At 58.7% G+C, this 57671-nt stretch carries 46 protein-coding genes (1 of these 46 running past the window's edge); 29 read left to right on the top strand and 17 right to left on the bottom strand.

Going from position 1 to position 57671, the window contains the following annotated elements; translation table 11 throughout:
* The 7 genes from livG to ugpQ form a co-directional block, all read left to right on the top strand.
* Positions 1–740: the 3' portion of a high-affinity branched-chain amino acid ABC transporter ATP-binding protein LivG gene (livG, locus tag MYY08_RS19040; RefSeq protein WP_038629659.1), read on the top strand. Its footprint begins 28 nt before the window's first position; 740 of the gene's 768 nt are visible here — the last part of the coding sequence; the start codon falls outside the window, past its left edge; it ends in the stop codon at positions 738–740.
* Position 741: 1 nt separating this feature from the next.
* Positions 742–1455 carry a high-affinity branched-chain amino acid ABC transporter ATP-binding protein LivF gene (gene livF, locus MYY08_RS19035; protein ID WP_038629660.1) on the top strand — a complete coding sequence of 238 codons (714 nt, stop codon included), beginning with the start codon at positions 742–744 and terminating at the stop codon, positions 1453–1455.
* A 231-nt stretch (positions 1456–1686) separates the two neighbouring features.
* Entirely contained in the window at positions 1687–3006 is a 1320-nt protein-coding gene (gene ugpB, locus MYY08_RS19030; RefSeq protein WP_038629661.1) for a sn-glycerol-3-phosphate ABC transporter substrate-binding protein UgpB, read from the top strand.
* Between the two features lie 83 nt (positions 3007–3089).
* Positions 3090–3977 carry a sn-glycerol-3-phosphate ABC transporter permease UgpA gene (ugpA, locus tag MYY08_RS19025; RefSeq protein ID WP_038629662.1) on the top strand — a complete coding sequence of 296 codons (888 nt, stop codon included), beginning with the start codon at positions 3090–3092 and terminating at the stop codon, positions 3975–3977.
* Positions 3974–4819: a sn-glycerol-3-phosphate ABC transporter permease UgpE gene (ugpE, locus tag MYY08_RS19020; protein ID WP_084969866.1), complete on the top strand. Its 846-nt coding sequence runs from the start codon at positions 3974–3976 to the stop codon at positions 4817–4819. The genes ugpA and ugpE overlap by 4 nt, the downstream gene beginning before the upstream one ends.
* 3 nt (positions 4820–4822) lie before the next feature.
* Entirely contained in the window at positions 4823–5896 is a 1074-nt protein-coding gene (locus MYY08_RS19015; protein ID WP_190296402.1) for a sn-glycerol-3-phosphate import ATP-binding protein UgpC, read from the top strand.
* Entirely contained in the window at positions 5893–6630 is a 738-nt protein-coding gene (ugpQ, locus tag MYY08_RS19010) for a glycerophosphodiester phosphodiesterase (protein ID WP_038629665.1), read from the top strand. The genes MYY08_RS19015 and ugpQ overlap by 4 nt, the downstream gene beginning before the upstream one ends.
* Positions 6631–6633: 3 nt before the next feature.
* On the opposite strand, the gene MYY08_RS19005 is transcribed toward ugpQ, so the two are convergent.
* On the bottom strand, positions 6634–6933 hold the full coding sequence (locus MYY08_RS19005) for a DUF2756 domain-containing protein (protein ID WP_038629666.1): 300 nt from the start codon (positions 6931–6933) through the stop codon (positions 6634–6636).
* 181 nt (positions 6934–7114) lie between these two features.
* Here MYY08_RS19005 and ggt point away from each other — a divergent pair, with 181 nt between their 5' ends.
* Positions 7115–8863 (top strand): gamma-glutamyltransferase, encoded by a 1749-nt coding sequence (ggt, locus tag MYY08_RS19000; RefSeq protein WP_038629667.1) that lies wholly within the window; start codon positions 7115–7117, stop codon positions 8861–8863.
* Between the two features lie 58 nt (positions 8864–8921).
* On the opposite strand, the gene MYY08_RS18995 is transcribed toward ggt, so the two are convergent.
* Positions 8922–9425: a GNAT family N-acetyltransferase gene (locus tag MYY08_RS18995; protein WP_038629669.1), complete on the bottom strand. Its 504-nt coding sequence runs from the start codon at positions 9423–9425 to the stop codon at positions 8922–8924.
* Between the two features lie 179 nt (positions 9426–9604).
* Here MYY08_RS18995 and MYY08_RS18990 point away from each other — a divergent pair, with 179 nt between their 5' ends.
* The 5 genes from MYY08_RS18990 (at position 9605) to gntU (ending at position 14235) form a co-directional block, all read left to right on the top strand.
* The gene (locus tag MYY08_RS18990) at positions 9605–9901 is read left to right on the top strand and encodes a PIN domain-containing protein (RefSeq protein ID WP_038629670.1); all 297 of its coding nucleotides are present in this window, start codon (positions 9605–9607) and stop codon (positions 9899–9901) included.
* A 346-nt stretch (positions 9902–10247) separates the two neighbouring features.
* Entirely contained in the window at positions 10248–10943 is a 696-nt protein-coding gene (locus MYY08_RS18985; RefSeq protein ID WP_038629671.1) for a pirin family protein, read from the top strand.
* Positions 10944–11213: 270 nt separating this feature from the next.
* Positions 11214–12209, top strand: a complete 996-nt coding sequence (gntR, locus tag MYY08_RS18980) for a gluconate operon transcriptional repressor GntR (RefSeq protein ID WP_038629672.1) — start codon at positions 11214–11216, stop codon at positions 12207–12209.
* Between the two features lie 139 nt (positions 12210–12348).
* A complete protein-coding gene (gene gntK, locus MYY08_RS18975; RefSeq protein ID WP_038629673.1) occupies positions 12349–12885 on the top strand; it encodes a gluconokinase in 537 nt (178 codons plus the stop codon).
* 9 nt (positions 12886–12894) lie between these two features.
* Positions 12895–14235: a gluconate transporter gene (gene gntU, locus MYY08_RS18970; RefSeq protein ID WP_038630239.1), complete on the top strand. Its 1341-nt coding sequence runs from the start codon at positions 12895–12897 to the stop codon at positions 14233–14235.
* Positions 14236–14316: 81 nt separating this feature from the next.
* Here gntU and MYY08_RS18965 read toward each other — a convergent pair whose 3' ends face one another.
* Positions 14317–14910, bottom strand: a complete 594-nt coding sequence (locus MYY08_RS18965; protein ID WP_038629674.1) for a YhgN family NAAT transporter — start codon at positions 14908–14910, stop codon at positions 14317–14319.
* A 253-nt stretch (positions 14911–15163) separates the two neighbouring features.
* On the opposite strand from MYY08_RS18965, the gene asd reads away from it, so the two are divergent.
* From asd to glgP, 6 genes are all read left to right on the top strand, one after another.
* On the top strand, positions 15164–16270 hold the full coding sequence (gene asd, locus MYY08_RS18960) for an aspartate-semialdehyde dehydrogenase (protein WP_038629675.1): 1107 nt from the start codon (positions 15164–15166) through the stop codon (positions 16268–16270).
* 358 nt (positions 16271–16628) lie between these two features.
* Positions 16629–18815 carry a 1,4-alpha-glucan branching enzyme gene (glgB, locus tag MYY08_RS18955; protein ID WP_038629676.1) on the top strand — a complete coding sequence of 729 codons (2187 nt, stop codon included), beginning with the start codon at positions 16629–16631 and terminating at the stop codon, positions 18813–18815.
* Positions 18812–20797 (top strand): glycogen debranching protein GlgX, encoded by a 1986-nt coding sequence (gene glgX, locus MYY08_RS18950; RefSeq protein WP_038629677.1) that lies wholly within the window; start codon positions 18812–18814, stop codon positions 20795–20797. Before glgB ends, glgX begins: the two co-directional genes overlap by 4 nt.
* Before the next feature lie 10 nt (positions 20798–20807).
* Entirely contained in the window at positions 20808–22100 is a 1293-nt protein-coding gene (gene glgC / locus MYY08_RS18945; protein ID WP_084969863.1) for a glucose-1-phosphate adenylyltransferase, read from the top strand.
* A gap of 67 nt (positions 22101–22167) precedes the next feature.
* Positions 22168–23601: a glycogen synthase GlgA gene (gene glgA, locus MYY08_RS18940; RefSeq protein WP_038629679.1), complete on the top strand. Its 1434-nt coding sequence runs from the start codon at positions 22168–22170 to the stop codon at positions 23599–23601.
* Positions 23602–23621: 20 nt separating this feature from the next.
* Positions 23622–26069 carry a glycogen phosphorylase gene (gene glgP, locus MYY08_RS18935; protein ID WP_038629680.1) on the top strand — a complete coding sequence of 816 codons (2448 nt, stop codon included), beginning with the start codon at positions 23622–23624 and terminating at the stop codon, positions 26067–26069.
* 67 nt (positions 26070–26136) lie between these two features.
* On the opposite strand, the gene glpD is transcribed toward glgP, so the two are convergent.
* Positions 26137–27645, bottom strand: coding sequence for a glycerol-3-phosphate dehydrogenase (gene glpD, locus MYY08_RS18930; RefSeq protein WP_038629681.1), 1509 nt, complete (start codon positions 27643–27645; stop codon positions 26137–26139).
* A 282-nt stretch (positions 27646–27927) separates the two neighbouring features.
* Here glpD and glpE point away from each other — a divergent pair, with 282 nt between their 5' ends.
* The 3 genes from glpE to MYY08_RS18915 all read left to right on the top strand — a co-directional run bounded on the left by glpE (position 27928) and on the right by MYY08_RS18915 (position 29951).
* On the top strand, positions 27928–28257 hold the full coding sequence (gene glpE, locus MYY08_RS18925) for a thiosulfate sulfurtransferase GlpE (RefSeq protein WP_038629682.1): 330 nt from the start codon (positions 27928–27930) through the stop codon (positions 28255–28257).
* A gap of 36 nt (positions 28258–28293) precedes the next feature.
* A complete protein-coding gene (gene glpG, locus MYY08_RS18920; RefSeq protein ID WP_174705310.1) occupies positions 28294–29121 on the top strand; it encodes a rhomboid family intramembrane serine protease GlpG in 828 nt (275 codons plus the stop codon).
* A gap of 71 nt (positions 29122–29192) precedes the next feature.
* The gene (locus MYY08_RS18915) at positions 29193–29951 is read left to right on the top strand and encodes a DeoR/GlpR family transcriptional regulator (RefSeq protein ID WP_038629683.1); all 759 of its coding nucleotides are present in this window, start codon (positions 29193–29195) and stop codon (positions 29949–29951) included.
* A 3-nt stretch (positions 29952–29954) separates the two neighbouring features.
* On the opposite strand, the gene malT is transcribed toward MYY08_RS18915, so the two are convergent.
* Positions 29955–32672: an HTH-type transcriptional regulator MalT gene (malT, locus tag MYY08_RS18910; protein WP_084969862.1), complete on the bottom strand. Its 2718-nt coding sequence runs from the start codon at positions 32670–32672 to the stop codon at positions 29955–29957.
* A 594-nt stretch (positions 32673–33266) separates the two neighbouring features.
* Between malT and malP the strand changes: the two genes are divergently transcribed.
* Positions 33267–35672 (top strand): maltodextrin phosphorylase, encoded by a 2406-nt coding sequence (gene malP, locus MYY08_RS18905; protein ID WP_038629685.1) that lies wholly within the window; start codon positions 33267–33269, stop codon positions 35670–35672.
* A 50-nt stretch (positions 35673–35722) separates the two neighbouring features.
* The gene (malQ, locus tag MYY08_RS18900) at positions 35723–37795 is read left to right on the top strand and encodes a 4-alpha-glucanotransferase (protein WP_038629686.1); all 2073 of its coding nucleotides are present in this window, start codon (positions 35723–35725) and stop codon (positions 37793–37795) included.
* Positions 37796–37914: 119 nt separating this feature from the next.
* On the opposite strand, the gene nfuA is transcribed toward malQ, so the two are convergent.
* Both nfuA and gntX read right to left on the bottom strand, forming a co-directional pair.
* Positions 37915–38490, bottom strand: a complete 576-nt coding sequence (nfuA, locus tag MYY08_RS18895) for a Fe-S biogenesis protein NfuA (protein WP_038629687.1) — start codon at positions 38488–38490, stop codon at positions 37915–37917.
* 58 nt (positions 38491–38548) lie between these two features.
* A complete protein-coding gene (gntX, locus tag MYY08_RS18890; protein WP_084969860.1) occupies positions 38549–39232 on the bottom strand; it encodes a DNA utilization protein GntX in 684 nt (227 codons plus the stop codon).
* Positions 39233–39271: 39 nt separating this feature from the next.
* On the opposite strand from gntX, the gene bioH reads away from it, so the two are divergent.
* Both bioH and MYY08_RS18880 read left to right on the top strand, forming a co-directional pair.
* Entirely contained in the window at positions 39272–40045 is a 774-nt protein-coding gene (gene bioH, locus MYY08_RS18885) for a pimeloyl-ACP methyl ester esterase BioH (RefSeq protein WP_038629690.1), read from the top strand.
* 179 nt (positions 40046–40224) lie between these two features.
* On the top strand, positions 40225–40494 hold the full coding sequence (locus MYY08_RS18880) for a YdgH/BhsA/McbA-like domain containing protein (protein ID WP_038629691.1): 270 nt from the start codon (positions 40225–40227) through the stop codon (positions 40492–40494).
* Between the two features lie 35 nt (positions 40495–40529).
* On the opposite strand, the gene MYY08_RS18875 is transcribed toward MYY08_RS18880, so the two are convergent.
* From MYY08_RS18875 to MYY08_RS18860, 4 genes are all read right to left on the bottom strand, one after another.
* Positions 40530–42218, bottom strand: a complete 1689-nt coding sequence (locus MYY08_RS18875) for an alpha-amylase family glycosyl hydrolase (RefSeq protein ID WP_038629692.1) — start codon at positions 42216–42218, stop codon at positions 40530–40532.
* Positions 42219–42307: 89 nt separating this feature from the next.
* Positions 42308–44620 carry a Fe(2+) transporter permease subunit FeoB gene (gene feoB / locus MYY08_RS18870; protein WP_084969859.1) on the bottom strand — a complete coding sequence of 771 codons (2313 nt, stop codon included), beginning with the start codon at positions 44618–44620 and terminating at the stop codon, positions 42308–42310.
* Positions 44617–44856 (bottom strand): ferrous iron transporter A, encoded by a 240-nt coding sequence (gene feoA / locus MYY08_RS18865; RefSeq protein WP_038629694.1) that lies wholly within the window; start codon positions 44854–44856, stop codon positions 44617–44619. The genes feoB and feoA overlap by 4 nt, the downstream gene beginning before the upstream one ends.
* Positions 44857–45027: 171 nt before the next feature.
* A complete protein-coding gene (locus tag MYY08_RS18860; RefSeq protein ID WP_038629695.1) occupies positions 45028–47352 on the bottom strand; it encodes a Tex family protein in 2325 nt (774 codons plus the stop codon).
* 198 nt (positions 47353–47550) lie between these two features.
* On the opposite strand from MYY08_RS18860, the gene greB reads away from it, so the two are divergent.
* Positions 47551–48045 carry a transcription elongation factor GreB gene (gene greB / locus MYY08_RS18855; RefSeq protein ID WP_038629696.1) on the top strand — a complete coding sequence of 165 codons (495 nt, stop codon included), beginning with the start codon at positions 47551–47553 and terminating at the stop codon, positions 48043–48045.
* 146 nt (positions 48046–48191) lie between these two features.
* On the opposite strand, the gene MYY08_RS18850 is transcribed toward greB, so the two are convergent.
* Positions 48192–48323 carry a hypothetical protein gene (locus MYY08_RS18850; RefSeq protein WP_257152250.1) on the bottom strand — a complete coding sequence of 44 codons (132 nt, stop codon included), beginning with the start codon at positions 48321–48323 and terminating at the stop codon, positions 48192–48194.
* Positions 48324–48864: 541 nt separating this feature from the next.
* On the opposite strand from MYY08_RS18850, the gene ompR reads away from it, so the two are divergent.
* Both ompR and envZ read left to right on the top strand, forming a co-directional pair.
* A complete protein-coding gene (ompR, locus tag MYY08_RS18845; RefSeq protein ID WP_038629697.1) occupies positions 48865–49584 on the top strand; it encodes an osmolarity response regulator transcription factor OmpR in 720 nt (239 codons plus the stop codon).
* Entirely contained in the window at positions 49581–50945 is a 1365-nt protein-coding gene (gene envZ / locus MYY08_RS18840; protein WP_038629698.1) for a two-component system sensor histidine kinase EnvZ, read from the top strand. The genes ompR and envZ overlap by 4 nt, the downstream gene beginning before the upstream one ends.
* Positions 50946–50999: 54 nt before the next feature.
* Here envZ and pckA read toward each other — a convergent pair whose 3' ends face one another.
* From pckA to MYY08_RS18815, 5 genes are all read right to left on the bottom strand, one after another.
* Positions 51000–52619: a phosphoenolpyruvate carboxykinase (ATP) gene (gene pckA, locus MYY08_RS18835; RefSeq protein ID WP_288015497.1), complete on the bottom strand. Its 1620-nt coding sequence runs from the start codon at positions 52617–52619 to the stop codon at positions 51000–51002.
* Between the two features lie 441 nt (positions 52620–53060).
* Positions 53061–53942 (bottom strand): Hsp33 family molecular chaperone HslO, encoded by an 882-nt coding sequence (hslO, locus tag MYY08_RS18830; protein WP_038629700.1) that lies wholly within the window; start codon positions 53940–53942, stop codon positions 53061–53063.
* Positions 53943–53968: 26 nt separating this feature from the next.
* Positions 53969–54370, bottom strand: a complete 402-nt coding sequence (gene hslR / locus MYY08_RS18825; protein ID WP_038629701.1) for a ribosome-associated heat shock protein Hsp15 — start codon at positions 54368–54370, stop codon at positions 53969–53971.
* A 16-nt stretch (positions 54371–54386) separates the two neighbouring features.
* The gene (yrfG, locus tag MYY08_RS18820) at positions 54387–55067 is read right to left on the bottom strand and encodes a GMP/IMP nucleotidase (RefSeq protein WP_038629702.1); all 681 of its coding nucleotides are present in this window, start codon (positions 55065–55067) and stop codon (positions 54387–54389) included.
* Positions 55068–55120: 53 nt separating this feature from the next.
* Entirely contained in the window at positions 55121–57259 is a 2139-nt protein-coding gene (locus tag MYY08_RS18815) for an intracellular growth attenuator family protein (RefSeq protein ID WP_190296406.1), read from the bottom strand.
* Between the last annotated feature and the right edge of the window lie 412 nt (positions 57260–57671).

The following is a 57671-nucleotide window of genomic DNA, read 5'->3' as shown; positions in this document are numbered from 1 at the left end:
GCCTGATGATGCGCTTCGGCGGTCTGCTGGCGGTCAACAACGTGTCGCTTGAGCTGCGTCCGCAGGAGATCGTCTCTTTAATCGGGCCGAACGGCGCCGGAAAAACCACGGTGTTCAACTGCCTGACCGGTTTTTATAAGCCGACCGGCGGATCGATTAAGCTGCGCGACCATCAATTGGCGGGCATGGCGGGCCAGCAGATCGCCCGTATGGGGATTGTGCGCACCTTCCAGCATGTGCGTCTGTTCCGTGAAATGACGGTGATTGAAAACCTGCTGGTGGCGCAGCATCAACATCTGAAAAGCGGCCTGTTTTCCGGCCTGCTGAAAACGCCCGCTTTTCGCCGCAGCGAAGGCGAGGCGCTGGACTACGCCGCCAGCTGGCTACGGCGCGTCGGTTTACTGGAAATGGCGAACCGTCAGGCGGGCAACCTGGCCTACGGCCAGCAGCGACGTCTGGAGATCGCGCGTTGTATGGTGACGCGCCCGGAAATCCTGATGCTGGATGAACCGGCGGCGGGGCTCAACCCTAAAGAGACCCACGAGCTGGATGCGCTGATCGCCGAACTGCGCAGCGAGCATAAGGTATCGGTGCTGTTAATTGAGCATGATATGAAACTGGTGATGGGCATTTCCGATCGGATTTACGTAGTGAATCAGGGAACGCCGTTGGCGAACGGCACGCCGGAAGAAGTGCGCAACAACCCGGACGTGATCCGCGCATATTTAGGTGAGGCATAACATGGCGAATCCGATTTTAACGCTCAGCAAGGTGAGCGCGCACTACGGCAAGATTCAGGCACTGCATCAGGTCAGCCTGCATATCAACCAGGGCGAAATCGTCACGCTGATCGGCGCCAACGGCGCGGGGAAAACCACGCTGCTCGGCACGCTGTGCGGCGAACCGCGCGCGTCTGAAGGAGAGATTACCTTTGACGGCAAGGCGATTACCGACTGGCAGACGGCGCGCATCATGCGCGAAGCGATCGCCATCGTACCGGAAGGACGCCGCGTCTTTTCGCGCATGACGGTAGAGGAGAACCTGGCGATGGGCGGTTTTTTCGCCAGCCGCCAGCAGTATCAGCAACGCATCGAGCGGGTCTACGATCTCTTTCCGCGTCTGCTGGAGCGTCGGGTGCAGCGCGCCGGCACCATGTCCGGCGGCGAACAGCAGATGCTGGCGATTGGCCGCGCGCTGATGAGCCAGCCGCGCCTGCTGCTGCTGGATGAGCCGTCGCTCGGCCTCGCGCCGATCATCATCCAGCAGATCTTCGATACCATCGAACAGCTGCGTCAGGAGGGCATGACCATCTTCCTGGTGGAGCAGAACGCCAACCAGGCGCTGAAGCTGGCCGACCGCGGCTACGTGCTGGAAAACGGCCACGTCGTGCTGGAGGACAGCGGCGATGCGCTGCTGGCGAACGAGGCGGTGCGCAGCGCCTACCTCGGCGCGTAAATTTCACCGGCGGCCCGCGCTGACGCGGGCCGTTTTTTATCTTTTTAATCCCATCCTGAATATCGGAAGGCGGGCCGTTTCTTTTTTCAGACGCGCCATCCCGCTGCCATCTCACTGTCATTTTCCGGTCATTTAACGGTTATCTTTCCGTCATTTTCGCGTGTCATGTTACTTCGCGAACGAAAAAAAAGCGTGATTTCGTATACACCTACAATGTCACAGGAAAATGCTATGTCCTCCTTTACGTTTCGTCATACCGCTCTCAGCATGGTGCTGGGGCTGGCACTGAGCAGCAACGCCCTAGCCGCGACGGAAATTCCGTTCTGGCACTCAATGGAAGGCGAACTGGGCAAAGAAGTTGACTCACTGGCACAACGTTTTAACCAGGCGCACCCGGATTACAAAGTCGTACCGGTTTACAAAGGCAACTATGAGCAGAGCCTGGCGGCGGGCATCGCAGCAGTGCGCACCGGCAAAGCGCCTGCGATATTGCAGGTGTATGAAGTGGGCACCGCTACCATGATGGCGTCGCGCGCCATTAAGCCGGTCTATGAAGTGTTTAACGATGCGGGCATCAAGTTCGATGAATCGCAGTTTGTGCCGACGGTCGCTGGCTATTATACCGATGCGAAAAGCGGTCATCTGCTGTCGCAGCCGTTCAACAGCTCCACGCCAGTGCTCTACTACAACAAAGACGCCTTCATAAAAGCGGGGCTCGATCCTGAGCAGCCGCCGAAAACCTGGCAGCAGCTTGAGAAGGATACTGCGGCGCTGCGTAAAGCGGGTGTGAAATGCGGCTACGCCAGCGGCTGGCAGGGCTGGATCCAGATTGAAAACTTCAGCGCCTGGCACGGTCTGCCGGTCGCGACGGAAAACAACGGCTTCGGCGGGACGAATGCGCAGCTGATTTTCAACAAGCCGGAGCAGGCGCGTCATATCGCCATGCTGGAGGAGATGAACAAGAAAGGAGACTTCACCTACTTTGGCCGTAAGGATGAGTCGACCGAGAAGTTCTACAACGGCGACTGCGCCATCACCACCGCCTCTTCCGGTTCGCTGGCGGACATTCGTCAGCACGCCAAATTCAACTACGGCGTCGGCATGATGCCGTATGACGAAACCGTGCCCGCCGCGCCGCAGAACGCCATTATCGGCGGTGCCAGTCTGTGGGTGATGCAGGGCAAAGACAACGCCACCTATAAAGGCGTCGCCGAGTTTCTGCAATTCCTGACCCAGCCGGAAATCGCCGCCGAATGGCATCAGAAAACCGGCTATCTGCCGATCACGCAGGCCGCTTTCGACCTGACGCGCCAGCAGGGTTTCTATGACAAAAACCCCGGCGCGGATATCGCCACCCGCCAGATGCTGAACAAGCCGCCGTTGCCGTTCACCAAAGGGCTGCGCCTCGGCAATATGCCGCAGATCCGCACCATTGTGGATGAGGAACTGGAAAGCGTCTGGAACGGCAGCAAAACGCCGCAGGCCGCGCTGGATTCCGCCGTACAGCGCGGCAATCTGCTGCTGCGTCGCTTTGAGCAACAGGTGAAATAAACCGGGTCGGGCGGCAAAGGCCGCCCGGCTATCCGCTGACGCAACGCACGTTTTATCCCGCCGATCTGTTATGGAATTGCCGCATGTCCAGCTCTCGTCCCGTTTTTCATTCGCGCTGGTTACCCTGGGTGCTGGTTCTGCCCCAGCTGTTAATCACGCTGATCTTTTTTATCTGGCCCGCCGGAGAAGCGCTCTGGTATTCGGTGCAGAATGTCGATCCCTTCGGCTTTTCCAGCACCTTTGTCGGGCTGGAAAATTTCCGCCGCCTGCTGGACGACGACTACTATCTGGAATCCTTCTGGACCACGCTGATCTTCAGCGCGCTGGTGACCGGCTGCGGGCTGATTATCTCGCTGCTGTTCGCTGCGCTGGCGGACTACGTGCTGCGGCTGCGCCGCTTTTATCAGACGCTGCTGCTGCTGCCCTACGCGGTAGCGCCCGCTATCGCAGCGGTGCTGTGGATGTTCCTGTTTAATCCCGGCATCGGCCTGATCACCCATTTCCTGCATGACTTCGGCTACAACTGGAACCATGCGCAGAGCAGCGGACAGGCGATGTTTCTGGTGGTGCTGGCCTCGGTCTGGCAGCAGATCAGCTACAACTTTCTGTTCTTCTTCGCGGCGCTGCAATCGATTCCCCGTTCGCTGGTGGAGGCGGCCGCCATCGACGGCGCCGGGCCGGTGCGCCGCTTCTTCAGTTTATCGCTGCCGTTGATCGCGCCGGTGAGCTTCTTCTTGCTGGTGGTGAACCTGGTGTACGCCTTCTTTGACACCTTCCCGGTGATCGACGCGGCGACGCAGGGCGGGCCGGTGCAGGCGACCACCACGCTGATTTATAAAATCTACCGCGAAGGCTTTGCCGGTCTGGATCTCTCGTCGTCCGCCGCGCAGTCGGTGGTGCTGATGTTCTTAGTGATTATTCTGACCGTGATTCAGTTCCGCTACGTTGAGCGTAAGGTGCGTTACCAATGATTGAAAACCGGCGCGGGCTGGATATTTTCAGCCACCTGATGCTGATCGCCGGCATCCTGACCATTCTGTTTCCGCTATGGGTCGCCTTCGTCGCCGCGACGCTGGATAACCAGCAGGTGTTTCAGGTGCCGATAACCCTGATCCCTGGCACCCAGCTGTGGCATAACGTGCGTGAAATCTGGCTGCACGGCGTCAGCAGCCAGAGCGCGCCGATGAGCGTGCTGCTGATCAATAGCACGCTGATGGCGCTGGGCATCACGATCGGCAAAATCACCGTTTCGATCCTTTCCGCGTTTGCGCTGGTCTGGTTTCGCTTTCCGCTGCGCAACCTGGTGTTCTGGATGATCTTTATTACCCTGATGCTGCCGGTGGAGGTGCGTATTTTCCCCACGGTAGAGGTGGTGGCGAACCTGAAGCTGCTCGACAGCTACAGCGGGTTGACCCTGCCGCTGATGGCCTCCGCGACCGCGACTTTTCTGTTTCGCCAATTCTTCATGTCGCTGCCGGATGAGCTGATCGAAGCGGCGCGGATTGACGGCGCCAGCCCGATGCGTTTCTTCCGCGATATCGTGCTGCCGCTGTCGCGCACCAACCTGGCGGCGCTGTTCGTGATCACCTTTATCTACGGCTGGAACCAGTATCTCTGGCCGATTCTGATCACCAGCGAAACGCGGATGGGCACCGCTGTGGCGGGCATTCGCAGCATGATTTCGTCCGGCGAGGGTACTACCCAGTGGAATCTGGTGATGGCGGCGATGCTGCTGACGCTGATCCCGCCGGTAGTGGTGGTCATGGTGATGCAGCGGGCGTTTGTTCGTGGTCTGGTCGAAAGTGAGAAATAAATTATGGCAGCAGTAACCCTTCAGGCCGTTACTAAATCGTATGACGGCAAGCAGCAGATTATTCAGCCGTTGGATGTGTCGATCCGCGACGGCGAGTTTATGGTGATGGTCGGTCCTTCGGGCTGCGGCAAATCGACGCTGCTGCGTATGGTGGCGGGCCTGGAGCGCGTCACCAGCGGTGATATCTATATCGACGCCGAGCGCATGACGGAAAAGGAGCCGAAAGATCGCGGCATCGCGATGGTATTCCAGAACTACGCGCTCTATCCGCATATGACGGTGGAAGAAAACATGGCCTGGGGCCTGAAAATCCGCGGGATGGGACGCGAGCTGATCCGCCAGCGCGTGCTGGAAACGGCGCGCAGCCTGGAGCTGGAGGCGTTGCTGAAGCGTCGGCCGCGCGAGCTTTCCGGCGGTCAGCGTCAGCGCGTGGCGATGGGACGCGCCATCGTGCGCGAACCGGCGGTGTTTCTGTTTGATGAGCCGCTCTCCAACCTGGACGCGCGTCTGCGTGTACAGATGCGGCTGGAGTTGCAGCAGCTGCATCGTCGACTGCAAACCACCAGCCTGTACGTTACGCACGATCAGGTCGAAGCGATGACACTGGCGCAGCGGGTAATGGTGATGAATAAAGGGGTTGTCGAGCAGGTCGGCACGCCGGTGGAGGTTTACGAGCGTCCCGCCACGCGCTTCGTCGCCAGCTTTATCGGCTCGCCCGCCATGAACCTGTTCGACGGCCAGTTCAGCCACGACGGCGGCGCGTTTCAGCTGGCGGACGGCTTTGTGCTGCCGCTGGCCAACGCGCAAAGCCGCTGGGCGAACCAGGCGGCGACGCTGGGCATTCGCCCGGAGCATATTCGGCTTAGCAGTCATGAGGCGGGCGGCATTCCCTTAACCGTCGATACGCTGGAGATCCTCGGCGCGGATAATCTGGCGCATGGCCGCTGGGGCGACAGGCAAGTTGTGGTACGCTTGCCGCACGTTGAGCGCCCTGCGCCGGGCAGCCTGCTGTGGCTGCATCTGCCGATGGAGGCGCTGCACTTTTTTTCTGCCGAACATGGAGCCCGACTGGAATGACGCATCCCTGGCCTTATCCGCGCATCGTCGCGCATCGCGGCGGCGGCAAACTGGCGCCGGAAAATACCCTCGCCGCCATTGATACCGGCGCCCGCTACGGGCATACCATGATTGAATTTGACGTCAAGCTGTCGCGCGATGAGCAGATCTTCCTGCTGCATGACGATACGCTCGATCGCACCAGCAACGGCTGGGGCGTGGCGGGCGAGCTGCCGTGGGAAAAGCTGGCGCAGCTGGATGCGGGCGGCTGGTTCGGCAGCGCTTTCGAGGCGGAGCGGCTGCCGCTGCTGTCGGAGGTGGCGGCACGCTGTCGTCAGCATCATTTGATGGCCAATATCGAGATCAAGCCGACCACCGGCAGCGAACGACATACCGGACAAGCGGTAGCGCTGGCGGCGCGTGCGCTCTGGCGCGGCGAAACGCCGCCGCTGCTTTCTTCCTTCTCCTTCGAGGCGCTGGAGGCGGCGATGCAGGCGGCGCCGGAACTGCCGCGCGGCCTGCTGTTGGATGAGTGGGATGAAAACTGGCAGGCGATGACGCAGGCGCTGGACTGCGTCTCCCTGCACCTGAATCATCGTTTACTGAACGCGGCGCGCACCGAAGAAATCAAGCGCGCCGGATTAAGGATTCTGGTTTATACCGTCAACCAACCCGAACGCGCGCGCCTGCTGCTGGAGTGGGGCGTCGATGCGATCTGTACTGACCGCATCGATATCATCGGCCCCGATTTCTGACCATCAGTTGTTATTCTGATTGATTGGCGGGTAGTGACTGGTGCTGCCCGGCTGCGACTGGATCACGCGCTGCTGCGTGCTGTTGCGCTGCTCTTGCAGACGGCGCTGCGTCTGCTGCGTTTGCCACTGCTGATCCTGACGCAGCTTATTCTGCTGCTGCGCCTGGTTCGACTGCATCTGGTTTTGCAGCCGCTGCTGGCTTGGGTTGTAGCCGGGCTGGTTCGGGTTATTGTTGTTGTTAAGCATATTCGCCATGCCGCTAAGCGGCAGCAATGCGATAAAAACCATCAGTAATTTTTTCACTTTCTTTCTCCTTCCAGGACGACGACGCCGTCGTCCGTTGCCTTCTCTAAGTTTAACTCACCCTGCGCTATCGGCATGACGACGCGCGCTAATTTGCGTTAATTCTCGCTTTTTCGGCTTACTTTGTGCATGTTTATCAAAAGTAAACACAATGTAAAAAACAATAAGGCGGGTGAATGATATGCAAAAAAATATGAAGGGTTGGGGGCTGGCCGCGTCGCTGCTGGCATCGCTCTGGGGCGCGCCAACCTTAGCGCTGGTGCAAAACGCGCCGCCGGTGTCCTATGGCATCGAAGCGGATACGTTCCATCCGGTAAGGGCGCAGCAGGGCATGGTCGCTTCGGTCGACGCCACCGCGACGCAGGTTGGGGTGGATATTCTGCGACAGGGCGGCAACGCCGTCGATGCCGCCGTCGCGGTCGGTTTTGCGCTGGCGGTTACCCATCCGCAGGCGGGCAACCTGGGCGGCGGCGGCTTTATGCTGTTGCGCACCGCCGCCGGACGCACCACCGCCATCGATTTCCGCGAAATCGCGCCGTCGCGCGCCAGCCGCGATATGTTCCTGGATAAGCAGGGCAACGCCGACAGCAAGCTCTCTCTGACCTCGCCGCTCGCTTCCGGCACGCCGGGCACGGTGGCGGGCTTCGCGCTGGCGGCGCAAAAATATGGCACCCTGCCGTTAAGCCGCCTGCTGCAACCGGCGATCAAACTGGCGCAGGAGGGCATTGTCGTCAATGACGCGCTGGCCGACGATCTGAACACCTACGGCAAAGAAGTCTTGCTGAGCCACGACAACAGCCGGGCGATCTTCTTTAAGCCGGACGGCGCGCCTTATCAGAAAGGCGAGCGGCTGGTGCAGAAGAATCTGGCGCACAGCCTGTCGCTAATTGCGCAGCAGGGGCCGGACGCCTTCTATAAAGGCGCCATCGCCGATGAGATTGCGGCGGAAATGGCCGGGAACGGCGGATTGATTGGCAAAGCGGACCTGGCGAATTATCGCGCAATTGAGCGTCAGCCGATCGGCGGCAGCTATCGTGGCTATCAGGTCTTCTCCATGCCGCCGCCATCCTCCGGCGGCATTCATATCGTGCAGATCCTGAATATTCTGGAGAACTTCGACCTGGCGAAAATGGGCTTCGGCAGCGCCGATGCGATTCAGGTGATGGCGGAGGCGGAAAAGTATGCCTATGCCGATCGCTCTGAATATCTGGGCGACCCCGATTTTGTTAAGGTGCCCTGGCAGGCACTGACCAGCAAAGCCTATGCGAAATCGCTGGCGCAGCAAATCGATGTCGCCAAAGCGCGTCCGTCGGATCAGATCAAGCCCGGTAAGCTGGAGCCCTATGAAAGCAACCAGACCACTCACTTCTCCGTTGTGGATAAGCAGGGCAATGCCGTGGCGGTCACCTACACGCTGAATACCAACTTCGGCAGCGGCATCGTCGCGGGTAAAAGCGGCATTCTGCTGAACAACGAAATGGATGATTTCTCCGCGCGTCCCGGCACGCCGAACGTTTACGGTCTGGTAGGCGGCGAGGCGAACGCCATTCAGCCGGGCAAACGGCCGCTTTCGTCAATGTCGCCGACTATCGTGGTGAAAGAGGGTAAAACCTGGCTGGTTACCGGCAGTCCGGGCGGCAGCCGCATTATTACTACCGTGTTGCAAATGGTGGTGAACAGCATCGATTTCGGTATGAACGTGGCGGAGGCGACCAGCGCGCCGCGCTTTCATCACCAGTGGCTGCCGGATCAGCTGCGGGTTGAGAAGGGCTTTAGCCCCGATACGCTGAAGCTGCTGAGCGCGAAGGGGCAGAATGTCGAAGTACTGCCGGCGATGGGGAGCACCCAGAGCATTATGATCGGGCCTGACGGTACGCTGTACGGCGCGTCCGACCCGCGCACCGTCGATGATTTAACGGCAGGGTATTGATCGTTAGCGAATGCCGGGTCGGCCGGGTATGCGACCGGCCCGGACAGGCATCGCGGCGTTACGTGCGCGGCGGACGCAGCCGCGCCATATAATGCACGTCCACCCATTCACCCGCACGCAGCGCATAGCGAGACGCCGTCCCCTCAATAACAAAGCCGAATTTGCGATAGAGCGCCAGCGCCGCAAGGTTATCGGTATAAACCGTCAGCTCAATGCGCTCTACGTTCAGCCAGTTATCGCACAGGTCAATCATGGCGCGCATCAACGCTCCGGCTACGCCTTTGCCGCGCTGGGCAGCATCTACACCAAGGCCGAAACAGGCGCTGTGCCGGCGGCGCGGCGATTGATTGACCTCCAGCGTCAGCTGTCCGACTACGCGTTCTTCAAGACAGGCGACCAGCGAATAATGGCCAGGTTGCTGTCTGGCGATGCGTTCCTGCCACTGGGTTAATGAAGGATAAGGAATTTGCAGGGTGTCGCTAAAGGTGCTTTCCTGCCCATAGATATGCTGCAGGGCTTGCGCATCCTGCGGCTCAACGTAACGCACCACGATTTTGCTCATGCTGTTTCCCGGTTATGAAACGCGTGTCGTCAACGGCTATCCGCGTCGGCTGTTTCGACGAGAATAGTTTTCCTGTCTGGAGAAATCTACTGCCGCAATGCCGGTGACGATCAGGGATTTAAACGCTTTTCCGCGCTGGCGTAACGTTCCAGGAGCGGTTCTACATAGCTGAGGTCGCTATGCCTGTTTCAACAATATCCAGCCGTGCGTTTAATCAGGAAGTATCAAAAGCTAAAAAGTTATCTGAAAACGGCCCGGTTTATATTACCGATCGGGGTAAATCTGTATATGTCTTAAGGAGGTGGTGCTTCGGTGCGCGACTGCATGTTCCTGATAAAGGGTTTGAAAATGATGCGCTGATTGCCTCAACCGCCAGCCAGCATAAGATGACAATGGTGACGCGCAATACGAAAGATTTCGCTGATATGGATGTGCCGTTGCTCAATCCCTGGCGGTATGAAGCTATCGAAAATTAGCGCTGGCTTGAGTTGCCGCTCACTTTTTTTACTGAAAAAAGAATAAAACCGTAATAAAAGGGTTTACAGATGCGAATGATAATGATTATTATTGTCACGCACTCCAGCGAGGCCGGTATGGACTCACTGCGAAGGCACGACATTGCTCACATTGCTTCCAGTATTTCTTAGCCAGCCGGGTGCTGGCTTTTTTTTGCCCTCGCATCATCTCATTTTTCTCCACAAAATCTTTTCGCCTGATACGCCCCATACGTTCACTTTTTTTGAACAGAGGCGTGAAGTTTTTCAGCTATCATTCAGGCCGTTCCGGGCCCAGACTATAAAAAAACATTGAGGAGCCTTGAACATGATTTACGTACGTAAAGCGGAAGAACGCGGACATGCCAATCACGGCTGGCTGGACAGCTGGCACACTTTCTCATTCGCCAACTATTACGATGCTAACTTTATGGGCTTCTCCGCGCTGCGGGTGATTAACGAAGATATCATCGATGCCGGTCAGGGTTTCGGCACCCATCCCCATAAAGATATGGAAATCCTGACCTACGTGCTCTCCGGCACGGTGGAACATCAGGACAGCATGGGCAACAAAGAGCAGATCCCGGCGGGGGAGTTCCAGATCATGAGCGCCGGCACCGGCGTGCGTCATTCTGAATACAACGCCAGCAGCAGCGATCCGCTGCATCTGTATCAGATCTGGATTATCCCGGAATCCACCGGCATTGAGCCGCGTTATGAGCAGCGCCGCTTCGCCGACGTACAGGGCCGCCAGCTGATCCTGTCGCCGGATGCGCGCGACGGCTCGCTGAAGGTTTATCAGGATATGACGCTGTCGCGCTGGGTGCTGAAGGCGGGCGAAAGCGATAACGTCACGCTGGACGCTGCGCGTCGCATCTGGATTCAGGTAGTGAAGGGCGATGTGCAGGTCAATGACCAGCCGGTCACCACCAGCGACGCGCTGGCCATCTGGGAAGAGAGCGCCCTGACGCTGAAAGCCGGCAGCGATGCGGAAATCCTGCTGTTCGATCTGCCGCCGGTATAAGTTAATAACCGCGCCGTCCTGTTCTGACGGCAGCATGGCCTCAGGCCGCCGGGACCTTCGCCCGGCGGCCTTTTTTACCGTCTTCTCTCTTTTCGCGTCGGTGCGCCGTCGCGTTTATCCGATGAAACCGGTTTTGTCGCCGATTCGTCCTCTTCTTTCATCAATCACGCTTTGTTTGCGCACCGTTACGTCGGCCACGCTTTCCCTGCTCGTGGCGCCTGCCTTTTTTTTGTAAACTCAGCGTCATCTCTCTCTGCCCGGCGAACCACCATGAAGAAAAAAAGACCGGTACTGCAAGATGTTGCCGATCGCGTCGGCGTGACAAAAATGACCGTCAGCCGCTACCTGCGCAATCCGCAGCAGGTATCCGCCGCGCTGGGGGCGAGAATCGCCGTCGTGCTGGATGAGCTGGGCTACATTCCCAACCGCGCGCCCGATATGCTGTCAAACGCCACCAGCCGCGCCATCGGCGTGCTGCTGCCGTCGTTGACCAACCAGGTCTTCGCCGACGTGCTGCGCGGCATTGAAACCGTCACCGACGCCGCAGGCTACCAGACGCTGGTGGGCCACTTCGGCTACAACGCGGATAAAGAAGAGTTGCAGCTGCGATCTCTGTTGGGGTGGAATATTGACGGCCTGATCCTGACCGAACGCACCCATACGCCTGCCAGCCTGCGTATGATTGAAACCGCAGGCATTCCGGTAATTGAAATGATGGACAGCGTCTCGCCCTGCCTGGATATGGCGGTAGGCTTTGATAACGTCGAGGCGGCGCGTCAGATGACGCGCGCTATTCTGGCGAAAGGCCATCGTCATACCGTTTATCTGGGCGCGCGCCTGGATGAGCGCACGCTGCAAAAACAGCAGGGCTATGAGCAGGCGATGCGCGAAGCGGGGCTGGAGCCGCGCAGCGTAATGATGGAGGAAGCGTCCTCGTTCAGCGCCGGCGCCATGCTGTTACAGGAGGCGCGTCAGCGTTACCCGCAAACCGACAGCCTGTTCTGCACCAATGATGATTTGGCGATAGGTGCTATGTTTGAATGTCAGCGCCAGGGCTTGCGCGTACCGGAGCAGATGGCGATCGCCGGTTTTCACGGACACGATATCGCGCATGTGGTGACGCCGAAACTGGCGACGGTGCTGACCCCGCGCGATCGCATGGGACGTGAGGCGGCGACGCTGCTTCTGGCGCGTATTGGCGGTGATAACAGTGTGCGACAGCCGGTGGATGTAGGTTTTGAGATTGAGGAAGGAGAAAGCATCTGAATCTGATGTTTTTTTGAACCCGCTCACAATTCCAGGCTTTTCTTCGCAGACAGGTTGCGCTGATGTACGCACGTACTGAGAATGGGTGCGGCAATGTTATCGGTAACATTCGCATTTTCATCTGCCGGAGCTAACAACAATGCAAATTAAGTCGCCGTCACATCATGTATTCATTTTGATGGGCGTATCAGGCAGCGGTAAATCCGCCGTTGCTTATGAAGTCTCTCACCAGTTGAAAACCGCGTTTCTCGATGGCGATTTTCTTCATCCGCGTGCCAATATCGAAAAGATGGCCGAAGGTCACCCGCTTAACGACAGCGACCGTCAGCCCTGGCTACAGGCGGTTAACGATGCGGCGTTCGCCATGCAGCGTACTCAGGCGGTGTCGATCATCGTCTGTTCCGCACTGAAAAAAAGCTATCGCGACATCCTGCGCAACGGCAACGATAACCTCTCCTTCATCTATCTGAAGGGCGAGTTTGAAACCATCGAAAGCCGACTAAAAGCGCGTAAAGGTCATTTCTTCAAACCGCAAATGCTGGTCTCACAGTTTGACACTCTGGAAGAACCGGGCGCCGATGAAAATGATGTGCTGGTGGTGGATATCAATCATTCCCTGCCGGAAGTCGTTGCCGCCACTATCGCCACCATTGAGGGTGCGATCAAAAAGGATTAGTTGTTTCTGATGAGTACCGCAACCCTGGTTTTAACCGCGGCAGGCTCGGTTATTCTGCTGCTGTTTCTGGTGATGAAAGCGCGTATGCACGCGTTCGTCGCCCTGATATTGGTCTCGTTCGGCGCGGGCCTGTTTTCCGGCATGCCGCTGGATAAAATCGCCGAAACCATGCAGAAAGGCATGGGCGGCACGCTCGGCTTTCTCGCCGTGGTGGTGGCGCTGGGCGCGATGTTCGGCAAAATTCTGCATGAAACCGGCGCGGTCGATCAGATCGCCATCCGTATGCTGAAAAGCTTTGGCGAACGTCGCGCGCACTATGCGATGGGCATCGCTGGGCTGATCTGCGCGCTGCCGCTGTTCTTCGAGGTCGCGGTGGTGCTGCTGATCAGCATCGCTTTCGCCGTGGCGCGGCGCACCGGCGATAACCTGGTGAAGCTGGTGATCCCGCTGTTTGCGGGCGTGGCGGCGGCGGCGGCGTTTCTGCTGCCCGGCCCGGCGCCAATGCTGCTGGCGTCGCAGATGCATGTCGATTTCGGCTGGATGATCCTGCTCGGCCTGTGCGCGGCGCTGCCCGGCATGCTGATCGCCGGCCCGCTGTTCGGCAATTTTATCAGCCGTCACGTCAGCTTTAACGTGCCGGAAGAGTCCTCGCAGCCGGAGGTGGAGCAGCACAAGATGCCCTCCTTCCTCTTTAGCCTGTCGCTGATCCTGTTTCCGCTGGTGCTGGTTGGCCTGAAAACCATCGGCGCGCGCTTTACCTCTGAGGGTTCGCGTCTGTACGAGTGGCTGGAATTTATCGGCCATCCGTTCACCGCGATTCTGCTGGCGCTGCTGCTGGCGATTTACGGCCTGGCGTACCGTCAGGGCATGGATAAAGAGAAAGTGATGCAGGTGTGCGGCAGCGCGCTGCAACCGGCGGGCATTATCCTGCTGGTGATCGGCGCGGGCGGCGTGTTTAAGCAGGTGCTGGTCGATTCCGGCGTGGGTCCGGCGCTCGGCAATGCGCTTACCGGCGCGGGGCTGCCGATCGCATTGGCCTGCTTTATCCTGGCCGCCGCAGTGCGCATTATTCAGGGATCGGCGACGGTCGCCTGCTTAACTGCGGTCGGACTGGTGATGCCGGTGATTGAGCCGCTGCACTATGACGGTGCGCAGATGGCGGCGCTGTCGCTCTGCATTGCTGGCGGCTCTATCGTCGTCAGCCACGTCAATGACGCCGGTTTCTGGCTGTTTGGCCGCTTTACCGGCGCCACCGAGGCGCAAACGCTGAAAACCTGGACGCTGATGGAAACGATTCTTGGCACCGTCGGCGCCATTGTGGGCATGATCGCCTTCCAGCTGCTCTCCTGATCGCTGCGGGCGGGTGCGCAACGCATCCGCCCATGGTGATTCCGCTGTTTTCCCTGTTACGACTCTCTTTTCCGCCCGCCTTTAAATCTTCAGATAGGCGCGAATGCCGTCCAGGAACATCTGCGTCGCCAGCATAATCAAAATCAGCCCCATCAGACGCTCCAGCGCGTTGACGCCTTTATCGCCCAGCAGCCGCAGAAACAGGCCGGAAAGCAGCAGGATGACGACCGTGATGCCCCAGGCGAACAGCAGCGCGCCCACCAGATGCCCCATCTGATTCGGATACTGATGGGAAAGCAGCATCAGCGTAGCGAGTAGCGACGGCCCGGCGACCAGCGGAATGGCGAGCGGCACCAGAAAAGGTTCTTCGCCCACCGGCAGACCGGTGCTGTTGCTCTCCGGCGAGGGAAAAATCATCTTTATCGCGATCAGAAACAGAATCACGCCGCCGGAGATGGAGACCGTCTCGGTGCGCAGATTCAGGAAGGCGAGAATTTTTTCACCGGCAAACAGAAACAGCAGCATGATGCCGAGCGCGATCAGCATTTCCCGGATCAGCACCGTTCGACGACGCTTCGGCTCCAGATGCTTTAAAACCGACATAAAAATCGGCAGATTGCCGAGCGGGTCCATTATCAACAACAATAATATGGTCGCGGAAATCATTTCAGTCATTTATTTTGCTCTTCATCCTTACGTACGCGGCGCCGTTATTAGCAATGCTGTTGAAAAGATTAATTCAATCGAATTAATTCACTTGCCAGCAGTGCTGCATTTTGTAGAGTTGAGGGTTACAGGTAAACCAAATTTTCTCTGGCGGGCTGCGCGTCCTGACGATGCGATATGCTCACTTCTTAGATTGTCGCTACCTTTTCATTACGCCGCGCGCGGCGCGCAAACGTGACGGGTAGCCTGTAGCAGGTGTTCAATGAAAAATGTAGGTCTTATTGGTTGGCGCGGTATGGTCGGCTCGGTGCTGATGCAGCGCATGAGCGAAGAGCGTGATTTCGACGTGATTCGTCCGGTCTTTTTCTCCACATCTCAGCATGGCCAGGCGGCGCCGACGATCGGCGGTCAGAGCGGCACGCTACAGGATGCGTACAATATCGACGCGCTGAAGGCGCTGGATATTATTATCACCTGTCAGGGCGGCGACTATACCAGTGAGATCTATCCGAAGCTGCGCGCCAGCGGCTGGCAGGGCTACTGGATCGACGCAGCCTCTACGCTGCGCATGAAAGATGACGCCATCATCATTCTCGATCCGGTTAACCATCATGTTATCCGCGACGGGCTGGCAAAAGGGATTAAAACCTTTGTCGGCGGCAACTGCACCGTCAGCCTGATGCTGATGTCGCTGGGCGGGCTGTTTGCGCACGACCTGGTAGAGTGGACCTCCGTCGCCACCTATCAGGCGGCCTCCGGCGGCGGCGCGCGCCATATGCGCGAACTGCTGACGCAGATGGGCATGCTGCACAACCATGTAGCGCCGGAGCTGCAAAATCCGGCGGCGGCGATTCTGGATATCGAACGCAAGGTGACCGAGCTGACGCGCTCCGGCACGCTGCCGACCGATAACTTTGGCGTACCGCTGGCGGGCAGTCTGATTCCGTGGATCGACAAGCAGCTGGAGAACGGCCAGAGCCGCGAAGAGTGGAAAGGCCAGGCGGAAACCAACAAAATCCTCGGCACCCAACACACCATTCCGGTGGATGGCCTTTGCGTGCGCGTCGGCGCGCTGCGCTGCCACAGCCAGGCCTTTACGCTGAAGCTGAAGAAAGATGTGCCGCTGGCGGAGATTGAGCAGATGCTGGCCGCGCATAACGCGTGGGTGAAAGTGGTGCCTAACGATCGCGAGCTGACGATGCGCGAACTGACGCCTGCCGCGGTCACCGGCACGCTGACCACGCCGGTAGGCCGTCTGCGCAAGCTGAATATGGGGCCGGAATACCTTTCCGCCTTTACCGTCGGCGATCAGCTGCTGTGGGGCGCCGCCGAGCCGCTGCGTCGTATGCTGCGTCTGCTGGTCGATTAATCTTGCCTTTGCCCCGTTTGGCGCGTCAAACGGGGCGCATTCCCCGCACTTGGTCTATTTCCTGCCTTTTCAAAAGCCTGGCGTAATATTAACCATCAGGTGATCCATCTCCTCTTTTTGGCACTGCGAAAATTATTTTTGTGCAAAGTTCGCAGGCTTATTGTACGCCTTGTCTATGCTTAGCATGACTGTTTGGTTTTTCCGTTTCGAATATTAAAAGTTGATGCGCGCGGCAACGCTTTTTTCCATGGAGGGGTTGCGGCTTCGCCGGCGCGTGCATGGCTCATTGAAGAGCAGTCAGGCTAACGTCTTTATTAACGTTATGGCTTCGGCTGCCGTAAATCACAGGAAGAAAGTCATGTCAGAGCTCCCGGATCGCCAGGCGATCAATGCGATTATTGAAGGTCACTATGCTGACCCGTTTTCACTGTTGGGAATGCATCAGACCAGTAACGGACTTGAAGTCCGCACCCTGTTGCCTGATGCGTCTGAAGTGTGGGTAATTGAAACCAGCACCGGGCGCAAATGCGCGCAGCTGAAGTGTCTCGATTCCCGCGGCTTTTTTCACGGCGTTATACCGCGTCGTAAGAATCCGTTTCGCTATCAGCTCGCCGTCACCTGGCACGGCGAACAAAATCTGATAGACGACGCCTACCGTTTTGGCCCGCTGTTGCAGGAGCTGGATAGCTGGCTTCTGGCGGAAGGCACCCATCTGCGTCCTTATGAAACGCTGGGCGCGCACGCTGAGGTGATAGATGGCATCAGCGGAACGCGCTTTATGGTCTGGGCGCCGAATGCGCGCCGTGTGTCGGTCGTCGGCGATTTCAACTACTGGGATGGCCGTCGCCATCCGATGCGCCTGCGCCGCGAAATCGGTGTCTGGGAGCTGTTTGTGCCGGCGGCGCGTCCCGGCCAGCTCTATAAATATGAGATTATCGATAACAAGGGCCATCTGCGCCTGAAATCGGATCCTTTCGCCTTTGAATCGCAGATGCGTCCTGACAGCGCCTCGGTGATTTGCGGGCTGCCGGAAAAAGTGGCGATGCGCGAGGAGCGCAAGGCGGCGAACGCCTTTGACGCGCCGATCTCTATCTATGAAGTGCATCTCGGCTCCTGGCGTCGCCATACCGACAACAACTTCTGGCTGAGCTACAAGGAGCTGGAAGAACAGCTGATTCCCTACGTCAAAGAGATGGGCTTTACGCATATCGAACTGATGCCGATTAACGAGCATCCGTTCGACGGCAGCTGGGGCTACCAGCCGGTAGGCATGTATGCGCCGACCCGTCGCTTCGGCACGCGCGATGAGTTCCGCCATTTTGTCGCCGCCGCGCACGCGGCCGGTTTGAACGTGCTGCTCGACTGGGTGCCGGGCCATTTCCCGTCTGACGATTTCGGCCTGGCGCAGTTTGACGGCACCGCGCTCTACGAGCATGAAGATCCGCGCGAGGGCTTTCATCAGGACTGGAATACGCTGATCTATAACTATGGCCGCCGTGAAGTCAGCAACTACCTCGCCGGCAACGCGCTCTACTGGCTGGAGCGCTTCGGCATTGACGGTTTGCGCGTCGATGCGGTCGCCTCGATGATCTACCGCGATTACAGCCGTCCCGAAGGCGAGTGGGTGCCGAATCACTTTGGCGGCCGCGAAAACCTCGAAGCGATCGATTTTCTTCGTTATACCAACCGCATGCTGGGACACACCGCGCCGGGCACGGTGACCATCGCTGAAGAGTCGACCGATTTTCCCGGCGTGTCGCGTCCGCCGGAAGGGGGCGGACTGGGCTTCTGGTTTAAATGGAATCTCGGCTGGATGCACGACACGCTGGATTACATGAAGCTCGATCCGATTTACCGTCGTCATCATCACAACCTGATGACCTTCGGCATGGTCTACAACCACACCGAAAACTTTGTGCTGCCGCTCTCTCACGATGAGGTGGTGCACGGCAAACGTTCGATCCTCGACCGCATGCCGGGCGATGCCTGGCAGAAGTTCGCCAACCTGCGCGCCTATTACGGCTGGATGTGGGCGTTCCCTGGCAAGAAGCTGCTGTTTATGGGCGGCGAATTTGCCCAGGGCCGCGAGTGGAATCATGACGCCAGCCTCGACTGGCATCTGCTGGAAGGCGAGGATAACTGGCATAACGGCGTACAGCGTTTGGTGCGCGATCTCAACCTGACCTACCGCCACCATACGCCGATGCACCAGTGCGACTTTGACGCCCACGGCTTTGAATGGCTGGTGGTGGATGATTATGACAACTCGGTGTTTATCTTTGTACGGCGCGATCGTGAAGGCAACGAAATGATCGTCGCCAGCAACTTTACGCCGGTGCCGCGCTACAACTACCGTTTCGGCATCACGCAGCCGGGCGGCTGGCGCGAAGTGATCAATACCGACTCGACGCATTATCACGGCAGCAATATCGGCAACAGCGGCACCGTCTGGAGTGAGCCCGTGCCCAGCCATAACCGCGAACATTCGCTCTCTCTGACGCTGCCGCCGCTGGCGACCATTTGGCTAATGAGGGAGGCTGAATGAGTTACCTGAATGCCGGAAAACCCTTTCCCCTGGGCGCGACCTGGGATGGAAAGGGGGTCAACTTTACGCTTTTTTCGCAGCATGCTCAGCGCGTGGAGCTCTGTCTTTTCGATGAGAAAGGGCACGAGAGCCGCTATGACCTGCCTGCGCGTACGGATGACATCTGGCATGGGTATTTTCCTGACCTGGCGCCGGGCCAACGCTACGGCTACCGCGTGCACGGCCCATGGGCGCCGGAGCAGGGACACCGCTTCAATCCCGCCAAGCTGCTGGTCGATCCCTGCGCGCGCGCGGTGGAAGGCGCGGTGGCGGACGACGCGCGTCTCTACGGCGGCGAATGGCAGCGCGACGACAGCGACAGCGCAGCGGTGGCGCCGAAAAGCGTAGTGGTGAAGGAGGATTTTAACTGGGGCGATGACGTCGCGCCGCGTGTGCCCTGGGGCAAAACCGTCATCTATGAGGCGCACGTGCGCGGGCTGACGCAGCGACATCCGGAAATTCTGGAAACGCAGCGCGGCACTTACGCGGCGCTGGGGCATCCTGCTATTGTCAGCTATCTTCAGCGGCTGGGCATTACCACGCTGGAGCTGCAGCCGGTGGCGCAGTTTGCCGACGAGCCGCGCCTCCAGCAGCTTGGTCTGCGCAACTATTGGGGCTACAACCCCTATGCGCTCTGGTCGCTGGAGCCGCGCTATGCGTCGGGCGAAGGAGGCCGCAGCCCGCTGCAGGAGTTCCAGCAGGCGGTAAAAAACCTGCACGCCGCCGGCATCGAGGTGGTGCTGGATATGGTGTTGAACCATACCGCAGAGCTGGAGGAGATCGGCCCGACGCTGTCGATGCGCGGCGTGGACAACGCCAGCTACTACTGGCTGGGGGAAGGCGGTCGCTACCATAACTGGACCGGCTGCGGCAACACGCTCAATCTCAGCCATCCGAAAGTGATGGCGTGGGCGCTTGATTGTCTGCGCTACTGGGTCACGACCTGTCACGTCGACGGCTTCCGCTTCGATCTGGCGCCGGTGCTGGGCAGAACGCCCGATTTCCGTTCCGACGCGCCTTTCTTCGCGGCGATAAAAGCCTGTCCGATTCTGTCGCAGGTGAAGCTGATCGCCGAGCCCTGGGATATCGGTCCGGAGGGATATCAGATGGGACGCTTCCCGTCGCCGTTTGCGGACTGGAACGATCGCTTCCGCGACGACATGCGCCGTTACTGGCTGCACGGCGAGCTGACCAACGGCGATTTTGCCCGCCGCTTCGCCGCCTCCAGCGATATTTTCCGTCATGACGGACGCCCGCCGTCGGCTTCGGTGAACCTGATTACCGCGCATGACGGTTTTACTCTGCGCGATCTGCTGAGCTTCGCGCGCAAGCATAACGAAGCGAACGGCGAGGATAACCGCGACGGGCATAACAACAATTACAGCCATAACCACGGCAGCGAAGGCTTAACGGTGTCGCTGAACGTGCTGGAGCGCCGCCGCCGCAGCGCCCACGCCTTGTTGACGTCGCTGCTGCTGTCGCAGGGAACGCCGATGCTGCTGGCGGGCGATGAGCATGGCCACAGTCAGCACGGCAACAACAATGCTTATTGTCAGGACAACGAACTCACCTGGTTTGACTGGAAAAATCAGGACGAGGGGCTGTATGCCTTTACCGCCGCGCTGCTGCATCTGCGTCGGCAAATTCCCGCGTTGACGCAAGATAGCTGGTGGGAAGTGGGCGACGAAAATGTTCAGTGGCTCAACAGCCAGGGACAGCCGCTGAACGGCAGTGAGTGGGAACAGGGGGAGCACAAGCTCCAGATCCTGCTTTCCGGACGTTGGTTAATAACGATAAATGCCACGCAAGACGTGAGCGAACTCTCTCTACCAGACGGAGAATGGCGCGCCGTTCCTCCTTTTGCCGGGGAAGATAATCCGATCCTGTCAACTGTCTGGCATGGGCCCGCGCACAGCGTGTGTGTGTTCCAAAAGCAAGTATAAGGAGTCAGACATGGTCAAGTTAGAACATACCGAACACCTGATGCTGGCAAGACAGCTCCCTGGGCAGACCGTCGCCCTGATCCTTGCTGGCGGACGCGGCACGCGCCTGAAGGATCTGACCGCCACGCGCGCCAAACCAGCGGTGCATTTCGGCGGCAAGTTCCGCATCATCGACTTCGCGCTGTCGAACTGCCTCAACTCCGGCATTCGGCGCATCGGCGTGATTACGCAGTATCAGTCGCACTCGCTGGTGCAGCATATCCAGCGCGGCTGGTCGTTCTTCAACGAAGAGATGAACGAATTCGTCGATCTGCTGCCGGCGCAACAGCGCTTTACCACCGAACACTGGTATCGCGGCACCGCCGACGCGGTGACGCAGAACCTGGATATTATCCGCCGTTACGATGCGCAATATATCGTGATCCTCGCGGGCGACCATATCTACAAGATGGATTACTCGCGCATGCTGCTGGATCACGTCGAGAACAACGCGCGCTGCACCATCGCCTGTCTGCCGGTGCCGATTCAGGAAGCGACCGCGTTCGGCGTGATGGCGGTGAATGAGCAGAACCGGGTGGTGGACTTCGTCGAAAAACCGGCGCAGCCGCCGTCAATGCCCGGCGATGAGAGCAAAGCGCTGGCCAGCATGGGCATCTATGTCTTTAACGCGGACTATCTTTATCAACTGCTGGAAGAGGATCTGGAGATCCCCGGCTCCAGCCATGATTTCGGTAAAGATCTGCTGCCGAAAGTCGTCGCCAGCGGCGAAGCGCTGGCGCATTCCTTTAATCTCTCCTGCGTGCAGAGCGACGAAAACGCGCCGCCATACTGGCGGGATGTCGGGACGCTGGAAGCGTACTGGCGCGCCAATCTCGATCTCGCCTCGGTCACGCCGGAGCTGGATATGTATGACCATGAATGGCCCATCCATACCTACATGGAACCGCTGCCGCCGGCCAAGTTTGTGCAGGACCGTTCCGGCAGTCACGGAATGACGATGAACTCGTTGGTTTCTGGCGGCTGCATCATTTCCGGTTCGGTAGTGGTGCATTCCGTTCTGTTTTCACGCGTCCGCGTGAATTCGTTTTGCAATATTGATTCTGCCGTGCTGCTGCCTGACGTGGTTGTTGGACGATCCTGTCGTCTGCGCCGCTGCGTCATCGATCGCGCCTGCGTTATTCCAGAGGGAATGGTGATTGGCGAGAACCCTGACGAAGACAGCCGCCGTTTTTACCGTTCAGAAGAGGGCATCGTGCTGGTGACGCGCGAAATGTTGGCCAGACTGGCTGACGACGCCGTCTGACCGACGAAACAGTAATACACGCAATCTGCGCGAGGATCGCGCCAGATTTCCGTTAAAGGAGCCGAGAATGCAGGTTTTACATGTCTGTTCAGAACTTTTCCCGCTGTTGAAAACCGGCGGGCTAGCTGATGTGGTGGGGGCATTACCGGCAGCACAGATTGCAGATGGAGTGGATACGCGCGTTTTACTCCCGGCGTTTCCGGATCTACGCAAGGGTATAACCGACACGGAGGTTGTCGCTGAGCTGCAAACTTTCGCAGGCCCGGTCAGGCTGCATTTTGGACATTTTAATGGCGTTGGCATTTATCTGATTGAAGCTGAGGGCCTGTATGATCGGCCAGGCAGCCCCTATCACGATGAGAACCAGTTCGCTTATCCAGACAACTATCTGCGCTTCGCGCTGCTCGGCTGGATGGGGTGTGAAATGGCGTGCGGGGCGGACCCCGCCTGGCGCCCGGATATTGTTCACGCTCATGACTGGCACGCCGGTCTGACCTGCGCCTACCTGGCGGCGCGCGGTCGTCCGGCGAAGTCGGTGTTTACCGTCCATAACCTGGCGTATCAGGGGCTGTTCTACGCGCACCATATGGATGAAATCCAGCTGCCGCCGTCGTTTTTCGATATGCACGGGCTGGAATTCTTCGGGCAGATCTCCTACCTCAAGGCGGGGCTGTTCTATGCCGATCATATAACGGCAGTAAGCCCGACCTATGCGCGCGAGATCACCCAGCCGGAATATGGCTACGGCATGGAGGCGCTGCTGGCGGAGCGCATGCGCGAAGGACGGCTGAGCGGCATCCTCAACGGCGTCGATCCGCTGATTTGGGACCCGGCGCACGACCTGCTGCTCAACGCCCGTTATAACCGCGACACGCTGGACGCCAAGGCGGAAAACAAGCGTCAGCTGCAAATCGCCATGGGGCTGAAGGTAGACGACAGCGTGCCGGTGTTCGCCGTGGTCAGCCGTCTGACCAAGCAGAAGGGGCTGGACCTGGTGCTGGAGGCGCTGCCGAGCCTGCTGGAGCAGGGCGGGCAGCTGGTGTTGCTGGGCGCGGGCGACGCCGTATTGCAACAGGGCTTCCTCGCCGCCGCCGCGGAAAACCCCGGCAGCGTCGGCGTTCAGATCGGCTATCACGAGGCGTTCTCGCACCGTATTATGGGCGGGGCGGACGTCATTATGGTGCCGAGCCGCTTTGAACCGTGCGGCCTGACGCAGCTCTATGGGCTGAAATATGGCACGCTGCCGCTGGTGCGGCGTACCGGCGGGCTTGCGGATACGGTGAATGACAGTTCGCTGGAAAACCTGGCGGACGGCATCGCCAGCGGCTTTAGCTTTGAGGACAGCAACGCCTGGTCGCTGCTGCGCGCGATTCGTCGTTCGTTTGTATTGTGGTCTCGTCCTTCTCTGTGGCGCTACGTTCAACGGCAGGCGATGGCGATGGACTTTAGCTGGCAGGTGGCAGCACAGGCCTACCGGGATCTTTATCAACGGTTGTTGTAACCTGATTTGGGATACTTGCTATGAACGCACCTTTTACCTATGCCTCACCGACGCTGACGGTCGACGCGTTAAAGCACTCTATTGCCTATAAACTGATGTTTACGCTGGGTAAAGATCCCTCTACCGCCAATAAGCATGAGTGGCTGAACGCCTCGCTGCTGGCGGTGCGCGATCGGATGGTGGAGCGCTGGCTGCGCTCCAGCCGCGCGCAGCTCTCTCAGGACGTGCGCCAGGTTTACTATCTCTCGATGGAATTTTTGATGGGGAGAACCCTCTCTAACGCGCTGCTGGCGATGGGGATCTATGAAGATCTGCACAGCGCGCTGGAGGAGATGGGGCTGGATCTGGGCGAACTGATCGAGGAGGAGAACGATCCCGGTTTAGGCAACGGCGGCCTGGGGCGTCTGGCGGCCTGCTTCCTGGATTCGCTGGCGACGCTGGGGCTGCCGGGACACGGTTACGGCATCCGTTACGATTACGGCATGTTTAAGCAGAATATCGTTGACGGCAGACAGGCGGAATCGCCCGACTATTGGCTGGAGTATGGCAACCCGTGGGAGTTCCAGCGCTTTAATACCCGCTATAAGGTGCGTTTTGGCGGCCGCTTGCAGCACGAGGGCGCGAAAGTGCGCTGGCTGGAGACGGAAGAAGTGTTGGCAATGGCCTATGACCAGATCGTTCCCGGCTATGACACCGACGCCACCAATACGCTGAGACTGTGGAGCGCGCAGGCGAGTAACGAGATCAACCTCGGCAAATTCAACCAGGGCGACTATTTCGCGGCGGTGGAAGATAAAAACCACTCTGAAAACGTGTCGCGCGTGCTCTACCCGGATGACTCCACCTACTCAGGCCGCGAGCTGCGCCTGCGTCAGGAGTATTTTCTGGTATCGGCCACCGTGCAGGATATCCTTAACCGTCACTGGGAAATGCATCAAACTTTCGATAACCTCGCGGATAAGGTCGCCATCCACCTGAACGACACCCACCCGGTGCTGGCGATCCCGGAACTGATGCGTCTGCTGATCGATGAGCATAAGTTTACCTGGGACGACGCATTCGAGGTGGTGTGTCAGGTCTTCTCCTACACCAACCACACGCTGATGAGCGAGGCGCTGGAAACCTGGTCGGTAGATATGATCGGTAAAATCCTGCCGCGTCATCTGCAAATTATTTTTGAAATCAATGACTACTTCCTGAAGACCATTCAGGAACACTACCCGGAAGAGTGGGAGCTGCTGTCGCGCATTTCCATCATTGACGAAAACAACGGACGCCAGGTGCGTATGGCCTGGCTGGCGGTAGTGGTGAGCCACAAGGTGAACGGCGTATCGGAACTGCACTCCAACCTGATGGTGCAGTCGCTGTTCGCCGATTTCGCTCGGTTGTTCCCCGGCCGCTTCTGCAACAAAACCAACGGCATTACGCCGCGCCGCTGGCTGGCACTGGCGAACCCGCCGCTGTCGGACGTGCTGGACGATACCATCGGCCGCCGCTGGCGTACCGATCTCAGCCAGCTGGAGGAGATCAAACCGCAGATCGATTTTCCGGCCTTTATCGAAAAAATTGCCGACGCCAAGCTGGAAAACAAAAAGCGCCTGGCGAGCTGGGTGGCGAAGAATATGGATATTGTTCTCGATCCTAACGCGCTGTTCGACGTGCAGATCAAACGTATCCATGAATATAAGCGCCAGCTGCTGAATGTGCTGCATGTGGTTACGCGCTATAACCGCATCAAGGCCGATCCAAACGCCAACTGGGTACCGCGCGTGAATATCTTCGCCGGCAAGGCGGCGTCAGCCTACTATATGGCGAAGCACATCATTCATCTGATCAACGATGTGGCTAACGTGATCAACAGCGACCCGCAGGTGAAGAACAAGCTGAAAGTGGTGTTTATCCCGAACTACAGCGTGAGCCTGGCGCAGATCATCATTCCGGCAGCCGATCTTTCCGAACAGATCTCGCTGGCGGGTACCGAAGCCTCCGGCACCAGCAACATGAAGTTCGCCCTGAACGGCGCGCTGACCATCGGCACGCTGGACGGCGCGAACGTAGAGATGCGCGAGCATGTCGGCAAAGAGAATATCTTTATCTTCGGCAATACGACGCCGCAGGTAGAGGCGCTGCGCCGCAACGGCTACAACTCGCGCGACTACTTCGAGTCGGACGCCGAGCTGAATCAGGCGCTGACGCAGATCGCGACCGGCGTCTTCAGCCCGCAGGAGCCAGGACGTTATCGCAATATCTACGATTCGCTGGTGGGGCTGGGCGATCACTATCAACTGCTGGCCGACTACCGCAGCTATGTGGATACCCAGGATAAGGTAGACGAACTCTACCGCCAGCCGGAAGAGTGGCAGCGTCGCGCGGCGTTGAATATCGCCAATATGGGCTACTTCTCCTCTGACCGCACCATTCAGGAGTACGCCGACGAGATCTGGCATATTTCGCCTATCCGTCTCTGAAAACGGTACGTTGCGTCAGCCATAAAAAAACCGCCCGATGGGCGGTTTTTCTTTTTACGGCTCACGCTCAGGAAGCGAGAGAAAGGGCAGGTTTTTTGCTGTGCGTTTCCAGCCACTGCGCGACGCGCGCCTGCTGCGCTTCGTTCAGCCACATGCCGAGCTTGGTGCGGCGCCAGATGGCGTCGTCCAGTTCGCGCACCCACTCATTCTCTACCAGGTAACGCAGTTCGGCCTCATGGAAGCTGTGACCGAAATCTTCGCCCAGGTCCGCCAGCGAGCTGGCGTTCTGCAGAATCAGCTCGCTGTTGCTGCCGTAAGTGCGGGCATAGTGACGCGCCAGGCCTTCGCTGATAAACGGATAGCGACGGCGCAGGCCGGCGGCGTAATCTTCGCGCGTGCCGGCGATATCGCCGCCCGGCAGCACGGCGTTTTTCGTCCATGCCGGACCGGCGTTGGGATAATACTTCGCCAGTTTTTCCATCGCATGCTCGGCCAGCTTGCGATAGGTGGTCAGTTTGCCACCGAATACCGACAGCAGCGGCGCATTGCCCGCATCGTCGCGCACGTCGAGCGTGTAGTCGCGGGTAATCGCCTGCGGCGAATCCGACTCATCATCGCACAGCGGACGTACGCCGGAGTAGGTCCAGACGATATCGTCGCGGCCCAGCGGCTTTTTAAAGTGCGCATTATAAACCTTCAGCAGATAGTCGATTTCTTTATCATCGATTTTTACCTGCTTCGGATCGCCTTTATATTCTACGTCGGTGGTGCCGATGATGGAGAACTCATCCATCCACGGAATCACAAACACGATGCGGTGATCTTCGTTCTGCAGGATGTAGGCCTGCTTTTCGGTATGCACGCGCGGCACCACAATATGGCTGCCTTTGATCAGACGAATGCCATACGGCGATTTCAGCTTCAGGCCGTCGTCAAACAGCTGTTTCACCCACGGACCGGCGGCGTTTACCAGGCCTTTGGCGCGCCAGGTCCAGGTTTTGCCGGTGTCGACATCCTGCGCTTCCACCATCCACATGCCGTTTTCACGCCAGGCGCGCGTGGCGCGGGTGCGGGTACGCACTTCGCCGCCGCGTTTCACCACTTCCTGCGCGTTCAGCACTACCAGGCGCGCATCGTCCACCCAGCAGTCGGAATATTCGAAACCGCGCGAGATTTCCGGCTTCAGCACCGATTCTGCGCCAAAACGCAATCCTTTACTGCCCGGCAGGCTGGTGCGTTTGCCGAGGTGGTCATACAGAAACAGACCGGCGCGGATCATCCAGGCCGGACGCAAATGGGGGCGATGAGGCAGGCGGAAGCGCATCGGGAAAGCGATATGCGGCGCCATTTTCAGCAGTACTTCACGCTCGGCCAGCGCTTCGCTCACCAGGCGGAATTCATAATGCTCCAGGTAGCGCAGGCCGCCGTGAATCAGCTTCGAGCTGGCGGAAGAGGTGGCGCACGCCAGATCCTGCGCCTCCAGCATCAGCACAGACAGTCCGCGTCCTGCGGCATCGGCCGCAATGCCGGCACCGTTGATGCCGCCGCCGATAACGATCAGATCTTTGGTTTCCACGTCATCTCCTCCGATGTTCGGAATAGTTCGTCTATGTTCGTTTTCGAGCATAATAATAATCGTAAACCAACATTGATGCCAGCTTTAACCCAATAAAAACATCTTAGCGTGATTCAGTTAACATTATTCGCCGCCGCTGACGGCAGTAACCCTTTGGTTAGATGGGTTATAGTTAAACCGCTTCGCGTTACAATAGCGCGAGACAGAGCTGAAGGGCGATGCGGTGAGAAGGCCGACCGCGCCGTTCGGCTTATCGCACCACTCTTTTATCCGGGGTCCACCATGGAACAATTTGAATGCATTAGCGTCGAACTGGCGCAACAACGTCTGGCGGAAGGCGAAGCGCTGCTGGTCGATATTCGCGATCCGCAAAGCTATGAGGCCGGTCACGCCAAAGGCGCGTTCCACCTGACCAACGGCACGCTGAACGGTTTTATGCAGCAGGCGGATTTTGATACGCCGGTGTTCGTCATGTGCTATCACGGCAACAGCAGCAAAGGGGCGGCACAGTATTTAATTAATCAGGGATTTGAGCAGGTTTACAGCATCGACGGCGGCTTCGACGCCTGGCGCGCGGCGTTCCCGCAGCTGGTTGAAACGCCGTCGGAGTAAGCGCCGCGGCATGCGGCAGAATTCAGGAAACGGAAAATGATACAGCTTACCCGCTTTACCAATCCGCGCATGGCGCAGGCGTTTGTCGACTATATGGCGACGCGCGGCGTCACATTGCATATCGAACGCGACGAGCAGGTTGTGCTGCTGCTAGACGATGAGACGAAACTGGAAATGGTCGAAAACGAACTTGCGCAGTTTGTTCGCGACCCTTTTCATCCGCGTTATCAGGCCGCCAGCTGGCAGAGCGGCAATACCGACAGCGGATTGCACTATCAGCGCGACAGTTTGCTGACCAACCTGCGCCAGCGCGCCGGGCCGCTTACCCTGGCGCTGGGCTTTGCCTGCATCGCTATCTTTATCCTGATGCAGATTATCGGCGGGGACGAGGTGCTGGGCTGGCTGGCGTGGCCGATGGACAGCTCGCAATCTTTCCAGCTGTGGCGCTGGTTCAGCCATGCGCTGCTTCATTTTTCCGTGCTGCACCTGGTGTTCAACCTGCTGTGGTGGTGGTATATCGGCGGTGCCATCGAAAAGCGGCTCGGCACCGGCAAACTGTTTGTGATTACGCTGATTTCCGCGCTGCTGAGCGGCTGGATGCAGGCGAAATTCAGCGGCGTCTGGTTCGGTGGGCTTTCTGGCGTGGTCTACGCGCTGATGGGCTACGCCTGGCTGCGGGGCGAGCGCGATCCCGAAAGTGGCATTTTCCTGGAGCGCGGTCTGATGGCTTTCGCTATCCTGTGGCTGGTCATTGGATTTTTTGGCGTGTTGGGCCAGGCGGTAGGCAATGCCGCCCATCTCACCGGTCTGGTGGTGGGGCTGGCGATGGCTTTCGTCGATACGCGTCATGCGCGTAAACGCTGAGGCATCAGCGACGCCTGCAGGCTGCCGGATAATCGCGCAGCCTGATGCCGTACTTATAACAGGAGATTTATGTGAAGCAGACGCAACGTCATGACGCCATTATCGATCTGGTCCGGCGTCAGGGATATGTCAGTACCGAAGAACTGGTGGAACATTTTGACGTCAGTCCGCAAACCATTCGCCGCGATCTGAACGATCTGGCCGAGCAGAATAAAATACAGCGCCACCACGGCGGCGCGGCGTTGCCTTCCAGCTCGGAAAACACCGCCTGGCAGGATCGTAAGATGATGTGGTCGGCGGAGAAGGCGCGCATTGCGCAGCGGGTCGCCAGCCAAATCCCCGACGGCGCAACCCTGTTTATCGATATCGGCACCACGCCGGAGGCGGTCGCCCACGCGCTGATGCACCACAACGACCTGCGCATCGTCACCAACAACCTGAACGTCGCCACGCTGCTGATGACCAAGCCCGACTTCCGCCTGATTATCGCTGGCGGCGAGGTGCGCACGCGCGACGGCGGCATTATGGGTGAGGCGACGCTCGACTTTATTTCGCAGTTCCGCCTCGACTACGGCATTCTCGGCATCAGCGGCATCGATATGGACGGTTCGCTGCTGGAGTTCGATTACCATGAGGTGCGCACCAAGCGCGCGATTATAGATAATTCACGCTGCGTGATGCTGGTGACCGACCACTCCAAGTTTGGCCGCAACGCGATGGTCAACCTCGGCAATATGAGCCTGGTGGATTATCTGTTTACCGATGAAATGCCGCCCGCCAGCGTCATGAAAGTGATCGAGCAGCATGAAGTCCATCTGGAGCTGTGCTGAGGATCAGGCCACGCTCATTCCCATCAGGTGCAGCAGATGCTGCGCCTGCCGCACCGCTTCCTGGCGATGCATCACTCCCAGTTTTTGATAAAGGTTGCGAATGTGCGTTTTGATGGTGGTTTGCGCCACCTCCAGCTCGCCGGCGATCTGGTCGTTGCTGTAGCCTGAATAGATCAGGCCCAGCACCTGCCATTCGCGTTGGGTGAGCGGGCTGGTGCGGATCAACTCCGGCACCTGTGGATGGGTCAGCAGACGGCTGACGAAGCTTTCGTCGAAGTGGGCGAACTTGTGGCGATGGTGCTGGTTGATATCGCGCAGGATACGCTGGGCGCGATGCTGTTCCAGTTCCGGCAGCGTGTGTAATTGCAGCAGCTGACGCAGCTGCTGGGCCATGGTTTCGCCTTCGATAACGAAGTGGCTGATAAAGCCGGTGCGGTTCGCCAGCGTCAACGCCTCAATCAGCGCCAGCTGCGCTTCGCTCTTGCGGCCGGTTTGCCAGTAGAGCGCGTTGAGCAGCAGCAGGTTGCGGTTTAAATCGCTGGTCAGCCGCAGCCGCCGCGCATTTTCATTCAGTTCGTCCAGCACTACTTCCGCTTCGTCATACTGTCCCAGCAGGATCTGTACGCGGGCGATATTGCGCCACTGTCCCTGCAGGAAATGGTTGTCGGCGGTGGCCGGCTTCGGCGTCAGCCGCAGCCAGTTGGCGGCGGCAACTTTATCATTGGTCATCTGCCAGTAGATCACGCGCGGCTTATCCGCGTTGGTGACCCAGTCGCTGTGGTACTGGCCGTTGCCGAGCAGGTTTTCGCAGCGGATCAGATGGCGGCGCGCGTTATCGATATCGCCACGCGCCAGCGCGCACTTCGCCAGCATCGCCAGGCACTGCAACTGCTGCTGCGGCTGGAAATTCGCCAGCACCTCCAGCCCTTTGCGCGCCGTCGCTTCCGCTTCGTCAAGGCGCGCCCAGGACCAGAGCAGCTGCGCGCGAATGCGCAGCAAAAACTCATGCATCGGCAGCTGTTCTAATCCTTCCTCATCGATCAGCGCGAACGCCTTCTCCTGGATATCGTATGCGGTTTGCAAAAAGCCCTGCGCCAGCAGGATTTCACTCTGCTGCAACAGCGCCCAGAGCGCGTAGTGACAGCAGTTGTAATGGCGCGCCATTTCGTCGGTCTGCTGCATGGTGGCGAGCGCCGCCTCCAGCTCGCCCTGACAGTGCAGCACTTCGCCTTTTACCGAGGTGGCGACGATGCGGCTGTAGTAATTCGCCAGCGGCAGATGGGTCAGCGCCTGGTTCGCCAGCCGTTCCGCCTCGTCGGGCTTGCCGGCGTTGATGGCGACCTGCGCGCGCAGCGCATCGAATTCGGCGCTCAGCACCGGATCGATGGCGATCTGCTGCAATGTCATCTCCTCTTCGGCGCGCGCCAGCAGCAGGTTGACCTCGCCATAGCGATGCTGGCTCTGCGCCAGCCACGCCTGCAACAGAATCAGACGCGGATGATCCACCAGCTGCTGCCACGGCAGCGCCTTCAGACTTTCCTCCAGCAGCGCCAGCTCGCTGTGATTGAACAGCGACCAGGCATGATGCAGCAGAATATCGCGCAGCAGCGCGGTGTCGCCCGCCGCCAGCGCATGATGAATCGCTTCTCCGGCGTAGCCGAGCGCCATCCAGCCTTCCGCCGCGGCGCGATGAAGCTGATGCAGCTCGCTGCTCAGCTCCCACTGACAGCGCTGGCGCAGGAAGCTGGCGAACAGCGGATGAAAGTTAAACCATTTGCCGCTGTCGTCCATGCGTTGCAGAAACAGCCCCTGACGCTCCGTTTCTTCAAGCCGCAGCTGCGCATTCTCTTCGCCGGTCAGACGCGCGATCAGCGTGTCGTTCATTGAACGCAGCACCGAACTGCGTAACAGGAAGTTTCGCGTCGCGCTGTCAACGCAGTCCAACACCTCATCCACCAGATAGTCGGAAAGATGGCTGGCGTTGATACCGGCGAGACGCTGGGCGGAATGATGAGTCGGCGTATTGGACTGGCGTTCCGTCAGGGCGATCAGCTGTAGCGCGGTGGCCCAGCCAGCCACTTCGGCGCAGAGCCGCTGTGAATCATCTGCGCCGATCGGCTGTTGCAGACGGCAGTCGAAGAACTGCTTCGCCTCCTGCGGCGTAAAAGCCAGCGACTGACTGTTGATTTCCAGCAGCTGTTCGCGCACCCGCAGGTTAGCGATGCCCAGCGAAGGCAGATTGCGCGACAGAATAATCAGCGTCAGGTTTTCGGGCTGATGGCGAATGAAAAAGCGCATCGCCTGATGAATGGCGTCGTTAGCGATCAGGTGGTAATCGTCAATCACCAGATAAAGTGGGCGCTGCCACTCCGCCAGCTCAACAAAAAGCTGGGAAAAGAGCGCGCTGAGGCTGGCGTACTGACGCTTCTGCGCCAGCGCCTCGCTGCGCATACAGTGTCCGCCGGTTGCCTGTTGCACGGCGGCCATAAAGTAGTTGGCGAAGCGCTCCGGGTAATTATCGCTGTCATCCAGCGAATACCAGCCGAGATCGCTTTTATCCGCCGCCCACTGTGCCACCAGCGTGGTCTTGCCATAGCCAGCGGGACTGCTTATCAACGCTAAGCGGTAGTGCGCAATGTTCGCAAGCCTGGCTATCAAACGCTCCCGAACAATGGTGTTCTGAAGCCGCAGTGGACGGCTGAGTTTCGATGGTATCAGCATGGCGACACTTCACTGTGATGACATAGAAGGAAACAAAAAGAATTATTTCACGGCGTGTAATTAAATACTTTCTGACGTGTCAGGCAGTAATGCAAGGAGGAGAACTTTCCCGTGTTCATTAAGTTGCACCTCATCACATTTCCTTATTATTTTTTGACATTTTTCTGCTTCATTGCTAACGAAGGCGGCGGAATACGCGGCGTCCCTGCGAAGCATAAAAATGCGTTTTAGGTCCATTCATAAATAGGTCGTTATGTTTAGCGTGATTTTTTTATTTATATCGCGTGGTTTACAGCGCTTTTTCCGCCAGCGGCGTCTTAACTTAACGCGTTGACGATCACATTTTTACCTACGCCCTGCCGCTCATCCCCGGCTAATCCTGCCGCGGGAGGATGCCGCTCAGTCGGGTTAACGTCAGCATGTGCGCATCAATTTTTTGCGAATCCATACCCTAAATAATTCAGGTCGCAGGAAGGCGGCAAGGAAGTAAATCTCCGGGAGCTTACAAGAGTGAGTGACCGGGGTGAGCGAGCGTAGCCAACGCGCCAGCGGCTTGAAGTATGACGGGTATATTACTTAACGGAAGAGAGTTGTATGTCGCAGCTAACATTCAATAAGGCTCGTTTTGAGGCGGCGTTAACGCGCCAGTGGCAGCATTTAGGGCTGGCGAGCGCCAGCGATATGACGCCGCGTCAGCGGTGGGAAGCGGTCGGCGGCGCGCTGGCCGAACTGCTGGCGGCGCAGCCGACGGTCAATTCCGGTAAAAACCAACGCCATGTCAATTACCTGTCGATGGAGTTTCTGATTGGTCGACTGACCGGCAATAACCTGATCAACCTCGGCTGGTATGACGAGGTTAACGCGCTTTTAGCGGAGCAGGGCATCAATCTCAGCGAGCTGCTGGAGGAAGAGGTGGACCCGGCGCTGGGCAACGGCGGTCTGGGACGCCTGGCGGCCTGCTATCTCGATTCAATGGCGACGGTCGGCCAGCCCGCCATCGGCTACGGTCTGAACTACCAGTACGGCCTGTTCCGCCAGTCTTTCGACGAGGGTTACCAGCGCGAAGCGCCGGACGACTGGCGACGCGACCGCTATCCGTGGTTTCGCCATAACAGCGCGCTGGATGTCGAAGTGGGCATCGGCGGCAAAGTAGTAAAAAACGATGACGGTTCGCTGCGGTGGGAACCGGCGTTCGTGATGCGCGGCGAAGCCTGGGATCTGCCGGTCATCGGCTATCGCAACGGCGTCACGCAGCCGCTGCGCCTGTGGCAGGCGACCCACGCGCACCCGTTCGACCTGACGCTGTTCAACGACGGCAAATTCCTGCAGGCGGAGCAGCGGGGCATCGATGCGGCGAAGCTGACCAAGGTGCTCTATCCCAACGATAACCATCAGGAAGGCAAGCGGCTGCGTCTGATGCAGCAATATTTCCAGTGCGCCTGCTCGGTGGCGGATATTCTGCGCCGTCATCACCTGGCGGGCCGCGCGCTGGCGGAGCTGCCCGATTATGAGGTGATCCAGCTTAACGATACCCATCCCACTATCGCCATCCCTGAAATGCTGCGCCTGCTGCTGGATGAGCATCAGCTGGAGTGGGAGGAGGCGTGGCGTATTACCAGCAACGTCTTCGCCTACACTAACCATACGCTGATGCCGGAAGCGCTGGAACGCTGGGACGAGCGCCTGGTACGCACGCTGCTGCCGCGCCATTTCGCCATTATTAAAGAGATCAACCGACGCTTTAAGAAGCTGGTGGAGAAGCAGTGGCCGGGCGATGAAGCGGTCTGGGCGAAACTGGCGGTGCTGCATGACAAACAGGTGCGCATGGCGAACCTGTGCGTAGTCAGCGGTTTTGCGGTAAATGGCGTTGCGGCGCTGCACTCCGATCTGGTGGTGAAGGATCTCTTCCCGGAGTATCACCAGCTGTGGCCGCACAAGTTTTTCAACGTCACCAACGGCATCACGCCGCGTCGCTGGCTGAAGCAGTGCAACCCGGCGCTCTCTGAACTGATTGATGAGACGTTAGGCAACCGCGACTGGGTGACGAACCTGGACGCGCTGAAAGGCCTGGAGCCGTATGCGGACGATAAGGCGTTTCGTCAGCGCTATCGCGACATCAAACATAACAACAAGCTGCGGCTGGCGGAGTATGTGCGCCGCGTCACCGGCATTGAGATCAACCCCGACGCGCTGTTCGACGTGCAGATCAAGCGTCTGCACGAGTACAAGCGCCAGCATCTCGGTCTGCTGCATATTCTGCACTGCTACCGTCAACTGCGCGACAACCCGCAGCTGGATAAGGCGCCGCGCGTCTTTCTGTTCGGCGCCAAGGCGGCCCCAGGCTACTACCTGGCGAAAAACATCATCTACGCGATCAACAAAGTGGCCGAGGTGATCAATAACGATCCGCTGATCGGCGATCGTCTCAAGGTGGTGTTTATTCCTGACTACCGCATCACCGCGGCGGAGCTGATGATCCCGGCGGCGGATCTGTCGGAGCAGATCTCCACCGCTGGCTATGAAGCCTCCGGCACCGGCAATATGAAGCTCGCCCTGAACGGCGCGCTGACCATCGGCACGCTGGACGGCGCCAACGTTGAGATTGCCGAGCAGGTCGGGGAAGAGAATATCTTTATCTTCGGCAATACCGTTGACGAGGTGAAGGCGCTGAAGGCAGGCGGCTACGATCCGAAAAAGTTGCGTAAGAAAGACAAACATCTCGACGGTCTGTTGAAGGAGCTGGAAAAAGGCCATTTCAGCCAGGGCGATAAGCACGCCTTCGATCTGCTGCTGCACAGCCTGACGAAGAACGGCGATCCCTGGCTGGTGCTGGCGGATTTCGCCGACTATATCGCCGCGCAGGAACGTGTGGAGGCGTTATGGCGCGATAAGGAAGCCTGGACGCGCGCGACTATACTCAATACCGCACGTACCGGCATGTTCAGTTCCGATCGCTCTGTACGCGACTATCAGCAGCGTATCTGGCAGAGCAAACGCTGAGGGAGGGCGGCGCAGGCCGCTCATAGTCACAGACTGTTTCAGGAAGCGTTATGGATTTAACCCAACTTGAGAAAGACGCCAGCGCAGCCGGGATCGCTGCCAGCTATATCAATGCGAAGGGAGAGCCAGAGGCTATCAGCGCCGAAACCCGGCAAAAACTGCTGGAGGCGATGGGGTTTCCCCGTCCGGTCAGCGACGCGCCTGTCCCCGCAGTGAAAGTCTTTAGCGGACGACGCAAGCGGGAACTGGCGGTCGGCGGCAGCGGCCCGTTCCGGTGGACGCTGCAAACCGAACAGGGCAAAACGTATCAGGGCGAGGCGCGGGGCGGCGAGACGTTTCCACTGCCGCCGCGTCTGCCGCAGGGCTATCATCAGCTGACGCTCACTCAGGGGGAAAACGCGTGGCCGTGCCGCATCATTATGGCGCCGCGCCGCTGCTATGAGCCGCAGGCGCTGCTGGAAGGACGCAAACTATGGGGCGCCTGCGTGCAGCTCTATACGCTGCGATCCGCGCGTAACTGGGGCATCGGCGATTTCGGCGATCTGAGCGAGATGCTGGCACAGATCGCCGAACGCGGCGGCGATTTTATCGGCCTTAACCCGATTCATTCGCTCTATCCCGCCAGCCCGGAGAGCGCCAGTCCTTACAGCCCGTCGTCGCGCCGCTGGATGAACGTGATCTATATCGACGTGGAGCGCGTGCCTGATTTCCAGCAGAGCGAAGAGGCGCAACGCTGGTGGCGGGATAAAGAGACGCAGCGCCGCGTCAAGGCGGCGCGCGAGACCGAGTGGGTCGACTATAGCGCGGTGAACCAGCTTAAAATCGACGGCCTGCGGCTGGCCTGGGCGCAGTTCAGTACCCGCGATGAGCAGGACGCCACGCGCCGTCATTTCGAGGCGTACATAGCCGCGGGCGGCGAAAGCCTCTACAGCCAGGCGGCGTATGACGCGCTGCACGCCGCCATGCTGAAAGAAGATGGACAGCGCTGGGGCTGGCCAGCGTGGCCGGAAAAATATCGCCACGCGCAGAGCAAAGCGGTGCAGCAGTTCTGCCGTAAAAATGAGGACGAGGTGCGTTTCTGGCTCTGGCTGCAATGGCTGGCGAACCGGCAGTTTGACGAGTGCTGGCAGGTTTGCCAGCGGCACGGCATGTCGGTGGGGCTTTATCGCGATCTCGCCGTCGGCGTGGCGGAAGGGGGCGCGGAAACCTGGAGCGATCCCGATCTCTACTGTCTGAAGGCATCGGTAGGCGCGCCGCCCGATATTCTGGGACCGCTGGGCCAGAACTGGGGCTTGCCGCCGATGGACCCGCATGTGATGGCGGCGCGCGCTTATCAGCCCTTTATTGATATGCTGCGCGCCAATATGGCGAGCTGCGGCGCGCTGCGCATCGATCATGTCATGTCGATGCTGCGCCTGTGGTGGATACCCTATGGTCAGACGGCGGATCACGGCGCCTACGTCTACTATCCAGTGGACGACCTGCTGGCGATCCTGGCGCTGGAAAGCCACCGTAACCGCTGTATGGTGATCGGCGAGGATCTCGGCACGGTGCCGAAAGAGATCATCGGCAAGCTGCGCAGCGGCGGCATCTATTCGTGGAAGGTGCTCTACTTTGAACAGGAGAGCGCCGATCGCTATCGCGCGCCGCAGGAGTGGCAGCGTCAGGCGATGGCCAGCGCCACGACGCACGATCTGCCGACGCTGCGCGGATTCTGGAGCGCGGGCGATCTGACGTTGGGCGAAACGCTGGGGCTTTACCCGGACAAAGTGGTGCTCAAAGGGCTGTATGAAAACCGCGAACGGCAGAAGCAGGCGCTGCTGGACGCGCTGCACGAGCAGGGCTGCGTGCCGAAAAAGCTGGGCAAGCGGGCGGTGAAAGTACCGGCTTCCGCCGAGCTAAGTCGTGGAATGCAGCGTTATATCGCCGAAAGCGCCAGCGCGCTGCTGGGGCTGCAACCGGAAGACTGGCTGGAGATGGAAAAACCGGTGAACGTGCCGGGCACGGTGGATCAATATCCTAACTGGCGACGCAAGCTCAGCCGCACGCTGGAAGAGATGTTCAACGATGAACAGATCAACCGGCTGATTAAGGATCTCGATAAACGGCGGCGGGCAAGTTAATTATTACGTCAGGCAAGTTAGCATAAAAAAGGCGACCTTCTGGTCGCCTTTTCTTTTTTGCGCTTCCAGGGTTTGCCAGGAAACCCCTGCTTATTTTCAGCGTAGCCGTCAGGCCGCGCTTAGTAGTAAGAGTGTTCGCCGCGCTGATGCTCGGTCAGATCGCGCACGCCTTTCAGCTCAGGGAAAGCGGCCAGCAGCTCTTTCTCAATCCCTTCTTTCAGCGTCACGTCGACCATAGAACAGCCGTTGCAACCGCCGCCGAATTGCAGGATCGCATAGCCTTCGTCGGTAATTTCCATCAGCGTGACGCGACCGCCGTGGCTCGCCAGCTGCGGGTTGATCTGCGCCTGTAACAGATATTCTACGCGCTCGATCAGCGGCGCATCGTCGGCCACCTTGCGCATTTTAGCGTTCGGCGCTTTCAGCGTTAGCTGCGAACCGAGATTGTCGGTAACGAAGTCGATTTCGGCGTCTTCAAGGTAAGGCGCGCTCAGCTCGTCAACGTAGGCGGACAGCTTTTCGAACTTCAGCTCAGTATCGGTCGGCTCCACGGCGTCGGGCGGGCAGTAGGAGACGCCACATTCAGCAGTTGGCGTGCCCGGATTAATGACGAACACGCGGATTTGGGTGCCATCTTCCTGATTTGACAGCAATTTTGCAAAATGCTCCTGGGCGGCATCGGTAATTCGGATCATGGCAGTTGCTCAATAGTTGACTAATTTAGTTGGTTATAATACGCCCATCGCCGACGCTCTACAAGGTACGGCACAGGCACCAAATCTGGACGCTGGCGGCGCCAGCATGCAGTAGCAGACGGCTGATTTCCGCTACCGTACTGCCGGTGGTCACCACATCATCAATCAGAGCGATATGGCGATCGCGCACGGCGATTTCAAGGCGAAAAGCGTTACGCAGGTTATGTCTGCGCGCATGGGCGCTCAGCTGATGCTGAACATGCCCGGCGCGGCGGCGGGTCAGCCCGTTCGGGCGGTATGCGCAGCGCAGCCAGCGCGCCAGCGGCCTCGCCAGCAGGTCGGCCTGATTAAAGCCCCGTCGCCAGGCACGGCGGCGATGCAGCGGAACGGCCAGCAGCAGATCGGGCCGGGGCAGGCCGCGTTCACGTTTTGCCGATAACCAGCTTAGCAAAATCAGCCGCGCCAACATCACAGAGAGTGCGGTAACGCCGGAGAATTTGTGGCGCGCGATCAGCTGGCTTAGCGGCGGACGGTAATCAGTGACCGCCACCAGATGTTGCCACGGCGGCGGACGGCGCAGGCAACGCCCGCAGGCGACGCGGGAATTGCTGGCGGGCAGCCCGCAGCGCGGACAGCAAAGCGGCAGCGGCGGCAGGGCGCGCAGGCAGTAGCTGCAAAGCCCTTGTGACGTGAGTTTCAGCGGCGACTGGCATAGCCAACAGCCTCCCTGCATTGGTAGCATAGCGACCTCCCTGATTTAGCGATGATGAGACCATAACTGATGACCCAGCTTTACTGGCACACCACCGGCACCGGCGATAGCGATCTTGTGCTGCTTCACGGATGGGGACTGAATGCGGAGGTGTGGCGTTGCATCGTCGAGCCGCTCAGCGCGCAGTTTCGTCTGCACCTGGTCGACCTGCCCGGCTTTGGCCGCAGCCAGGGGTTCGGCGCCCTGACGCTGGATGAGATGGTGGAGGCGCTGCTGCCCCGTCTGCCGGAAAAGGCGACGCTGCTGGGCTGGTCGCTGGGTGGCCTGGTGGCCAGCCGACTGACGCTGCGCTATCCGCAGCGGGTGTCGCGTCTGATTACCGTCGCCTCTTCGCCGCGCTTTACCGCAGTGGACGCACAGTGGCCGGGGATCAAGCCCGATACGCTGGCGAGTTTTCAGCAGCAGCTAAGCGAGGATTATCAGCGCACCGTGGAACGCTTTCTGGCGTTGCAAACGCTCGGTACCCAGAGCGCCCGACAGGATGCGCGCGCGCTGAAAGAGGTGGTGCTGTCGCAGCCGATTCCACCGGTCGAGGTGCTGGCGGGCGGTCTGGAGATCCTGCGCTGCGTCGATCTGCGCGATGAGATGGACGCGCTGGCGGTGCCGCTGCTGCGCCTCTATGGCTACCTCGACGGGCTGGTGCCGCGTAAAACGGCGGCGCTGCTGGATGAGCGCTGGCCGCAAAGCGCTTCGCTGGTGATGGAGAAAGCGGCGCATGCGCCTTTTATCTCCCATCCGCAGGAATTTTGCGCCGCGGTCGTCCGCTTCACTCTTTCAGATTAAGAAAGTTTATCGCTTTAACTGGCAAAATATCACCTGGCGTTAATACTTGAACCTGAGCAAGGCCGCTGACTATGACTTTGTATAAGTCACCCAGGGAGCAGGGCGCTTTATTCCCTATCTCATTGTATTCATTCGGCGGCCATTGGGAAAATCGGTCAACTATAAGACGAAGGTGTACTATGAATATGATCAAAACTGTTGCTGTTACCTGCCTGCTGGGCGGCCTCTCTTTCTCCGTACTGGCAGCGAAAGAGATCACCAAAGAAGAAGTGCAGAAGATGAATCTGCAAAAAATTGGCACCGTAAACACCACGGCGGAAACCACTTCGCCGATGGACGCCAAACGCGAACTGTCAAAAATGGCGGATGAAAAAGGCGGCCAGTATTACGTCGTCATCGCTGGCCGCGAGCACGGCCGTTTCAGCGCAACCGCAGACGTGTATAAATAAGGGTTTAGCAGGCACAGGCGCGATGGCTGCGCCTGCTACCCTTTCAACCACAGGTAGTGCCACGGCGGCAGCGTAACCGGCTGCGCGCCATCGATGATCTTCTGCTCGATAATATCCCGATATTTTTTCCCCTCCGGCAAAACGGCGCTGACGCTTTTTTCGCTCAGATTAAACACGCACAGCAGATTATTTTCGCCGTCCGGCGTATGGCGCCGCATCATCAGCAGCGTATTGTCGCTATCGAGGATTTCCATGGGATTATCGGGATGGAACGCCGCCTGACGCGTGCGCAGTTGGATCAGCGCGCTGAGACGGTTAAAGATCTGCTGACGCAGATAGTCCGCGCCCGACAACGCTTTCTCAATAAACGACAGCGCATATTTCTCACGGTTGATGGCGCGGTTGTGACCCGCCACTCTGACCCCTTCGACATCGTTGCGCGAGCCAAGAATGCTCTGGATATAGATGGCGGGCACGCCGGGAAAGGCCAGCAGTATGGCGTGCGCCAGCATAAAACGCCGGATGCGCGTGTCGTCATCATCGTCCTGCTTATTCAGCGCATCCATATAGGTGACGTTGATTTCATATGGGCTGGTGGTGCCGTCCGGGTTGTTTTTATAGGAGACCAGCGCGCCCTCCAGCGCCAGGTCGCGCACCAGCGAAACGATCTCCACCTCCGGCAGGATGCCGCGCGCCGGGTTCAGCCCGATGCCGTCGTGGGAGGCGAGGAAGTTAAAGAAGGTGGTGTTGCCGCTGCTGAGATCAAGCCCGGCGGCCCACTGACGCAGCGCGCGCGCCGAGCCGTTATGGATGGCGTGCAGCACCAACGGCGGCAGGGAAAACTGATAGACCATCTGCGCCTCATCCTGACCGTTGCCGAAGTAGCTGATGTTGTCCTGATGCGGTACGTTGGTTTCGGTGATGATGACCGTGCCGGGCGCGACGGCGTCTGCAATGGCGCGAAACAGCTTCACCAGCAGATGCGTGTTCTCCAGGTGAATGCAGCGAGTGCCGGGCGTTTTCCACATATAACCTACGGCGTCGAGGCGCACATAGTCAGCGCCCTTTTTCAGATACTCCAGCAGCACGTCAACCATGCGGATCAGTACTTCAGGGCTGGCGAAGTTCAGATCGATCTGATCGGCGCTGAAAGTGGTCCAGATATAGTGGGTTTCGCCATTGGCGCGCAGAAAAGGGGTGAGCAGCGGCGAGGTGCGCGGGCGGGTCACGCCGCTTAAATCGGTGCCGGGCGCCATGCTGATAAAAAAATCGTCCCAGCCCGGATCGCAGGCCAGCCAGTGCTTAAACCAGGGGCTGTGGGCGGAAATATGATTGCAGACGAAATCGAACATCAGGCGCGTATGGGTATGCAGCTCGGCGACGTTGCGCCACTCGCCGCAGATCGGGTTCACCTGATGGTAATCGATAACGGAAAAGCCGTCGTCGGAGGACCAGGGATAAAACGGCAGCAGATGCACCAGATTGAACGTCGATTGCAGATGCTGTTGATAAAAACGTGAAAAGGTGGCGAGCGTCGGCGCCTCCGGCTCGCGGAACTGATCGGCGTAGGTGATCAGCACCACATCTTTTTCATCCCAGTGTGGCTTGCGCGGTTTTTTTATCGCATCGCGGGCGGCGCGAATGTGCGAAAGCAGACGCTCCCGCGCGCCCATCGGGAAAGCGTCCTGGTAGATCTTATCGATTAAGTTATTGATAATATCCATGATTACCCAGCGGGCCACAGCTTCAGGTTGGGGGAGGCGTTAGTTTTTACTGTAGACCGCTGGGCTGAATTCGCAACTGTTGCTCCCGGCTAGTGACAATTGCTGCTTTTTAACGGCGCCTCGTAGCGCTCTACCGGCAGCACCCTGATGGGTATGCGCTGCGGGGGCAGGCGAACACGACGCAGCGCCAGCAGCAGCGCGCCGTTAAACAGCAGCACCAGCAGGATGGTCAGGCCGCTGGCCAGCGGCTGTTCGCCGATACGCGAGAACTGCCAGAACAGCGTAGCGAGCGAATACGCGACGTTCAGGCCCCAGAAAATAGAAAAGCCCATCCAGCGACGGCTGCTTTCGCGGGCGATGGCGCCCATTACCGATACGCACGGCACATAGAGCAGCACGAACAGCAGATAGCTGAAGGCGGCGGCGTCGCTGCCGAACTGGCGGTGCATTTGCCCCATCGCGCCGCCAGCCATTTCGCCGTCGCCCTTGCTGGCTTCAATCGGGTTGGCCAGCACGCTCAGGCTCAGCGTATCTTTCAGGCCCTGCCAGGTTTCCGTCACCGCGTCTCCCAGCTCCGCCTTCAGGCTCCAGCTGGCGGCATCGAACGGCTCCTCATGCAGCGCTTCGGCGGTATAGAGCGTGTTCAGCGTGCCGACCACCACTTCTTTCGCCATCGCGCCGGTGATCAGGCCGACCGTCGCCTGCCAGTTGTCGGAATGAATGCCGATCGGCGTCAGCAGCGGCGTTAATCCCCGGCTGACGCTGGCCAGCGCCGAATCGTTGATGGTGTTGACCGGCTGGCCGTTAAACGAAAAGCTGTTCAGGCCGCCAATCAATACGCTGGCGATGACAATCACTTTCCCCGCGCGCAGCACAAAGCCGCGCAGACGTTGCCAGGCCTGAAGCAGCAGGCTTTTCAGGTGCGGCACATGCCAGCTCGGCAGCTCCATAACAAACGGCGACGCCTCGCCGCGCAGCAGCGTATGCTTCAACAGCAGGCCAGTTAAGATCGCCATGACGATGCCGGTCAGATAGAGACTGAAGACCACCAGCGCCCCATGCGCACCGAAGAAGGCGGCGGAAAACACCGCAAAAATAGCCAGCCGGGCGCCGCAGGACATAAAGGGCGCCATCATGATAGTAATCAGCCGCTCGCGCGTCGCATCCAGCGTCCGCGCGCCCATCACCGACGGCACGTTGCAGCCGAAGCCGACAATCAGCGGCACAAAAGATTTCCCCGGCAGACCGAGCGACTGCATCAGCCGGTCGACCACAAAGGCGGCGCGCGCCATATAACCGGAATCCTCCATAAAGGAGAGGAACAGATACATCAGGCCGATCTGCGGCACCAGCGGCAGTACCGTATTGATGCCGCCGCCGATCCCCTGCGCCAGGAACAGCGTCAGCCAGGTGGGGAAATGCAGCGTATAGCCAAGCCACTGGGTGCCGTGAATAAACAGCGCCGCCGAACCGACGTCGAACAGCGGTTGCAGCGCGCCGCCGATATTGATCGCCAGCAGAAACATCAGGTACATCATCAGCAAAAAGATGGGAATGCCGAGCCAGCGGTTCAGCACAATGCGGTCGAGCTGCTGCGACAGCTGATGTGGCGCGGCGAGATGTTGGTTGCTGACGGCGACGCACAGCGCGGAAAGCTGCTGATAACGCGCGGCGGCGATCGCCACGGCGGGATCGAGCGTCAGCTCGCTATTCAACGCCGCCAGCCGCTGCAACGCCAGCTCCCCTACCTGCTGACGGCTGTAGACGTCGCCTTCCAGCAGCTGTAGCGCCAGCCAGCGTCGGCGCTGGCGGCTTTCGCTCACCGGCATGGCGGCGGCCAGTTGGTCGGCGGCGGCGTCCAGCGCAGGCGGATAGTCCACTTTCAGCGGCGACCCGGCCTCCACGCCTTTATCGATCAGCTGTTTCAGACGATCGAGGCCGCTGCCGCGCGTGGAGACGACCGGCACCACCGGACAGCCGAGGCGCTGCGACAGCGCCGGAATATCGATGCTGATGCGTTGGTTTTCCGCCATGTCCAGCATGTTCAGCGCCACGATGCAGGGCACGCCCAGTTCGCGCAGCTGAAGGGTGAGGTAGAGATTGCGTTCAAGATTGCAGGCGTCCACCACGTTGATCAGCAGGTCCGCCTGTTGGCTCAGCACAAAATGGCAGGCGATCTGCTCGTCGATAGACGCCTGCTGGGAAATGGTGGTCAGCGAATAGGTGCCGGGCAGGTCGATAAGGTTGACGCGGGTGCTGCCCGCAGTGAAGAAGCCCTCTTTACGCTCCACGGTCACGCCAGCCCAGTTGCCGACGCGCTGGCGTGCGCCGGTGAGCTGGTTGAACAGGGTGGTTTTTCCGGCGTTGGGATTGCCTAACAGACCGACAGTAACGTTTTTCATGCCGCCTCCTTGCCTGCAACCGGCTGTAGTTGCAGCAGCGCCAAATCCTTTTTACGCAGCATCAGGCTAACGCGGCCCGCCTGAATTTGCAGCGGATCGCCTAACGGCGCAATGCGCACCACTTCGAAACAGGCGCCGGGCAGCAGGCCCAGGGAGAGCAGTTTCTGGCGCCAGGCGGGGCTGACTGCGGGCGAGAAGCCGAGAATTTGATAGTGCTGACGGGCAAGCAATGACATGGCTGGTACCTCATGGACTGTCGCGTTGCGCGACAATGACAAAACGGCACCATATTAATGATAATAATTCTCGTTAGTGTTGACGTAGAGCAAAAAATAGCAAGGACGACAGAACGTCGCCCTTACGTTTTTACATGGCTTGCCGAAGGCGGCAGGATGCCGCCTGACGTTTTAGCGTTTCTTGCCGAAGGCGGCCGCCAGCGCGTCGCCCATGGCGCTGTTGCCCGGCGTGGAGGCGGCAGCGCGCTGACGCGGCTTCGCGGCCGGACGGCCATTCTCACGGCCCTGCGCGCGCGGCGCGGCGCGCGAGGCGCTTTCGCCCGGCTGCTCGTCCAGACGCATGGTTAACGCGATGCGCTTACGTTGCAGGTCAACGTCCAGCACCTTCACCTTGACGATATCGCCCGCTTTGACCACCGTGTGCGGATCTTCGACGAACTTATCGGAGAGCGAGGAAATATGCACCAGGCCATCCTGATGTACGCCGATATCGACAAAGGCGCCGAAGTTAGTGACGTTAGTGACCGCCCCTTCCAGCACCATGCCCGGCAGCAGGTCGTTCATGGTTTCCACGCCTTCCGCAAACTGCGCGGTTTTGAATTCAGGACGCGGATCGCGACCCGGCTTCTCCAGCTCTTTCAGGATATCGCTCACCGTCGGCACGCCGAAACGCTCGGTGGTGAAGTCCACCGCTTTGAGGTTGCGCAGCTCGCTGGGGTTGCCCATCAGATCGCGCAGCGACTGGCGGGTCGCCTCCAGAATGCGCTCCACCACCGGATAAGCTTCCGGGTGAACGGTTGAGGCGTCCAGCGGGTTGTCGCCATGGTTGATGCGCAGGAAGCCGGCGCACTGCTCGAAAGCTTTCGGACCGAGGCGGCTTACCTTCAGCAGCTGCTGACGGTTCTGGAACCGGCCATTTTCATCGCGCCAGTTGACGATATTCTGCGCCATCATACGCGTCAGTCCGGCGACGCGCGTCAGCAGCGCCACGGAGGCGGTATTGAGATCGACGCCCACGGCGTTCACGCAGTCTTCCACCACCGCATCCAGCTTTTTCGCCAGCATGCTCTGGCTGACGTCGTGCTGATACTGGCCGACGCCGATCGATTTGGGATCGATCTTCACCAGCTCCGCCAGCGGATCTTGTAAGCGGCGAGCGATAGAGACCGCGCCGCGCAGCGACACATCCAGATCGGGAAACTCCTGCGCTGCCAGTTCGGAAGCGGAGTAGACCGACGCGCCCGCTTCGCTGACCACCACTTTCTGCGCGGTGATTTGCGGGAACTGCTTCTGAACGTCGAGGAAGAAACGTTCCGTTTCGCGCGAAGCGGTGCCGTTGCCGATCGCGACCAGTTCCACCTGATGACGAATGCAGAGGGCCGCGACCGCCGCAGCCGCTTTCGCCGCCTGGCCGGTATGCGGATAGACGGTATCGGTAGCGACCAGTTTGCCGGTCGCGTCCACCACCGCCACTTTCACCCCGGTGCGCAGGCCCGGATCGAGGCCCATAGTGGCGCGCATGCCGGCCGGCGCCGCCATCAGCAGATCGTGCAGGTTGCGGGCGAAGACATTGATCGCTTCTTCTTCCGCGCGCTCGCGCACGCTGCCCATCAGCTCGGTTTCCAGATGCAGCAGCACCTTGATGCGCCAGGTCCAGCTGACAACCGCTTTACGCCAGCTGTCCGCCGGCGCGTTGTTCAGCCGCAGGTTCAGATGCTCGGCGATGAGCTGTTCGCCGTAGCTTTCGCGCGGCGGCTCGTCAAACTGCGGATCGGGGTTGAGCGCCAGCTGCAGCACGCCTTCGTTGCGACCGCGGAACATCGCCAGCGCGCGGTGCGAAGGCACGGTTGAAAGTGCTTCGTGATGGTCGAAGTAATCGCGGAACTTGGCGCCTTCCTCTTCTTTGCCTTCTACCACGCGGGAAACCAGATGCGCGTTCTTCCACAGGTAGTCGCGCACTTTCGCCAGCAGAGCGGCGTCTTCAGCAAAACGCTCCATCAGGATGTAGCGCGCGCCGTCCAGCGCCGCTTTGACGTCAGCCACGCCTTTCTCTGCGTCGACAAAGCGGGCGGCCAGCTGCTCCGGCTCCTGGGAAGGATCCTGCCACAGCGAATCGGCCAGCGGCTCCAGACCCGCCTCGATGGCGATCTGACCGCGCGTGCGGCGCTTCGGCTTATAGGGCAGGTAGAGATCTTCGAGTTCGGTTTTACTCAGAGTGCCATTAATTGCGGCGGCGAGTTCATCACTGAGTTTGCCCTGGTCGGCAACGGATTTCAGAATCGCCTGGCGACGATCCTCCAGCTCGCGCAGATAACCGAGACGGGTTTCCAGCTGTCGCAGCTGGGTATCATCAAGCCCGCCGGTTACTTCCTTACGATAACGTGCGATAAACGGCACGGTATTCCCTTCATCCAACAGGCGGATCGCGGCGTCAACTTGTTCAGCGCGCGCCTGAAGTTCACCCGCAATAATGCGGCTCAGCGAATCATTCATCATCGGTTCAACTATCTTGCTAGCACAGTGTGAGAAACAGGGGACAGTTATACGGATTGACGGCTGAAATTGCCAGCGATGCGGCGCGCTTTAAGCCATATTCCGAGCGCGGTTTACCTCTGCCGGGACTGTTGTTGTACCATGAGCGCAAAGAGGCGGCGGCGACCGCCCCACCGTAGGTTAAGCAGACAGGATTGCCGTGTGAAAACTCAACTGATCACCCGTGAAGGGTACAATAAGCTTAAAGCGGAACACGATTATCTGTGGAAAGAGAAGCGCCCGGAGATCACCAAAATCGTCTCCTGGGCGGCCAGCCTGGGCGACCGCTCGGAAAACGCGGATTACACTTACAACAAGCGTCTGCTGCGTCAGATCGACCGGCGGGTGCGCTACCTGCGCAAGTGCCTGGCGGAGCTGAAAATTGTCGATTACTCTCCGCAGCAGGAGGGCAAGGTCTTTTTCGGCGCCTGGGTCGAGGTGGAAAACGAGCAGGGCGACGTTAAACGCTTCCGTATCGTCGGGCCGGATGAGATTTACGGCGATGCGAAAGACTATATCTCTGTCGATTCGCCGATGGCGCGCGCGCTGATTAAAAAGGAAGTGGACGACGAGGTAAGCGTCCTCACGCCGGAAGGTGAGAAAATCTGGTTTGTGAACGCCATTGAATATCGTCAGGATAGCGAGGGCGAATCTTAACGGCGGCGCAGGAAAAAAGAAGCGGAGAATAATGACTTTTTAAATAAAGCCAGGGCCGTGCTTATTCTCCGGTGGCGAAAGACGACAGCAATAAGGGTTTTGACAGACACAGATATCGTTATACCGCCTTAGCGAAAAGGCGTTGTTTAATGTGGAATGATGCTGGTGGTTGTGGTGATCGCCTGGGCGCCCGCCGCTTCGCCGCTGGCGGGTTCATTGGCCATCACATAACCGCTGATGAATAAGGCCAGTGAGCAGATGAGCATTATTTTGTTCATGATGATTCCCGGCTAATTAATAAAGAGAAGAAAGCGTGCCGGGATGAATATAGGTTTGCCGTCGGAGCCTGAAAAGCGTTGTTTTTTAACCTTTCGCGATGAGTTAAGTTATTGCTGGATCTACAGTTTATTCTCTGCGACTCTTCCTGGCTTAGCGTAACGGAAAATAAATAAACGCCAGATTTTCTGCTAATAGTTGGACTCAGGGCGCGCTAATCTGACGATGAAAACAGACAGGCTAAAGCGCATCCCGACAGAGATGTTGTAGCCGTCATGCTAACTTACTGTTTCTTTAAGTAAATATCTTCGACAGGCGATTCGAGCCAGTAGAAAGTAGAGTTTCCGGCACGATTTCAGAAAAGACGGATCGCAGCGTTGCGGATAATTCGATAGCGTAAAAGTGAATTAAACGCGCGATAAGCTGCTGTTTAATATGCTTTGTAACAATTTCGGCTAGAATATAAACCAATAATGGCTGTCACAGTTACGCTTCTTTTTTAACAATACCAGCTCGGGCAATAGCGCCTTTGGGAGTATCGAAATGCAAGAGAACTACAAAATTCTGGTCGTCGATGATGACATGCGCCTGCGCGCGCTGCTGGAACGTTATCTGACCGAGCAGGGTTTTCAGGTGCGCAGCGTGGCTAACGCCGAGCAAATGGATCGCCTGTTAACCCGCGAATCCTTTCACCTGATGGTGCTTGATCTGATGTTGCCAGGGGAAGATGGCCTTTCTATCTGCCGCCGCCTGCGTAGTCAGAGCAATCCGATGCCGATCATTATGGTAACGGCGAAAGGCGAAGAGGTCGATCGCATCGTCGGTCTGGAGATCGGCGCGGACGACTATATTCCAAAGCCGTTCAACCCACGCGAGCTGCTGGCGCGCATCCGCGCCGTGCTGCGTCGTCAGGCTAACGAGCTGCCGGGCGCGCCATCGCAGGAAGAGGCGGTGATCGCCTTTGGTAAATTTAAACTGAATCTCGGCACCCGCGAAATGTTCCGCGAAGATGAGCCGATGCCGCTGACCAGCGGCGAGTTCGCGGTGCTGAAAGCGCTGGTAAGTCATCCGCGCGAGCCGCTGTCGCGCGATAAGCTGATGAACCTCGCCCGTGGCCGTGAGTACAGCGCCATGGAGCGCTCCATTGACGTGCAGATCTCGCGTCTGCGCCGCATGGTGGAAGAAGATCCGGCCCATCCGCGCTATATCCAGACCGTTTGGGGCCTGGGCTACGTCTTCGTCCCGGATGGCACGAAAGCATGAAGCGACTCCGCTTTTCTCCCCGCAGTTCGTTCGCGCGCACGCTGCTGCTGATCGTCACGCTGTTGTTCGTCAGCCTCGTCACCACCTATCTGGTGGTGCTGAACTTCGCCATTCTGCCCAGCCTGCAACAGTTCAATAAGGTGCTGGCGTATGAAGTGCGCATGTTGATGACCGACCGGCTCCAGCTGGAAGACGGCACGCAGCTCGAAGTGCCGCCGGCGTTCCGGCGTGAAATCTACCGCGAACTGGGGATCTCTCTTTATACCAACGCGGCGGCGGAGGAGAGCGGATTACGCTGGGCTCAGCATTACCAGTTTTTAAGCGATCAAATGGCGCGCCAGCTTGGCGGGCCGACCGACGTGCGGGTTGAGGTCAACAAAAATTCGCCGGTGGTCTGGCTGAAAACCTGGCTATCGCCTGATATCTGGGTGCGCGTGCCGCTGACGGAAATTCATCAGGGCGATTTCTCGCCGCTGTTCCGCTATACGCTGGCGATTATGCTGCTGGCGATCGGCGGCGCCTGGCTGTTTATCCGCATTCAGAACCGGCCTTTGGTCGATCTGGAACATGCGGCGTTGCAGGTGGGGAAAGGCATTATTCCGCCGCCGCTGCGTGAATATGGCGCCTCGGAGGTGCGCTCAGTGACGCGCGCCTTTAACCAGATGGCGTCGGGCGTGAAACAACTGGCGGACGATCGCACGCTGCTGATGGCGGGCGTCAGCCACGACCTGCGCACGCCGCTGACCCGCATTCGTCTGGCGACGGAGATGATGGGCGAAGAGGATGGCTATCTGGCCGAGTCGATCAACAAAGATATCGAAGAGTGCAACGCGATTATCGAGCAGTTTATCGATTATCTGCGCACCGGCCAGGAGATGCAGACCGAACGCGCCGATCTTAACGCGGTGCTCAATGAAGTGGTGGCGGCGGAAAGCGGCTATGAGCGGGAAATTGAAGACGCGGTCATGCCGGAAGAGCTGATGCTCGATATCAATCCGCTCTCCATCAAGCGCGCGGCGGCCAATATGGTGGTGAACGCGGCGCGCTACGGCAACGGCTGGATTAAGGTGAGCAGCGGCCGCGAGTTGCAACGCGCCTGGTTTCAGGTAGAGGATGACGGCCCCGGCATTCAGCCGGACCAGCTGAAGCACCTGTTTCAGCCGTTTGTGCGCGGTGACAGCGCGCGCAGCACCAGCGGCACAGGGCTGGGGCTGGCGATTGTGCAGCGTATTATCGATGCGCATCAGGGATCGCTGGATATCGGCGTTAGCGAGCGCGGCGGCCTGCGCATACGCGCCTGGCTGCCTTTAAGCGACGCGCCGCCCGCCGCCAGCGGCTCGCCGCCTGCTGTGGTCAGCTAAGGCCCAAAACAAAAACCCCGCCGTTCGGCGGGGTTTTTGTTTTCAGCAGGGTGCTTAAATGTGCGGGCCGGCGGAAACCAGCGCGGCGCCCGCAGGCGTATCGGTATACTTTTCAAAGTTAGCGATAAAGCGATGCGCCAGATCGAGCGCGCGGCTTTCCCATTGAGAAGGATCTTCCCATGTGTTGCACGGATCGAGAATGTGGCTGTCGACGCCCGGCACCGCTAACGGGAACTGCAGGTTAAATATTGGCAGGGTGTGCGTTTCCGCCCCGTCCAACTCGCCGCTCAGGATTGCGTTGATGATAGCGCGCGTGTCCTTCAGCGAAATGCGTTTGCCGGTGCCGTTCCAGCCGGTATTCACCAGCCAGGCTTCCGCGCCCGCCGCCTGCATCCGTTTCACCAGCACTTCCGCATACTTTGTCGGATGCAGCGTCAGGAACGCGGCGCCGAAGCAGGCGGAGAAGGTAGGCGTCGGCGCGGTGACGCCGCGCTCGGTGCCCGCCAGCTTAGCGGTAAAACCGGAAAGGAAGTGATACTGCGTCTGATCGGAAGAGAGACGGGATACCGGCGGCAGCACGCCGAACGCATCGGCGGTCAGGAAAATCACTTTCTTCGCATGTCCCGCTTTGGAAACCGGCTTAACGATATTATCGATATGATAGATCGGGTAAGAGACGCGGGTGTTTTCCGTTTTGCTGCCGTCGTTAAAATCGATGCTGCCGTCGCTGCGCACCACCACGTTTTCCAGCAGCGCGTCGCGGCGGATGGCGTGATAGATCTCCGGCTCCGCCTGCTCTGACAGATTAATGGTTTTCGCGTAGCAGCCGCCTTCGAAGTTGAACACGCCGTCATCGTCCCAGCCATGTTCGTCATCGCCGATCAGCTGGCGTTTCGGATCGGTAGAAAGGGTCGTTTTACCGGTGCCGGAGAGGCCGAAAAAGACCGCCACGTCGCCTTGCTCGCCAACGTTGGCCGAGCAGTGCATCGAGGCGATGCCTTTCAGCGGCAGCAGGTAGTTCATCACTGCGAACAGCCCTTTTTTCATTTCGCCGCCGTACCAGGTGCCGCCGATCAGCTGCATATTCTCGCTGAGATTAAAGGCGACGAAATTCTCTGAATGCAGTCCCTGCTCCCGCCAGTTGGGATTGGTGCATTTTGCGCCGTTCATCACCACAAAATCGGGCGTGAAGCTGGCGAGGCTCTCCGCATCCGGGCGAATAAACATATTTTTGACGAAATGCGCCTGCCAGGCCACTTCGGTAATAAAGCGCACGCTCAGGCGCGTATCGGGGTTGGCGCCGCACCAGGCGTCAATCACAAACAGGCGCTTGCCGGAGAGCTGCTGCGTCACGCAGCCCTTTAGCGCTTCCCAGGTTTCCTGCGACAGGGGCTGATTATCGTTTTTGCCTTTGCCCTGATCGTTCCACCACAGGGTGTCGCGTGTGGTATCGTCGCGCACGATATATTTATCTTTTGGCGAACGGCCGGTGAAGATACCGGTATCCACGGCGATCGCCCCGGATTGCGTCAACGTGCCACGCTCATAGCCTGACAGTCCGGGCAGGGTTTCTTCCTTAAATAAAGTTTCATAATCGGGATTATGGATGACTTCAACCGTATCAGTGATGCCATAAGCGACGAGGTCCTGGGGAGTCAGGCCATTAGCGCGCATATTACTGCTCCTTTATCGGTTTGTACTGCAACAAATGTAGGGGGGACTTGCTGCCACGAGCCGTAAAGCGGCACGAAGCGATTCATGCAGCTTTACAATTGCGGCAGTCTACTACTGTCAATATGCAGCGGAAGAAGAGAGTGGCAGAAATGAGAGACGAAACGTTTTTTTATAGAAATTCATCATAATCTGATGAAAAGTTATGATTGTTGCGCGGTTATTATGAAACAACATTTTATTTTTTCCGCAGGCCGCCAGGCTTTTCTGCTGTATTAAGCGCAACGGCCAGTCGATCTCATTTTCCGCTGGCGGCCCGTCGCGCTATTGCCGTTTGTTAACAAAAAAGCGACCGAAGTCGCCTTTTTATCATGTGTGCGTCCGTTTTACCGTCGCATCAGGCGTTTCGCCATCTGCAAGGAAGACAACGCATCCGCTAAGCGATCAGTGAATCTGCTCGCTGCTGCTGTTGCCAGCGTCGTTGCGGATTGCCGCGATGTCGACCGCATCGTAAACATAATGGCTGCCGCAGTAGTCGCAGTGCATATCGATCTGGCCATCTTCTTCCAGAATCTGGTTGACCTCCTCCTGCGGCAGAGTGCGCAGCACTTCGCCGCAGCGTTCGCGCGAGCAGGTGCATTTAAAGCTGACGCTCTGCGGTTCGTAAATGGTCACCTCTTCCTGGTTATAGAGACGCCACAGGACATCATTCGCTGGCAGACCGATCAGCTCTTCCGTTTTGATGGTTTCGGTCAGCATCGCCAGGTGGTTGAAATCTTCCTGATCGGCGTTCTGCGCCGGCAGCACCTGCAGCAGGATGCCCGCCGCGCCCGCCTGTCCTTCATGCTCGCCGGTGCGGATAAACAGACGCGTCGGCAACTGCTCGGAACGCATAAAGTAATCTTCCAGGCAGGCGGCCAGCGTATCGCCTTCCAGACCGACCACGCCCTGATAGCGCTCGCCTTTTTCCGGCGAAATGGTGATCACCAGATAGCCGTTGCCGACCATCTCTTTCAACGTGCTGCCGTCGGCGATCTCGCCCTGCACGCGTGCCACGCCCCGCATTTCCTGACGGTTGTTGCCGTTGATCACCGCCAGCGTCAATGCGCCGTCGCCCTGCAGCTGCACGGTGATATCGCCTTCGAATTTCAGCGTGGCCGTCAGCAGGCTGGTGGCTACCAGCAGTTCGCCCAGCAGCTGCTGGACCGGCTGCGGGTAATCATGCCCGGAGATAATCTCCCGCCATGTTTCGGACAGATTAACCAGTTCGCCGCGAACCGCGTGATTCTCGAACAGGTAACGATGCATTTGGTCTTGATGGGACATAGTTTTTCTCTCGTGTTGGCGGCGCGTTATTCGTCGCCAGAAAATTTAAATTTCATCAGATCGCGGCGCTCTTTTTTATCCGGCCGACGATCGGGATGCGGCATGGTGAGCGCGTTCATCTTGCGCGCCTGCGCCATCTTTTCCCGTTTCTCCATGCTTTCCGGCGTCTCGCTGTAAAGCTGCTGCGCTTCCGCCGCGGGACGACGCTGATCGGTAACGGCGCGAACGATCACGGTACGCTCATCGTTGCCCTGACGGAGCTTCAGTTCGGCATCCAGCTCCACCAGCTTGCTGGGTTTGCTGCGCTGTCCGTTGTAGTGCACTTTGCCGCCCTCGATCATTTCACGCGCCAGCGCGCGGGTCTTGTAAAAGCGTGCGGCCCAGAGCCATTTGTCGAGCCGGACGCCTTCTGCGGATTTTTCTTTCATCACTGCTCCCGTCGATTTACCGCCTCTGGAGCGCCAGCGCGCCGAGAAAGGTTCGGTAATCATTTACGCTCTGATGGCGAGCGAAGGTTTTGGTCGGCATACCGGAATCGGGATTGCCAACGCCCAGGCACCAGGCAATTCCCCAGCGCTTCGCCGCATCCAGCACCGGTTCGCTGTCATCAATAAACAGCGTGCGGTGATTGTCGAAGCCGGTATGGTGCTGCACGGCCTGCCATAAGCGCTGATCTTCTTTCGGAAAGCCAAATGTATGGGTCGAAAGCAATAAATCAAGGTGCTGGCCCAGGCCGGTCTGCCGCAGCTTTACCTCCAGATTCCAGGGATGCGCGTTGGTAAGCAGAATGGTGCGCTTGCCGCAGGCGCGTAAGGCCTGCAAAAAGGGAAGGGTGTCTTCACGCAACTGTGCCCGGCTGCGCATTTCCCAGGTCATGGCGCGGATATCCAGCTCCAGCTCGCGGCTCCAGTAATCCAGACAATACCAGTTTAGCGTATGCTGCACCGCCTGGTATTTCGCCGTGATGAGTCGGTTCGCCTCAGAGAGCGAGATGCCCCGCTTTTGACTGAAAGACTGGGGCACCAGCGTCAGCCAGAAGTGGCTGTCGAACGCCAGATCGAGCAGGGTGCCGTCCATATCCAGCAGCACGGTGTCAATCTCGCGCCAGTTCACCTCAATCGCCATGCCGCCTCCGCGCAAATCAAAACGGGCGACAGGGTAGCATAGTTAAGAAAGAGTCAGAATAAGGGGCGCATATCGGGCATCGTCGACAGTGTGTGGTTGAAGCACTTGTCGTAATAGTGCTGAATTTCCACGATGCGCTTGCGGTTGCGGTGGATGCGTTTCAGCGCCAGCAGGCCGTTGATCAACACGCTCAGACAGAGCGCCAGCAGCAGCAGCGAGGTGGCCAGATAGCGCCAGAGCGTCAGCATGTCGGGCTCGCTGTGCAGCGCGATATGCTGCGTGCCGTTGGCGTCGGTATGGATGTTGGTGATGATGCCCGCCGCGCTGAACGGGGTATGCAGCAGCATGCCCGCAAGACGTTGCAGCTCCTGCCACTGATCCGGCGCGTTGAAATCAAACAGCGAGACGGTCGGCTGCGGATGGTTCACCAGCTGGCGCCCCTCGTCACTGACAATCAGGAAACCGCCGGGAGGCGGACTGTTCAAGGCTTCCGCCGCGCGATGCGTTTCGCGATAGAAAAAGGTGGAGGTCGCGGTATTGACCAGGTTTTCCAGCGCTTCGGCGCTGACCGGGCGCAGCAGCACGTTCATGCCGTTAAGAGAGCCCGATCCGGCGCGCTGCACCAGCATTTCCCAGTCCTTGGCGTTGCCAAGGTTGACCAGCGCGTTTTTCAGCCGCACGCAATCCTGCGGCTGGCTGCAAAGATCCTGCGTTTTCAGCACCAGATCGGCGAAGTCGTCCAACAGAATCATGCCCGATTTCTGGATCGCGGTGGCCAGCTGCGGGTTAAGTTTGCTGTCGGCGCCGTTCTGCGGATGCAGCTGTTGATTGGTTAAATTGAGCAGGGCAGAGGCCTTATCGATGATTTCCGACTGCGGCAGCGGCAGCGGCGACGCCATATTCCAGTAGATGGCCGAGCAGTCGAAAGGCATAAAGGCATAGCTGCGGTTGCTCTGGTAGCTGGCGGGCACTGAACACATGCCGGTGCCGCTGACTTTTAAGCTGTCGCCGACGTGCAGGGTAGTGTCTTCCAGTTCGGCGACCGTATTGACCTGAATGCGTTCTGTGCCGGTGAGCCACGCCACGCTGAGCTTCAGCGGCATAGTCAACGGCACCCAGCTGATCAGCAGCGCCAGCACCAGCAGCGAGCCGCACGCCAGCACCATATTCTTTTTCCAGCGCTGAATGGGGAAATTACGCACCTCATCCTGTAACGACAGGAAGCGACCCTGACGCACCACCTGGCGGTTCAGATAGATATCCACATCGATAACTTGCCCCAGGTCGTGCGTGACGTAGGGCTGCCAGTGCGGCGGGTAGATGAGATCGATAATGCCGAGAGAGATGTTGTTGACCTGGCCCTGGTTCGATTCGCTGAACAACCCCCAGCGCTTCGGCGCACCGCGCAGACAGTGAATTTCGCGCAGATCATTCTCGCGGGGGCGGCGGTACATAAACCACAGGCTGACCAGAATCATCGACAGACTGGCGCTCACCAGCCACGGCATAAAAATCAGCGGCGTCAGCAGGCTGATCAGCAGCAGCAACAGGCCGCAGCAGATAACCGCCGCTTCACGCGTGCCGTCGCTGCGCGACAGGCGATGCTCCTCCGGCGTCTCTTTACGCACCTGAAGCAGCTCGACGTTTTCGCTCTGCTCCTGGCGGATCGAGGCGTTGGTGGCGCTGGGACGCACCATCGTCGGCAACATGCTCTGTTCGCCGGCGTAGTTGACCAGCGAATGACCGTTGAGGGAAATCACCAGCGGAATGGAATGGGTTTTAATCAGCTCAACGAAGTTCTCTTCGGCGATATACTGTTCCCATAGCGGCGGCAGATGAACCTCAAGCGCGTCGAGATAGTAACGCCACTTTTGCGGATCGTCGGTAGAGAGGCCGTAACGGGTGATGGCGCGGGTAACGGGATAAACTTTGTTGCTTTGCGAACTTAACGTCAGCATTTCCGGCGATGCGCTGGCGCCGCCGGGCTGGATAGTGCGCTGCTTCTTTGCCAGCGTATCGAGATAGCGTTCTACCGCTTCACGCTCTTCCGCCGTCAGATGACGGTGCGGCGGACTGATAAATGGCAGCGGCTTCGCCAAAGGCGGACGATGCCGCATAGCGTACCAAAAACAGACACCTGCGATAATTGAGCAGGTCAGCATTACACCCAGAATTATGATTATTGTGTTCATGCTATGCTCATTCCAGCCAAACTGCTGCCGTCACTATTCTTGCTCGCTCCGGGCTATGTTATAGGGAGTGTACTAATTTTGGCGGGATTGGGCAGTAGTGGCAACCAACCTGATGACTAAAATAGCGCACAAAATCATAAAATTAGAACTATCAGACAGAAATCCTTATTGAAATATTACCTGTCAGCTGTACAGGAAAATATCGGCATTATCCTATTTCTTTCTGGTGTGTTGACTTTGGCATAAATTTTTTTCCGCGTTCTCTACAAGCATTTGTTATAAAAAAGTAAATTAAACCATATGATGATTGGATTCCCGTGATGCCTGTCGCACAATGTCTTTTTGCCGAACTTGATGTCATGACGACGGCCGGCCGGCGATCATCAACCGCGCTTTATCTGGGGTCCCCATG

The sequence above is a fragment of the Mixta sp. genome, assembly GCF_024610815.1.
Taxonomy (GTDB): domain Bacteria; phylum Pseudomonadota; class Gammaproteobacteria; order Enterobacterales; family Enterobacteriaceae; genus Mixta; species Mixta calida.
This window is presented reverse-complemented; position numbering and strand designations above follow the sequence as displayed.

Coding starts and splice junctions, on each gene's coding strand:
- livF (WP_038629660.1), top strand. CDS start 742: ATGGCGAATCCGATTTTAACGCTCAGCAAGGTGAGCGCGCACTACGGC.
- ugpB (WP_038629661.1), top strand. CDS start 1,687: ATGTCCTCCTTTACGTTTCGTCATACCGCTCTCAGCATGGTGCTGGGG.
- ugpA (WP_038629662.1), top strand. CDS start 3,090: ATGTCCAGCTCTCGTCCCGTTTTTCATTCGCGCTGGTTACCCTGGGTG.
- ugpE (WP_084969866.1), top strand. CDS start 3,974: ATGATTGAAAACCGGCGCGGGCTGGATATTTTCAGCCACCTGATGCTG.
- MYY08_RS19015 (WP_190296402.1), top strand. CDS start 4,823: ATGGCAGCAGTAACCCTTCAGGCCGTTACTAAATCGTATGACGGCAAG.
- ugpQ (WP_038629665.1), top strand. CDS start 5,893: ATGACGCATCCCTGGCCTTATCCGCGCATCGTCGCGCATCGCGGCGGC.
- ggt (WP_038629667.1), top strand. CDS start 7,115: ATGCAAAAAAATATGAAGGGTTGGGGGCTGGCCGCGTCGCTGCTGGCA.
- MYY08_RS18995 (WP_038629669.1), bottom strand. CDS start 9,425: ATGAGCAAAATCGTGGTGCGTTACGTTGAGCCGCAGGATGCGCAAGCC.
- MYY08_RS18990 (WP_038629670.1), top strand. CDS start 9,605: ATGCCTGTTTCAACAATATCCAGCCGTGCGTTTAATCAGGAAGTATCA.
- MYY08_RS18985 (WP_038629671.1), top strand. CDS start 10,248: ATGATTTACGTACGTAAAGCGGAAGAACGCGGACATGCCAATCACGGC.
- gntR (WP_038629672.1), top strand. CDS start 11,214: ATGAAGAAAAAAAGACCGGTACTGCAAGATGTTGCCGATCGCGTCGGC.
- gntK (WP_038629673.1), top strand. CDS start 12,349: ATGCAAATTAAGTCGCCGTCACATCATGTATTCATTTTGATGGGCGTA.
- gntU (WP_038630239.1), top strand. CDS start 12,895: ATGAGTACCGCAACCCTGGTTTTAACCGCGGCAGGCTCGGTTATTCTG.
- MYY08_RS18965 (WP_038629674.1), bottom strand. CDS start 14,910: ATGACTGAAATGATTTCCGCGACCATATTATTGTTGTTGATAATGGAC.
- asd (WP_038629675.1), top strand. CDS start 15,164: ATGAAAAATGTAGGTCTTATTGGTTGGCGCGGTATGGTCGGCTCGGTG.
- glgB (WP_038629676.1), top strand. CDS start 16,629: ATGTCAGAGCTCCCGGATCGCCAGGCGATCAATGCGATTATTGAAGGT.
- glgX (WP_038629677.1), top strand. CDS start 18,812: ATGAGTTACCTGAATGCCGGAAAACCCTTTCCCCTGGGCGCGACCTGG.
- glgC (WP_084969863.1), top strand. CDS start 20,808: ATGGTCAAGTTAGAACATACCGAACACCTGATGCTGGCAAGACAGCTC.
- glgA (WP_038629679.1), top strand. CDS start 22,168: ATGCAGGTTTTACATGTCTGTTCAGAACTTTTCCCGCTGTTGAAAACC.
- glgP (WP_038629680.1), top strand. CDS start 23,622: ATGAACGCACCTTTTACCTATGCCTCACCGACGCTGACGGTCGACGCG.
- glpE (WP_038629682.1), top strand. CDS start 27,928: ATGGAACAATTTGAATGCATTAGCGTCGAACTGGCGCAACAACGTCTG.
- glpG (WP_174705310.1), top strand. CDS start 28,294: ATGATACAGCTTACCCGCTTTACCAATCCGCGCATGGCGCAGGCGTTT.
- malT (WP_084969862.1), bottom strand. CDS start 32,672: ATGCTGATACCATCGAAACTCAGCCGTCCACTGCGGCTTCAGAACACC.
- malP (WP_038629685.1), top strand. CDS start 33,267: ATGTCGCAGCTAACATTCAATAAGGCTCGTTTTGAGGCGGCGTTAACG.
- malQ (WP_038629686.1), top strand. CDS start 35,723: ATGGATTTAACCCAACTTGAGAAAGACGCCAGCGCAGCCGGGATCGCT.
- nfuA (WP_038629687.1), bottom strand. CDS start 38,490: ATGATCCGAATTACCGATGCCGCCCAGGAGCATTTTGCAAAATTGCTG.
- gntX (WP_084969860.1), bottom strand. CDS start 39,232: ATGCTACCAATGCAGGGAGGCTGTTGGCTATGCCAGTCGCCGCTGAAA.
- bioH (WP_038629690.1), top strand. CDS start 39,272: ATGACCCAGCTTTACTGGCACACCACCGGCACCGGCGATAGCGATCTT.
- MYY08_RS18880 (WP_038629691.1), top strand. CDS start 40,225: ATGAATATGATCAAAACTGTTGCTGTTACCTGCCTGCTGGGCGGCCTC.
- MYY08_RS18875 (WP_038629692.1), bottom strand. CDS start 42,218: ATGGATATTATCAATAACTTAATCGATAAGATCTACCAGGACGCTTTC.
- feoB (WP_084969859.1), bottom strand. CDS start 44,620: ATGAAAAACGTTACTGTCGGTCTGTTAGGCAATCCCAACGCCGGAAAA.
- feoA (WP_038629694.1), bottom strand. CDS start 44,856: ATGTCATTGCTTGCCCGTCAGCACTATCAAATTCTCGGCTTCTCGCCC.
- MYY08_RS18860 (WP_038629695.1), bottom strand. CDS start 47,352: ATGATGAATGATTCGCTGAGCCGCATTATTGCGGGTGAACTTCAGGCG.
- MYY08_RS18850 (WP_257152250.1), bottom strand. CDS start 48,323: ATGAACAAAATAATGCTCATCTGCTCACTGGCCTTATTCATCAGCGGT.
- ompR (WP_038629697.1), top strand. CDS start 48,865: ATGCAAGAGAACTACAAAATTCTGGTCGTCGATGATGACATGCGCCTG.
- envZ (WP_038629698.1), top strand. CDS start 49,581: ATGAAGCGACTCCGCTTTTCTCCCCGCAGTTCGTTCGCGCGCACGCTG.
- pckA (WP_288015497.1), bottom strand. CDS start 52,619: ATGCGCGCTAATGGCCTGACTCCCCAGGACCTCGTCGCTTATGGCATC.
- hslO (WP_038629700.1), bottom strand. CDS start 53,942: ATGTCCCATCAAGACCAAATGCATCGTTACCTGTTCGAGAATCACGCG.
- hslR (WP_038629701.1), bottom strand. CDS start 54,370: ATGAAAGAAAAATCCGCAGAAGGCGTCCGGCTCGACAAATGGCTCTGG.
- yrfG (WP_038629702.1), bottom strand. CDS start 55,067: ATGGCGATTGAGGTGAACTGGCGCGAGATTGACACCGTGCTGCTGGAT.
- MYY08_RS18815 (WP_190296406.1), bottom strand. CDS start 57,259: ATGAACACAATAATCATAATTCTGGGTGTAATGCTGACCTGCTCAATT.